The sequence below is a fragment of the Lactobacillus sp. M0403 genome (genome assembly GCF_016101265.1).
GTDB lineage: Bacteria > Bacillota > Bacilli > Lactobacillales > Lactobacillaceae > Lactobacillus > Lactobacillus apis.
Genome location: NZ_JACFQV010000005.1, coordinates 1 through 57671 on the forward strand (window position 1 = coordinate 1; position 57671 = coordinate 57671).

At 35.8% G+C, this 57671-nt stretch carries 60 protein-coding genes (1 of these 60 running past the window's edge); 49 read left to right on the forward strand and 11 right to left on the reverse strand.

The annotated features are described in order from the left end of the window. Window positions 1-106: 106 nt before the first annotated feature. Window positions 107-754, reverse strand: coding sequence for a histidine phosphatase family protein (locus H3T48_RS06745; protein WP_122034139.1), 648 nt, complete (start codon window positions 752-754; stop codon window positions 107-109). Between the two features lie 28 nt (window positions 755-782). Continuing rightward, the gene (locus tag H3T48_RS06750) at window positions 783-1412 is read right to left on the reverse strand and encodes a matrixin family metalloprotease (RefSeq protein WP_187158555.1); all 630 of its coding nucleotides are present in this window, start codon (window positions 1410-1412) and stop codon (window positions 783-785) included. Between the two features lie 206 nt (window positions 1413-1618). On the opposite strand from H3T48_RS06750, the gene helD reads away from it, so the two are divergent. The 4 genes from helD to efp all read left to right on the forward strand — a co-directional run bounded on the left by helD (window position 1619) and on the right by efp (window position 6112). After that, complete coding sequence (gene helD / locus H3T48_RS06755; RefSeq protein ID WP_198188949.1) at window positions 1619-3913, forward strand: RNA polymerase recycling motor HelD; 2295 nt, start codon at window positions 1619-1621, stop codon at window positions 3911-3913. A gap of 11 nt (window positions 3914-3924) precedes the next feature. Continuing rightward, complete coding sequence (locus tag H3T48_RS06760; RefSeq protein WP_198188950.1) at window positions 3925-4374, forward strand: GNAT family N-acetyltransferase; 450 nt, start codon at window positions 3925-3927, stop codon at window positions 4372-4374. Window positions 4375-4479: 105 nt separating this feature from the next. Beyond that, the gene (gene coaA, locus H3T48_RS06765; RefSeq protein WP_187158552.1) at window positions 4480-5394 is read left to right on the forward strand and encodes a type I pantothenate kinase; all 915 of its coding nucleotides are present in this window, start codon (window positions 4480-4482) and stop codon (window positions 5392-5394) included. A 145-nt stretch (window positions 5395-5539) separates the two neighbouring features. Continuing rightward, window positions 5540-6112: an elongation factor P gene (gene efp, locus H3T48_RS06770; protein ID WP_198188951.1), complete on the forward strand. Its 573-nt coding sequence runs from the start codon at window positions 5540-5542 to the stop codon at window positions 6110-6112. A 44-nt stretch (window positions 6113-6156) separates the two neighbouring features. On the opposite strand, the gene H3T48_RS06775 is transcribed toward efp, so the two are convergent. Both H3T48_RS06775 and H3T48_RS06780 read right to left on the reverse strand, forming a co-directional pair. After that, window positions 6157-6603: a hypothetical protein gene (locus H3T48_RS06775; protein ID WP_198188952.1), complete on the reverse strand. Its 447-nt coding sequence runs from the start codon at window positions 6601-6603 to the stop codon at window positions 6157-6159. 142 nt (window positions 6604-6745) lie between these two features. Next, entirely contained in the window at window positions 6746-7546 is an 801-nt protein-coding gene (locus H3T48_RS06780) for a MurR/RpiR family transcriptional regulator (protein WP_198188953.1), read from the reverse strand. A gap of 297 nt (window positions 7547-7843) precedes the next feature. Between H3T48_RS06780 and H3T48_RS06785 the strand changes: the two genes are divergently transcribed. The 7 genes from H3T48_RS06785 (at window position 7844) to H3T48_RS06815 (ending at window position 14477) form a co-directional block, all read left to right on the forward strand. Next, on the forward strand, window positions 7844-8938 hold the full coding sequence (locus tag H3T48_RS06785; protein ID WP_198188954.1) for a tyrosine-protein phosphatase: 1095 nt from the start codon (window positions 7844-7846) through the stop codon (window positions 8936-8938). Then, window positions 8925-9374: a PTS sugar transporter subunit IIA gene (locus H3T48_RS06790; RefSeq protein WP_198188955.1), complete on the forward strand. Its 450-nt coding sequence runs from the start codon at window positions 8925-8927 to the stop codon at window positions 9372-9374. Before H3T48_RS06785 ends, H3T48_RS06790 begins: the two co-directional genes overlap by 14 nt. Further along, entirely contained in the window at window positions 9355-9831 is a 477-nt protein-coding gene (locus H3T48_RS06795; protein WP_198188956.1) for a PTS sugar transporter subunit IIB, read from the forward strand. Before H3T48_RS06790 ends, H3T48_RS06795 begins: the two co-directional genes overlap by 20 nt. Beyond that, window positions 9828-10649 carry a PTS sugar transporter subunit IIC gene (locus H3T48_RS06800; RefSeq protein WP_198188957.1) on the forward strand — a complete coding sequence of 274 codons (822 nt, stop codon included), beginning with the start codon at window positions 9828-9830 and terminating at the stop codon, window positions 10647-10649. The genes H3T48_RS06795 and H3T48_RS06800 overlap by 4 nt, the downstream gene beginning before the upstream one ends. Next, entirely contained in the window at window positions 10646-11494 is an 849-nt protein-coding gene (locus tag H3T48_RS06805; protein WP_198188958.1) for a PTS system mannose/fructose/sorbose family transporter subunit IID, read from the forward strand. The genes H3T48_RS06800 and H3T48_RS06805 overlap by 4 nt, the downstream gene beginning before the upstream one ends. Window positions 11495-11594: 100 nt before the next feature. Then, window positions 11595-11942, forward strand: coding sequence for a hypothetical protein (locus H3T48_RS06810; RefSeq protein WP_187158547.1), 348 nt, complete (start codon window positions 11595-11597; stop codon window positions 11940-11942). Window positions 11943-12146: 204 nt separating this feature from the next. Continuing rightward, complete coding sequence (locus tag H3T48_RS06815) at window positions 12147-14477, forward strand: SLAP domain-containing protein (protein ID WP_198188959.1); 2331 nt, start codon at window positions 12147-12149, stop codon at window positions 14475-14477. 57 nt (window positions 14478-14534) lie between these two features. On the opposite strand, the gene H3T48_RS06820 is transcribed toward H3T48_RS06815, so the two are convergent. The 4 genes from H3T48_RS06820 to H3T48_RS06835 are packed head-to-tail and all read right to left on the reverse strand — an operon-like array spanning window position 14535 to window position 18834. After that, window positions 14535-15797: an ABC transporter substrate-binding protein gene (locus H3T48_RS06820; RefSeq protein WP_198188960.1), complete on the reverse strand. Its 1263-nt coding sequence runs from the start codon at window positions 15795-15797 to the stop codon at window positions 14535-14537. A 19-nt stretch (window positions 15798-15816) separates the two neighbouring features. Next, the gene (locus tag H3T48_RS06825) at window positions 15817-16506 is read right to left on the reverse strand and encodes a response regulator transcription factor (RefSeq protein ID WP_187158544.1); all 690 of its coding nucleotides are present in this window, start codon (window positions 16504-16506) and stop codon (window positions 15817-15819) included. After that, complete coding sequence (locus H3T48_RS06830) at window positions 16499-17821, reverse strand: sensor histidine kinase (RefSeq protein ID WP_232349901.1); 1323 nt, start codon at window positions 17819-17821, stop codon at window positions 16499-16501. The genes H3T48_RS06825 and H3T48_RS06830 overlap by 8 nt, the downstream gene beginning before the upstream one ends. Then, window positions 17821-18834 (reverse strand): substrate-binding domain-containing protein, encoded by a 1014-nt coding sequence (locus tag H3T48_RS06835; RefSeq protein ID WP_187158542.1) that lies wholly within the window; start codon window positions 18832-18834, stop codon window positions 17821-17823. The genes H3T48_RS06830 and H3T48_RS06835 overlap by 1 nt, the downstream gene beginning before the upstream one ends. A gap of 199 nt (window positions 18835-19033) precedes the next feature. On the opposite strand from H3T48_RS06835, the gene H3T48_RS06840 reads away from it, so the two are divergent. Genes H3T48_RS06840 through H3T48_RS06860 form a run of 5 tightly spaced genes read left to right on the forward strand, consistent with a single transcriptional unit; the run spans window position 19034 to window position 22065 of the window. Continuing rightward, window positions 19034-19474: a PTS sugar transporter subunit IIA gene (locus H3T48_RS06840; RefSeq protein WP_198188962.1), complete on the forward strand. Its 441-nt coding sequence runs from the start codon at window positions 19034-19036 to the stop codon at window positions 19472-19474. A gap of 17 nt (window positions 19475-19491) precedes the next feature. Beyond that, window positions 19492-19995: a PTS sugar transporter subunit IIB gene (locus tag H3T48_RS06845; protein WP_187158540.1), complete on the forward strand. Its 504-nt coding sequence runs from the start codon at window positions 19492-19494 to the stop codon at window positions 19993-19995. A 45-nt stretch (window positions 19996-20040) separates the two neighbouring features. Further along, on the forward strand, window positions 20041-20904 hold the full coding sequence (locus tag H3T48_RS06850) for a PTS sugar transporter subunit IIC (RefSeq protein WP_198188963.1): 864 nt from the start codon (window positions 20041-20043) through the stop codon (window positions 20902-20904). 2 nt (window positions 20905-20906) lie between these two features. Next, window positions 20907-21749 (forward strand): PTS system mannose/fructose/sorbose family transporter subunit IID, encoded by an 843-nt coding sequence (locus tag H3T48_RS06855; RefSeq protein ID WP_198188964.1) that lies wholly within the window; start codon window positions 20907-20909, stop codon window positions 21747-21749. Beyond that, a complete protein-coding gene (locus tag H3T48_RS06860) occupies window positions 21721-22065 on the forward strand; it encodes a DUF202 domain-containing protein (RefSeq protein WP_278956181.1) in 345 nt (114 codons plus the stop codon). The genes H3T48_RS06855 and H3T48_RS06860 overlap by 29 nt, the downstream gene beginning before the upstream one ends. A 168-nt stretch (window positions 22066-22233) precedes the next feature. Here the strand turns inward: H3T48_RS06860 and H3T48_RS06865 are convergent, their stop codons facing one another. Continuing rightward, window positions 22234-22890, reverse strand: coding sequence for a hypothetical protein (locus H3T48_RS06865; RefSeq protein WP_187158537.1), 657 nt, complete (start codon window positions 22888-22890; stop codon window positions 22234-22236). A 62-nt stretch (window positions 22891-22952) separates the two neighbouring features. On the opposite strand from H3T48_RS06865, the gene yaaA reads away from it, so the two are divergent. The 11 genes from yaaA to H3T48_RS06920 all read left to right on the forward strand — a co-directional run bounded on the left by yaaA (window position 22953) and on the right by H3T48_RS06920 (window position 31275). After that, complete coding sequence (yaaA, locus tag H3T48_RS06870; protein ID WP_198188965.1) at window positions 22953-23720, forward strand: peroxide stress protein YaaA; 768 nt, start codon at window positions 22953-22955, stop codon at window positions 23718-23720. A 29-nt stretch (window positions 23721-23749) separates the two neighbouring features. Continuing rightward, window positions 23750-24355, forward strand: a complete 606-nt coding sequence (locus H3T48_RS06875) for a histidine phosphatase family protein (protein WP_198188966.1) — start codon at window positions 23750-23752, stop codon at window positions 24353-24355. A 157-nt stretch (window positions 24356-24512) separates the two neighbouring features. Further along, on the forward strand, window positions 24513-25034 hold the full coding sequence (locus H3T48_RS06880; RefSeq protein WP_198188967.1) for a TetR/AcrR family transcriptional regulator: 522 nt from the start codon (window positions 24513-24515) through the stop codon (window positions 25032-25034). Continuing rightward, a complete protein-coding gene (locus tag H3T48_RS06885; protein WP_198188968.1) occupies window positions 25034-26095 on the forward strand; it encodes an ABC transporter permease in 1062 nt (353 codons plus the stop codon). Before H3T48_RS06880 ends, H3T48_RS06885 begins: the two co-directional genes overlap by 1 nt. Window position 26096: 1 nt before the next feature. Then, window positions 26097-26771 carry an ABC transporter ATP-binding protein gene (locus H3T48_RS06890; RefSeq protein WP_109715065.1) on the forward strand — a complete coding sequence of 225 codons (675 nt, stop codon included), beginning with the start codon at window positions 26097-26099 and terminating at the stop codon, window positions 26769-26771. 484 nt (window positions 26772-27255) lie between these two features. After that, window positions 27256-27474 (forward strand): hypothetical protein, encoded by a 219-nt coding sequence (locus H3T48_RS06895; protein ID WP_122034173.1) that lies wholly within the window; start codon window positions 27256-27258, stop codon window positions 27472-27474. 104 nt (window positions 27475-27578) lie between these two features. Further along, window positions 27579-28217 carry a TetR/AcrR family transcriptional regulator gene (locus H3T48_RS06900; RefSeq protein ID WP_187158532.1) on the forward strand — a complete coding sequence of 213 codons (639 nt, stop codon included), beginning with the start codon at window positions 27579-27581 and terminating at the stop codon, window positions 28215-28217. A 144-nt stretch (window positions 28218-28361) separates the two neighbouring features. Beyond that, window positions 28362-28901 (forward strand): NADPH-dependent FMN reductase, encoded by a 540-nt coding sequence (locus H3T48_RS06905; protein ID WP_187158531.1) that lies wholly within the window; start codon window positions 28362-28364, stop codon window positions 28899-28901. An 11-nt stretch (window positions 28902-28912) separates the two neighbouring features. After that, entirely contained in the window at window positions 28913-29461 is a 549-nt protein-coding gene (locus H3T48_RS06910; RefSeq protein WP_187158530.1) for an NADPH-dependent FMN reductase, read from the forward strand. 84 nt (window positions 29462-29545) lie between these two features. After that, window positions 29546-30337, forward strand: coding sequence for a tyrosine-protein phosphatase (locus H3T48_RS06915; RefSeq protein WP_198188969.1), 792 nt, complete (start codon window positions 29546-29548; stop codon window positions 30335-30337). Between the two features lie 8 nt (window positions 30338-30345). Continuing rightward, entirely contained in the window at window positions 30346-31275 is a 930-nt protein-coding gene (locus H3T48_RS06920) for an FAD:protein FMN transferase (RefSeq protein WP_198188970.1), read from the forward strand. Between the two features lie 78 nt (window positions 31276-31353). On the opposite strand, the gene H3T48_RS08955 is transcribed toward H3T48_RS06920, so the two are convergent. Beyond that, window positions 31354-32442, reverse strand: coding sequence for a C39 family peptidase (locus tag H3T48_RS08955; protein ID WP_370567535.1), 1089 nt, complete (start codon window positions 32440-32442; stop codon window positions 31354-31356). 162 nt (window positions 32443-32604) lie between these two features. After that, window positions 32605-33141, reverse strand: coding sequence for a CvpA family protein (locus tag H3T48_RS06930; protein WP_198188971.1), 537 nt, complete (start codon window positions 33139-33141; stop codon window positions 32605-32607). A 157-nt stretch (window positions 33142-33298) separates the two neighbouring features. Between H3T48_RS06930 and rsmG the strand changes: the two genes are divergently transcribed. The 22 genes from rsmG to H3T48_RS07040 form a co-directional block, all read left to right on the forward strand. Then, window positions 33299-34021, forward strand: a complete 723-nt coding sequence (rsmG, locus tag H3T48_RS06935; RefSeq protein ID WP_109715071.1) for a 16S rRNA (guanine(527)-N(7))-methyltransferase RsmG — start codon at window positions 33299-33301, stop codon at window positions 34019-34021. A 15-nt stretch (window positions 34022-34036) separates the two neighbouring features. Continuing rightward, complete coding sequence (gene noc, locus H3T48_RS06940) at window positions 34037-34873, forward strand: nucleoid occlusion protein (protein ID WP_122034189.1); 837 nt, start codon at window positions 34037-34039, stop codon at window positions 34871-34873. 16 nt (window positions 34874-34889) lie between these two features. Then, window positions 34890-35669: a ParA family protein gene (locus H3T48_RS06945; RefSeq protein WP_122034307.1), complete on the forward strand. Its 780-nt coding sequence runs from the start codon at window positions 34890-34892 to the stop codon at window positions 35667-35669. Then, window positions 35647-36534: a ParB/RepB/Spo0J family partition protein gene (locus H3T48_RS06950; RefSeq protein ID WP_187158524.1), complete on the forward strand. Its 888-nt coding sequence runs from the start codon at window positions 35647-35649 to the stop codon at window positions 36532-36534. The genes H3T48_RS06945 and H3T48_RS06950 overlap by 23 nt, the downstream gene beginning before the upstream one ends. Beyond that, on the forward strand, window positions 36527-36802 hold the full coding sequence (locus H3T48_RS06955) for a DUF951 domain-containing protein (RefSeq protein WP_187158523.1): 276 nt from the start codon (window positions 36527-36529) through the stop codon (window positions 36800-36802). Before H3T48_RS06950 ends, H3T48_RS06955 begins: the two co-directional genes overlap by 8 nt. 27 nt (window positions 36803-36829) lie before the next feature. After that, entirely contained in the window at window positions 36830-37930 is a 1101-nt protein-coding gene (gene ychF / locus H3T48_RS06960) for a redox-regulated ATPase YchF (protein ID WP_074426017.1), read from the forward strand. A 9-nt stretch (window positions 37931-37939) separates the two neighbouring features. Continuing rightward, window positions 37940-38722 carry a DUF1129 family protein gene (locus tag H3T48_RS06965; RefSeq protein WP_187158522.1) on the forward strand — a complete coding sequence of 261 codons (783 nt, stop codon included), beginning with the start codon at window positions 37940-37942 and terminating at the stop codon, window positions 38720-38722. A gap of 143 nt (window positions 38723-38865) precedes the next feature. Next, entirely contained in the window at window positions 38866-40590 is a 1725-nt protein-coding gene (locus H3T48_RS06970) for an ABC transporter ATP-binding protein (RefSeq protein WP_122034197.1), read from the forward strand. A 3-nt stretch (window positions 40591-40593) separates the two neighbouring features. Beyond that, complete coding sequence (locus H3T48_RS06975) at window positions 40594-42462, forward strand: ABC transporter ATP-binding protein (RefSeq protein WP_198188972.1); 1869 nt, start codon at window positions 40594-40596, stop codon at window positions 42460-42462. A 216-nt stretch (window positions 42463-42678) separates the two neighbouring features. Continuing rightward, entirely contained in the window at window positions 42679-44205 is a 1527-nt protein-coding gene (locus H3T48_RS06980) for an ABC transporter permease/substrate-binding protein (protein WP_198188973.1), read from the forward strand. A 1-nt stretch (window position 44206) separates the two neighbouring features. Further along, complete coding sequence (locus H3T48_RS06985; protein ID WP_198188974.1) at window positions 44207-45187, forward strand: ABC transporter ATP-binding protein; 981 nt, start codon at window positions 44207-44209, stop codon at window positions 45185-45187. 165 nt (window positions 45188-45352) lie between these two features. Next, complete coding sequence (locus tag H3T48_RS06990; RefSeq protein ID WP_046305986.1) at window positions 45353-46039, forward strand: response regulator transcription factor; 687 nt, start codon at window positions 45353-45355, stop codon at window positions 46037-46039. A 6-nt stretch (window positions 46040-46045) separates the two neighbouring features. Continuing rightward, window positions 46046-47200 carry a cell wall metabolism sensor histidine kinase WalK gene (locus H3T48_RS06995; RefSeq protein WP_074426012.1) on the forward strand — a complete coding sequence of 385 codons (1155 nt, stop codon included), beginning with the start codon at window positions 46046-46048 and terminating at the stop codon, window positions 47198-47200. A gap of 43 nt (window positions 47201-47243) precedes the next feature. Further along, a complete protein-coding gene (locus H3T48_RS07000; protein ID WP_122034203.1) occupies window positions 47244-48812 on the forward strand; it encodes a UDP-N-acetylmuramoyl-L-alanyl-D-glutamate--2,6-diaminopimelate ligase in 1569 nt (522 codons plus the stop codon). A gap of 15 nt (window positions 48813-48827) precedes the next feature. Then, window positions 48828-49574 (forward strand): aspartate/glutamate racemase family protein, encoded by a 747-nt coding sequence (locus H3T48_RS07005; protein WP_198188975.1) that lies wholly within the window; start codon window positions 48828-48830, stop codon window positions 49572-49574. A gap of 94 nt (window positions 49575-49668) precedes the next feature. Continuing rightward, a complete protein-coding gene (locus H3T48_RS07010; protein ID WP_198188976.1) occupies window positions 49669-50376 on the forward strand; it encodes a coenzyme F420-0:L-glutamate ligase in 708 nt (235 codons plus the stop codon). A gap of 411 nt (window positions 50377-50787) precedes the next feature. Then, window positions 50788-52332 (forward strand): ATP-binding cassette domain-containing protein, encoded by a 1545-nt coding sequence (locus H3T48_RS07015; protein WP_198188977.1) that lies wholly within the window; start codon window positions 50788-50790, stop codon window positions 52330-52332. A 140-nt stretch (window positions 52333-52472) separates the two neighbouring features. After that, window positions 52473-55157, forward strand: a complete 2685-nt coding sequence (locus H3T48_RS07020) for a sigma 54-interacting transcriptional regulator (protein ID WP_198188978.1) — start codon at window positions 52473-52475, stop codon at window positions 55155-55157. A 42-nt stretch (window positions 55158-55199) separates the two neighbouring features. Continuing rightward, on the forward strand, window positions 55200-55655 hold the full coding sequence (locus H3T48_RS07025) for a PTS sugar transporter subunit IIA (RefSeq protein WP_232349902.1): 456 nt from the start codon (window positions 55200-55202) through the stop codon (window positions 55653-55655). Further along, window positions 55648-56130 (forward strand): PTS sugar transporter subunit IIB, encoded by a 483-nt coding sequence (locus H3T48_RS07030; RefSeq protein ID WP_074426004.1) that lies wholly within the window; start codon window positions 55648-55650, stop codon window positions 56128-56130. The genes H3T48_RS07025 and H3T48_RS07030 overlap by 8 nt, the downstream gene beginning before the upstream one ends. Window positions 56131-56136: 6 nt before the next feature. Then, window positions 56137-56940, forward strand: coding sequence for a PTS sugar transporter subunit IIC (locus H3T48_RS07035; RefSeq protein WP_074426003.1), 804 nt, complete (start codon window positions 56137-56139; stop codon window positions 56938-56940). Further along, window positions 56933-57671 carry the 5' portion of a PTS system mannose/fructose/sorbose family transporter subunit IID gene (locus H3T48_RS07040; protein ID WP_074426002.1) on the forward strand. 71 nt of this gene lie beyond the right edge of the window, so the window shows 739 of its 810 coding nt (coding positions 1-739); it begins with the start codon at window positions 56933-56935; its stop codon lies off the right edge, out of view. Before H3T48_RS07035 ends, H3T48_RS07040 begins: the two co-directional genes overlap by 8 nt.

Below are 57671 nucleotides of genomic sequence, written 5' to 3' on the forward strand. Positions count from 1 at the left end.
TTAGAATCCTACTTTGATTAAATAAAAGATTAAAAAATCAATCTACGAGAAAAATCTATTTACACAAAAAATTTGACAGTTTCATCCATAGATAGAAAAGTATAATTTAAGATAATTTCATTTTATTATAGGAAATTACTTTTTTATCTTTATCAGTCATATTCATAATTGTGATTGAAGCATTACGGGGACCTTCGCTAATATCAAAGTCACCATATTTTGCTGCAATACTACGGATAGTAAAACCGTGGGTCACAAGTAGGATGTTCTCAGCGCCATCAAGCTGACTAATCAATTTGAAGCCCTGATCGAGTCGTTTCCAATATTCTTCTGCGTTTTCAGCATCATGAAAGGGATCAGCCTCTTTAATCCAGTCTTTAACCTTATCAAGTGGTTCCTTTTGGAACAAATCATAATGATTTTTGTAACCATGAGGTCCAGCAATCATTTGCCATGCTGCATCAGAATCCATACCTTCAAAGTAACCATAAAAGTGTTCGCGGAAAAATGGGGAAGCTATATGCTGCAGTACGTCACGATTAGTATTATGTGACATGATAATATCACAAGTATCACTTGCACGTTTTAAATCGCTAGAAAGAGCAATGTCAAACGAAACGTTCTTAAGGGTTTCACCAGCTTCATTAGCATCAGCAATTCCCTTATCAGTTAATGGTGTATCACACCAACCTTGCATTTTATTGTAGCGATTAATATAAGTTTGACCGTGACGGACAATATAGATTCTTTTCATTTTACCTACTTAGATTTTTTTAATATACTTATTTATTGTAAAGTTTTTTGACAGCTTCAATATCTGTTTCTTGAATAGAATAGATAGAGCCAGTTGGATACATAACTGATTGTCCGTTATTGTGCTTAAGTCCAATTGCGTGTCCCAGCTCGTGTTCAACTGTGTTGACAACTCGTTCATAACTGTAATTGTAGCTTGAGAAATTGTCAAGGTAGAAGGTGTTTAATTTAGTGTCAGCAGAGAATAATAGTCCTGATTTTACATAGAAGTGAAAAGTTGTATAGCCAGCATAAGTAGTGTTTGGACTATAAACACTTTCTATTGTAATATCAGCTTTCTTTTTGTTTTTGGTTTTAGTAAAAGTGAATGCTCCGGTGTCATTCCACACTTGAATTGCATGGTTGGCAGCTGCGGTCAGGTTTTTATCACCATCTAGGTCAATATAAACACTGGCTTTAGGCTGAGCCCATTTCCATTCAGCAGAAGCGGTCTCTTTTCTTGACTTCTTGGCGCGTTTTTTAGCCTTTTTTGCATAAACGACTTGATTTGGCATACTGGACAAAAGATTGTTGCCGAGTGGTTCAAAGCAGCCGCTAAGTGCGATAACTGCTATTAAAGCGTAAGTTAGTTTATTTAAAAAATGGCGAAAGTTCCTCATGATTTATCAGCTCCGTTACTTTATGTTATTCGAGGATAATTACAAAACTTTCAAACGACCCGTTTACTTTATTATAGACGCAAATCCTTTAGTTTTCACGGATTGTACTCAAAAAGATTCAAAAGTAATTAAATGAGATGTTGTATATATATAAATCATGTTTAATGTTAAAATAATAAGCAAGTTTTAAAAATGCAGGTGACGTTATGTTAAACGCAAAGGATGAAAAAAAGTTTGAGCAAGAGCACCTTGATCATATCTTAAAAATGATTAGAGCCAAAAAGGCGGAGTTATCCTCTTCAATTAAGTCGGCAGAAGGAGAAGCTAAGGATCTTAACTCTCACTTTTTTGATGATGTAAAACTAGACTATGACGGCTATTCCACCTCAATGGAAACAGCTTTGTCAATTCATCAACAGCAACAACTTCTTGATGAACGCGAGAATGCATGGCAACATGCAGCTAGGCAATTAACGACAATCCAGAAATTAGAGCAAAAGCCGTATTTTGCACGAGTTGATTTTAAAGAAAATGGTCAGCCTGCAGAAACTATTTATATTGGTTTAGGCTCCTTTGCTGACAAAAATGATCACTTTTTAATTTATGACTGGCGTGCCCCAATTTCTTCGATTTATTATGATGGCAAGCTTGGCGACGTTTCTTACGTTTCCCCTGAAGGTGAAATTACCGTTGAGATGACCAAGAAGCGACAATTTATGATTGAAGACGGTAAGATTGTCAATATGTTTGATACCAATGAATCGATTGGTGATCAAATGTTGCTTGAGGTCTTGGGTGAAAAGTCCAGTACGCAAATGAAGTCGATTGTGACGACAATTCAGCGCGAGCAAAATAAGATTATTCGTAATACAAGTGCTGATTTATTGTTTGTTCAAGGTGCTGCTGGGTCGGGAAAGACCTCTGCAATTTTACAAAGAATAGCATACTTGCTCTATCGGTACCGTGGTAATTTAACAAGTAGCGATGTTATCATGTTTAGCCCTAACCAGCTATTTAATGACTACATTAAAAATGTTTTGCCTGAGATGGGTGAACAGAATATGGTGCAAATGACATACTGGCAATTTGTTGCACGTCGTTTGCCTGGCATGAATGTCGAAAACCTGTTTGATCAGTTTGAGGATGATGCTGCCGATTCAGCAATCAGTCAATTTAAAGATTCAACTAGTTTCTTTGACTTGCTGACTCGCTATGCAAAACACCTTAATCAACGTGGTGTAATCTTTAAGAACATTTATTTCCGTGACAAAAAGCGTCCATTTTTTGAAAAAGCAAAAATCAATGAAATTTATTATTCCTACAATTCGAACTACAATTTAAGCAACCGAATTGATGCAACGCGTGAAGAGTTAATTAAACTGCTCAATCGCAAGATTAATTCTGAAGCTAAAAAGTCTTGGGTAGCTGATGAGATTCAAAGCCTGAGTCAAGAACAACTTAACGAGCTATATGACCGGCCTGATCAAGAATTTGAATCTGAGGAAAAAGAAGAAAAATTCTTAAGCCGCAAGATTGTGGTTAAGGCACTGGATAAAGTTTTCCAACAAATAAAGCGTAATAACTTTATTAATATGCGTGCGCAATACCTTAGTTTCTTGCGTCGCGTTCCGAAAATGACTGATCTTTCTAAATGGAATATTACTGAAGACCAGTGGAATGACCATGTTGAAGAAGTCAAAGCTAGCTTTAAGAACCACTATATTCATATGAATGATGTCTCTGCCTATCTTTACTTATATGACATGATTACTGGGCGGCACGTTGATTATGAAATGCGTTATGCCTTTATTGATGAGATTCAAGACTACACACCATTTCAACTTTGCTACCTTAAATATAATTTCCCACGGGCTAAATTTACAATGCTGGGAGACCTAAATCAGGCTATTTTCACTAAGGATGAGAGTCGAAGCTTACTTAAACAAATTAGTGGTCTGTTCGATCCTAAGAAAACTGATGTTGTTCAGCTAACTAAATCGTACCGTTCAACCAAGCAATTAACAGATTTTACTAAGCAAATTTTACGTCAGGGTGAAAAAATTGAGTCCTTTAACAGGCAAGGACCAAAGCCTGTCGTTTGGGGACGAGATGACGAGGCTGAGGCGTTAAAGGTTTTGCAAGAAGTATTAATGGAAAATGAGCAAAACAAGTTGACGACAGCTGTAATTACTAAAGACCTTGAAAGTGCTAAGTTTGTTGCAGAAGAATTGAAGAAAAATGGTGTAAAAGCCACTTTGATTGCAACCGCTAATCAGCGACTGGTTGATGGGACGTTAATTATTCCGTCATATTTAGCTAAGGGATTGGAATTCGATGCAGTCATTATGTGGGATGCTTCAAAGAAGAGCTATCACCGTCTTGATGAAACGCAACTGGTTTACACAATTACTTCGCGTGCAATGTATAAGCTTGATATGATTTATACAGGTGCCAAAAGTCCACTACTTGATGTTGATCAAGAAACTTACGAAGAAAAATAGGTGAGGCTAAGATGGAGAAACAGGAAACATTTAAGTTTAAAAAAATTGCTGACATGTCGGGTCAAGAGGTATACTGCATCGCAAGGTTGCGCATTGATACATTTGTCACGGAACAGAAAATCACTGAGCCTGAACTTGATGATCAAGATCTTACTGCAATTCAGGTCTTTTTGCTGAACGAAGAGCAAAATAGAGCACTTGCTGTTTGCCGCATTTTTAAAGAAAATGACCAGTGGGTTCTTGGCCGTGTAGCAGTTGCGGCACAAACACGTGGACAACATCTTGGTACAAAAATGATGCAGCAGGTGCACCAATATCTACGCGACCTTGGTGTTAAGGAATTAATTTGCCATGCTCAAATGCAAGCTAAACCTTTTTATGATCAATTAGGCTATCAGACTAAGGGTGAAGTTTTTACTGAAGCTGGTATTGAACACATTATGATGTACTATAACTTATAAAAAGAAGTAAAACTTGCGTTTTTAACGTGAGTTTTTCTTTTGCAATGAGATAATTTAACTTGATATCGGTAATGATTTGAACATAAGGTAAGGGAAAGACTAAAGATGAAAAATTATTTGCGTTTTAATCGAGACGAATGGGCATCTTTTTCTTCTAATGATGCTGTTAGAATAACGAAGGACGAACTTGCAAAAATTAAATCATTAGGGGATGTCATTAATTTAACGGATGTTCAAGAAATTTATGGTAGCCTAATTAACTATCTTTATTTGGTGTACCAAGAAAAACGTACTTTACAGCAAAAGCAAAGTGAATTTTTAAAGCAGCATGTGCTAGCTGCACCTTTTATCATTGGTATTTCCGGTTCGGTTGCAGTTGGTAAATCAACAACTGCTCGTCTTCTACAAGTTTTACTTAGCCGAACATTTCCTAGCTTAAATGTTCATTTAATGACAACAGATGGCTTTATTTATCCGAATGAGGAATTGAAACGGCGTGGCCTTTTTGATCGGAAGGGTTTCCCTGAAAGTTACAATATGAACTTACTGAGTGACTTTCTAAAGGATGTCCTTAGCGGCAAAGAAAATATTGCTTATCCGCTTTATTCACAAGAATTAAGTGATATTGTTCCAGGTAAGTATGGACATGTAAAGCAGCCAGATATCTTAATCATTGAAGGAATTAATACCTTACAGTTACCAACTAATGGGCAAATTGTTACCAGTGACTTTTTTGATTTCTCAATTTACATCGATGCTGATGAAGAACTAATTGAAAAATGGTTTATGCAACGTTTTGAACGCGTGCTTGAAATGAATAAAAATGATCCAACTAATTTTTACTATGAAATGGCCAACGGTCCTCGAGCAGATGCAATTCAATTAGCACAAGATACTTGGCAAATGGTGAATTTGGTTAATTTGCGTGAATATATTGCACCAACTAAACAACGGGCCAGCTTAATTTTGCATAAAACAACCGGCCATAAAATTGATGAAATCTATCTGCGGCAGTTTTAACTTTTAGTACCTAGTTTGGGTCAATTTTGCTATACTAAACGGTATGAATACGATTTATTTATTATTAATTAAAAAATTTGCATTGCCTCCAGCGTAAAGTTTTTTTGGAATTTAAACACGATTAGAATTAAAAGGAGAAAAAACAATGGTACAGGCAATTAACTTAAAAAAGGGTATGGTATTTAGTCAAGACGGTAAAATGATTCGGGTGCTTAAGGCAAACCATCATAAACCTGGTAAGGGCAATACTGTTATGCAAATGGACTTACGTAACATTGAAAGTGGTGCGGTTGTTCATAAGACAATGCGTCCAACTGAAAAGGTTGAATTAATCGACATTACTAAAAAGAAAGCACAATTCCTTTATAACGAAGGCGACGTTTATACTTTCATGGATTCCGAAACTTATGAACAATACGAAGTTTCTGGTGAACAACTTGGTGATGATAAGTTTTATTTGATGCCAAATATTGAAGTTCAATTGGAATTTGCTAATGACAGTAAGCTCCTTGGCGTTGAATTACCAGCAACTGTTACAATGAAAGTTGCTCATACTGAACCAGGTATTAAAGGTGCTACAGTTACCGGTACAGGTAAGCCTGCAACAATGGAAACTGGCTTAGTAGTTCAAGTTCCTGATTTTATTAAAGAGGGCGAAGAATTAATTATTAACACATCCGAAGGTGAATATAAATCAAGAGCCGAAGGTAATAAATAGATACACTTAAAAACGCAGTCGAAAAAGACTGCGTTTTTTTATAGTTAATCTTCCCATTTACATAAAGTATAGCCTCGGCTAACTGCACTTTTTTTGGATATTTTAGTGATATTTCCTCTTGCTCGCCTTAGGCCACGACAATTAGGATTATAATGATATCTTTTACCAGAAGTAGGTGCAATATAAACAACACGACTCTTTCCTGGCCGGCGATATTTTACTTGACTGAATTGCGTCTTCTGAGCGGCGTTTTTGTTGACGGTTGGTACTTGCTTTGTGGGTTTTTGATTATTATGTTTAACTACAAGTTCCTGAACTTTTGCTTTAGCTTGTGGTGCATCATTTTTGTGGGTAACTTCTACTGATCTAGCTTCATTAGCTTGAATGCTTTGATGCTCGTTTGAAGTTGAATTATTAGCAAGAAAGGTAAAGGCAAAGAAGGCAACTAGCCAAAGCCACCACTTTTGATAAAACGGTTTGTTAGATTTCATTTATAACGCTCCTTGGTGTATTTTGGTTTATTGTAAATTATTCATGTTGCATATAGTTAATTTTGTGGTGTAAATTCACTATAAAAAATACAGTATGAATAATAATTCTTAGCCATTGGTAGTGATAAAAGTGATTGGATTTTTATATATCGTTGACTGCGATTCTTGTTGTCCTCATTGCGTTCTTGAAATGGCTGTCTTCTTGCAAACAAGACGTCAAAATATCTACAAGATACATGTTTGAAAATTGAGAATTAATGAATTTTTCGTTATTTGCAAAGCGCGGATTATAAACATGAAAAACTAAGTCACTTACTTGAGCAACTGGATTGTCCATATAACTAGTGATTGAAACTATTTTTGCCTTATTTTCCTTTGCCGTAGTCAAAGTATCAACGATGCAATCAGTAGTCCCACTATTTGAAATTGCTAAAAAGAGATCGTCACTGTTTGAAATACTGGCACGCATTTTCATCCAATTAGGATCAATGAAACTTTGGGCATCAAGCCCCATTCTCATCAAACGTAGTCCAAAAGTACTAGCTGAAACACCAGAACTACTGGAGCCAATAACAATAATATGCTTTTGCTCTTTGAGTAAGTTTACAAATTGCTTGATCATATTCATATCAATCATTTGCTGAGTATTTTTGATAACAGTTTGATAGAAACTAAAAACCTCATTCAAAATATTGTCATCGTTTTTAGAAACATTTTTTATTAAATGACGTCCAATATTAACTTTCATATCTGAGTATCCTGCACAACCAATTTTTTTCACAAAACGTGTAATGGTAGCGCATGAGGTACTTGTTTCATGTGCTAATTCTGTGATTTTCATATTATTAATTTTAGGACTATTTTGCAAAATGTAATCTGCAATAATTCTCTCTCTTTTTGAAAAAGTTAAGTAGTTTTTTTGAATGGCGACAAGTGGATTCATTTTGATACCCCTATAAATGACTTACCTCTAAAATAGTTTTGTTTATCAATAAATATTATACTGATAGTGTGAAAATTTTTACCTAAAAAAATAAAACTTGTAAATTTTTTTAGAATTAAGAAAATGCAAGTTTGAAATTATTTTCTTAAATAAAGTACAAATAGAACTGAATTTCTCTTAAAACTATTTTTAACGATACCTTTTTTTGTATTTTTATGAAAATAATTTTCTAAAATTATATATTGTGTAAATTATTTTCTTGTAGTATTATCGGTAATGAAAGGGGTACCAATAGTAATGAATAAGCAACCGTATGTTACACCAGAAATTGATATGAGTCGAAATAATGACGAATTGACAATTAGGTTAAAAAACCCAAGAAAAAGTGAATATCAATTGTTAGTTGGTAAGCAGCCAAATATAAAGGAAATTAATCATTTGTTATCAAAGAGCTTTTCAGGAATATTCAAAGTGAAAATTCCGCGAAAAAGCCTACCAGCCTATTTTGTAATTAAAACTGCTGATAACACTTATTCAACCAATATATTTTCTGAACGATTAATTCCTTTAAATAATGCAATCAATATTAGAGATATGGGAGGTTATAAAGCAAAAGATGGTCGCTATTTAAAATGGGGATTACTTTATCGAGGTGATCAACTAACAAATTTGGATGAAGAAGATCAACAAATAGTAACAAATCATCAAATTGGGACAATTGTTGATTATCGTTCACCACATGAACGCAAATATCATCCAAATAAGTTTATACCTACAGTTTTGGAAATTTTAAATTGCGATCCACAGTCAAGCTTTTCTGAAGCAGCTGCCAACGTTGTTGATTTAAAAGGAGAAAATGAAAAATTAGTTCAATCTCTTGAAAATGGGGAAGTTCCTGAAAAGTATATTAATGACCGTGGTGAAAATGTTATTGAAAGTTATCAGGATTTGGTCACATCACCCGTTGCTCAAAAATCTTATGGTCGTATGCTCAAAGCTGTTGTCAGACATGAATGTTTGCCACTACTTCATCATTGCCGTGGAGGCAAGGACAGAACAGGGTTCGGCTCAATGCTTATTTTGCTTTTGCTAAATATTAATGATGATGAGATAGTTCAAGATTACATGCTAACTAAGGAGATTCGTAAGAAACGCAATCAACTAAAGTATGAATTATATAGTGAATTAGTTCAAAAAAAGTCTTATCTCGATTACTTGATGGCGATGATTGACACTCGTGAAAGTTACATTAAAGCTGCAATCTCAAAAATCTATGAACTATACGGTACCTCTGAAAATTATTTTCAAAAGCATTTTGGTTTTACAAAAGAGGAAATCAATAGTGCAAGAGACTTTTATTTAGAGGAGGGAACTCAATATGACAGACAGTAAGTCGGGAGTAGCAGTTATTTTAGCGAGCCATGGTTATTTAGCAAAAGAAGCACTAAGAAGTGCAGAAATGATTGTTGGTAAGCAAGATAATTGCGCGTATTTAGCTGTTACAGAAGATTTAAATTTGGAACAAGCAAAAGAACAAATGAATCGTATGTACGATGAACTGGATACAAGTAAGGGAACAATTATCCTATGTGACATTCTTGGCGGCACGCCCTCAAATGTTAGTGGCACATTTTGCTTGGAAAAAGACAATATTTTGGTTTTAAGTGGATTGAATCTTCCTATGTTATTAGACTTGTTTACAAATCGCGACCGAAGCTTAAACGAGCTAGCTGATTCACTAAAAAAGTCCTATGATATGGGTTTTCAAAATATTTCAGCTAGGTTTAAAGAGGAGGACCAGGACGAAGATGGCAGTGGAATTTTGTAGAATTGATGATCGATTGATTCATGGTCAAGTAGTAACTACGTGGCTTAACGTTAAGCAAATTGAACAGGTAATAATTGTTGATGATAAGGTTGCCAAGGATAAAATCCAATCGAATGTATTAAAAATGAGTGTACCTCGCAACATTAAATTACATATTTTTTCGACTGAAAAGTTTCTCAAAATTGTTCCTAACAACCCAGTATCTAGAAGAACTATGCTCTTATTTGCGTCGCCATTTACAGTAGAAAAAATTGTCGACAGTGGATATCAAATACCTAAATTAAATATTGGTGGCATTAGAGGCAATGATGAACGTAAACAATACACCAAAGCAGTTTTTCTAACTGATGAAGAAAAGAAATCGCTAGAAAAATTGTTAGATTTAGGCGTAGATATAGAAATTCAAATGGTTCCAACAGATGGAGCCGTTAAATTAAGTGAGGTTTTACAAAAATGAAAATCTTTATCTTAACGGTTTTGGCCTTTCTCTTAGGAATTGATAATGTCAGTACCAAGATGTTTAGGCGACCACTATTAATTGCACCAATCGTAGGTATTATTTTAGGTAATTTACAAGCTGGTCTTATTATTGGCGCCACACTTGAAGTTATGTGGATGGGTATTGGTGATGTAGGTGCATATATGGCACCAGATATTATCACTGGTACAATGATTAGTACTTCACTGGCGATTATGGGTAATTCTAATGGCAACATTTCGACAATGGTCGCAACTGCTATTACATTGGCTGTTCCCACGTCAATTTTGGCCCAACAATTACTTGTTTTAATTGAAACAGTTAACTGTTCGCTCAATGGTTGGGCTAAACGATTAGCTGACAATGCTGATGTCAAAGGTACTTTTTGGCTGACTTGGCCTCCTGCATTTTTATATGGATTTGCCTGTGCATTTCCAACATTTTTAGCTCTACAATTTGGTGCTGGAGCAATTCAACAAGCTATAAATGACTTACCTAAATTTATAATTAACGGTTTAAGTACAGCAGGTTCAATAATTCCTTCAGTAGGTATTGCATTATTAATGATGACAATGCTTAAAAAAGGTGAATTGTGGATGTTTATCATTTTAGGGTTTGTTTTATCCTCCTACTTAAAGCTAGACATACTGCCTATTACATTGATTGCCATAGTATTTGCATTTCTATATGAAAGAGCAACTCGTGAGCCTAGTGTCAAAGCACAGGTTGCACCAAACGCTCCAGTCAATAATTCAAGTAGCGATGAGGAAGATGACGAGGAGGATTATGACCTATGAGTGAAGAAAAATTAACGGCTCCAGAGCATAAATTAAATAATAGAGACATTTGGCGCATGTTTATGCGACTTAATACAATGCGAATTACTTTAAACTATGAGACACTTCAAGGTGTAGGTTTTATGCGAGCAATTGCGCCAGCTCTTGCAAAGATTTATCCAGATAAAAAAGATTTATCTGAAGCCATGAAGCGACATTTGGTCTTTTACAACTCTCACGTTAATTTTGACGCTGTAATTCTCGGATTATCTGCCGCAATGGAAGAAACAACAGATCCAAATGAAAAAGACGGAATCAATCCACTAAAGACGGGGCTAATGGGACCCTTAGCAGGTTTAGGCGATAGCCTAATTAAATTCACTTGGCTGCCAATCGTTGGTAGTATTGGCGCATCAATTGCCTTTGGTGGTAGTATTTTCGGCCCGATTTTAATGTTCATTTTATATAACATAATTAATATGGGAGCAAGATATTATGCTGTCTCATTCGGTTATAAAAAAGGAATTGCTTTTTTAAATAATAATGAGCAAAGCGATGTTATTCAACGTATTTCTACAATGGCTAATGTGGTTGGATTAATGGTAGTTGGAGCATTAATTTCAACTGTAATTAAGGTAAAGACTCCTTTAAAAATTATCGTTCACTCGAACGTATCTAACAAAGTAGGTGGCAATGTAATTAGCTTACAAACAATGTTTGATAAGATTATGCCAGGTTTATTGAGTTTGCTTGTAACTATTTTGGTTTACTACATTTTGAAGAAAACTAATGGTAAACATGCGGCAATGCTAATTATTGCTATGATGGTTATTGTTGTTGGATTAACATATTTTAAAATTTTATAAGATGAATTTTTTATATTGATAAGCAAGCATTTAAAGCACTAGACTATTGAAAGACTAGTGCTTTTTTGATGCAATAGTATAATTGAACAGAGGTGATATCATGGAAATAGGACCATTATCTGAGTGGGTAACAGCTATAGCAGAGATTGCTGCTGTTTGCGTAGCGCTATTTTTACCTGTCTATGATAAGAAACGTGAAAAAAAGAAAAGAACTCGTAACTTGAAAAAGGTGTTTATATTCCTCATACAAAAGGCTTTAGATGAAAATGATACAACTGGTTTGGAGGCCTACTTTAAAATTAGTTATTTGACGATTGATAGTTTAGAGAATAGGGAGATATACGCGGTAGTTCAACCTGCATTTGCAATCCTGAAAAACCCTGATACTCCAAAACAGAAAAAAGAAAAGAATCTCAAACCAATATTAGAGTATCTAGAGCAAAAATAATTTAAAAATGTAAAGTAGTTTAATTTAGAAGCGGATAACTTTCGAAAAAGAAAGTTATCCGTTTTTTTTATTATCAAAAATGTCAGTTCGGTCAAAAAGTGACATTTATCATCTATAAGATATATTACTTTGTAGATATAATTACTTTGTCATGATAAAGAAAGCGCTTCATATAAAAATAATTTAGTTCTTTAGGAGACAAAAATGAATAAAAAATATCTTTTTATTACACAAGCCACTATTTCGACGGTTTTAAGTGTTGCTTGCCTAAATTCAGTTAAGGTAAAAGCAGACAAAGTTGATATTCCTGCAGTGTTATTACAGCAGGAAAATACTGCTAAAAAAAGTGATGACCCCTTGTTAAATGGAAAATATGTTTCTAATGGCTACACAGACAATGGTTACACTTACATCAATCCAACAAATACCTCATCCGAAAGAGCCAGCTCGTATCATTTGGATACGAAAGAAGGCTGGTCTAATGACTTGCAAACAATAATGTATGATAGTGAAAACAAAGAGTGGGTTATTTATTACTTACATACAGAGAAAGTGATTAATGGCGATGCAGGTGCCAAACAGAACTGGCAGAGAGTAACTACTAAGGATTTCATTAATTTTTCCGAACCAACTATCGCTATAAAGGATTTAAAGGGCGATATTGGAGACGCATGGAGCAGTGCATGGACAGGTTCAATTGTTGTTAATCAAGGCAACATATCTGGTGTACCTAAAGGTGCTCAGGTTGCATTTTTTTCAGGATTAAGTAATAAAGACAACCAGCAAAATGTTTGGGCAGCCTGGTCTGATGATAATGGAAAAACATTTTCCCATCCTTTGAATGATAAAAAAATCATATTGAATCATTACTGGCCTTGGACGTCAATCAATAGATCAGATGAACGTGATCCTGCAGTTTTTTATTGGCATGGTAAACTTGTTATGTATATCGCTGAAGGTGATAACATAGGGGTTTATAAATCTGATGATGGCACTAATTGGTCTAATGCTAATGAAAATCAAACTGACAGTAAAATCCCAAATAGTGTTTTCTTCAAAGGTTTACCATTTGAAGCACCGGTTGAATGTCCTGTTTTGAGGAGTATGACGACTGCAAGTGGAAAGACAAAACAAGTACTGTTCTTTGGGGCTAAATCACCTCAGGCAAAGCAAACAACGGGAACTTATTATGTGGTTGGTCATTTAGATGATAAGGGAATGTTTACTGCTGAAACAGAAGCTAAAAGGCTAGATCAAGGTACTGACTATTATGGAGCCAACTTTAGTGGCAGTAGCGATTTAGAAAAAGCTGATGACTCGCTTATCTCAATGGGATGGATTGGCAATTGGAACTATACTAATTCTGGTATAAAGGCTAACCAAGAAGGCTTTTTGCCAGACTCGAATCGAATTGGAACGTACTCTTTGGCAAGAAAAATAAAATTGGAAGATAATTTAACAGTTACTAGTTCTCCAATAACAACTGGGCTTGAAGAGAAAACTACCAAAAACAGTGAAGGCCAAGTTTCTAGTCAAAAAGCAATAGATAATGGATACTATAGTTTACTGAATTTAACAAAACAGCCTGCAAATAGTAAATATGTTCTACACTTTTCAACTAAAGACGGAAATGCATATCAAGGTGCTGTAAGAATTATCTTTAATCAAGGCAAGGACAATAATACTTTGATACTTGATCCTGCTTCTGGTAAATATCGACTTGATGGTGAAAGTAGTGAACTATCTGGGAATGCAGCCAATTATTATAAAAATGGCTATGAAAGTGGTATGGGCTATATTAATGATTCCGGCTTAAAGGGTACACATGATTTTACAATAACTGTTTTCACCGATAAAAATGCCATTGAAATTTTCTTTGACAATGGTCAAACAGCGACTGTTGCACGCTTTTGTGTTAATAACATACAGGACGTAGCAGTAGATGCTCAGGACGAAAGTAAGAACAACAAATATGACATAAGCTATAGTCAAGTAGGAAAAGATTTATTAGGATTTGAAGAAAAAGAGACTTCTACTAGTTCTAATGATAATGGTCATAGTTCAAGTAATAACTCCAATACTACTGGAGCGAATAATTCTAATGAAAGTACTACGTCTGTTTCGAATAAAAACGAGTCTAAAACCGATGAAGAAGCAAGCTCAACTCAGGATAGTAAAATAGGCCATAAACGAACGGTCATGCATGATTCTTGGGTTTATGATGCTAAAGGTAAAAAGACGCTAGTTAAGATTAAAGCTGGTGCAGCAATTTCTACTTATGGCACTAAAAAAATTAACGGGAAAAACTATTATTCTTTGGCAAGTAATCAATATGTTCTGGCAACCAATGTGGTAGGTGTTAAGCGTACTTTGCGCCATAATTCCTTTATTTATAATGATAAGGGACAAAGGATTAAACGATATTTCCTTAAAAAGAATAAAGCTGTAGTGACCTACGGTGGTGCTATAAAATTAGGAAATAGTCTCTACTACATAGTTGATAAAAACATGTATGTTAAAAAAGCTAATTTTTAATAATTACTAACAAATAAAAAGCACACTTTATTTAAAAGTGTGCTTTTTTGATGCTGCTTAATTTGTTTCACTTTGATTAACTTGTAATTGAATGTTGAATAGCTGAGTTTCTAAATTACCAGCTTTTAGAGCATTTTGTATTTTATAATCTAATTTTTCTGATTTATCATTATAATTTTTAAACTTCGGAGTAGTCACACCATCTTTCATTATTAAATCAAGCTTTTTAATCGTTAAATTATGAAAATTGATTACTTTTTCATCAAGAATTTTTTGCGTCTGCTTATTATTTACCACAGCAGGTAAAACGGAACATCCCATATTAGTCTTCATTACTTCTTTTTGAACTGATTTATTAGTACAAAGAAGTTTCATGAATTCCCATGCACCTTTTGGATTTTTAGCTTTACTCGAAATAGCAAACATTGTAGTCTCAATTGGCGTTGCTTTAGCGCTTTTTACTCCAGGCATTTTAGTGCATTTCCATAAAAAAGCATTATTCCTAGTAATATGAAAGGGGTATGAGGTATACGTCCTATATTGGGCAAGACCTAAAGGCATAAAAGCCACACAACCTTTGTCAAATAATTGTGATGTAACGTTAAAAGTTGACTGATCATTAATAATATTTTCTATTAGTGTAAAAGCACGTCTAGAACGATCGGAAGTTAATTCAACACTGCCATCATTCTTGTTAAAAAATTGAGCACCATAGGCATATTGGGCGTCTTGCCAATTATAATTCATAGTTACACCATAGTACTTTTTCTTAGTATTTGAGTAGGTGACTTTGTGACACAATTGATAAAATTTTTGTGGTGTCCAATTATAGCTTGGTGTATTAATTTTGAATTTTTTAAGTAGTGTTTTATTCATTACCATTAAAGTGGGATTGGCTTCATAGGGTAAGGCAAGCTGTTGGTTATTATACTGTCCAGCTTTTAGTGCACTTGAGTAGAAAACTGATTGCTTAATATCATCTTTTTTCATAAAAGATGATAAGTTTTTAAACGCTCCTTCACTTGCTAATGCATTGAAGTCACGATTAGGAACAATAATAAGATCTGGGGTTTTATTCTCAATGATTTTTTCACTTAGCCAATTGCGATAATCATCTTGTTGAATGCCACTCTCATACTTGATTTTTATATCAGGGTGTTCCTGCTTAAATTTACGGATGGCGTAGTCTATTACTTTATATTGATGTCCATTGGGCACATTCCAACTACTGCTGGTATAAATACCTATTGTAAGTGTCTTTTCATTTTCTTTCGTATGAATATGCCAATATAGGGCGCCACTAATGATTAGAATAGGCATGCAAACAAATATAAAAATTTTAGTTTTGAGTTTCATTATCGTCCTTAATATTCTCGCTTGTAACCCCAGTTTGAACAGCCCAAATTGCTAATTGTGTACGATCACGCAGTTGTAACTTATCTAAGATTTTTGAGATATAGTTACGGACAGTTCCTTCCGATAAAAATAGTTTAGCTGCAATTTCTTTATTAGACAGTCCCAAACCAACTTGTTGAATTACACGCCACTCATGCTTAGAAAAATTTTGAGTGTCCTTGTCATTAACTTGGATTGCATAATTTGCCTGAGCCATCTTGGAAAAGAGACGAAAGACCTTTTCAGCGATATCTGGGTTTATCATTGCACCACCATTGTAGACCGTTTGGATTGCTTTATAGAGTTCTTGTGTTGATGCACCTTTTAGTAAGTAACCTGAAGCCCCATATTTTAATGCACTAAAGATAAAATCGTCATCATCGAAAGTAGTCAAGATTATTACTTTAATGTTCGGATACTTTTCTTTGACATATTTTGTACAAACAGTACCGTCCATCACGGGCATGCGTACATCCATTAAAATAATATCGGGCTTTTTCTTTTTTATGCTTTCCAAAACTTCTTGACCATTTGCAACAGTATCTGTAACAGAAAAGTCCTTATTAGCTTCAAGAATTATCTTTAGCGAATCTCTTATTAGTTGTTGATCATCAGCTATCATTATTTTAATCATATGAATCATCCTCTACTGGAATATCGACCACAATTTTAAAACCATTTTGACCATCGAAACTGATTTTGCCGTTTATAATAGCTACACGCTCCTTCATTTGAGTAATACCATAACCAGGTATAATTTCCTTAGCTCCTAAGCCATTATCTTTAATTACCATTTGATAAGTATTTTGATTGGGCTTAGTGCACGCAATAGAAACCTGGCTTGCATGTCCATGTCTAAGTGAATTAGTAATCGACTCTTCAATAATACGAAAAACCACATCCTCAGTTGTTTTTTCAAAGTCCGCTGAGCCCCAGTGATAAGAAAAATCAATTTTAATGCGGGAAATATCAGCATATTCCTTTAGCATCTTTTTCAAAGACTCTTTCAAAGTATAATTATTTAACGCTCCAGGACGGATTCGGTTTAAGGCTTTGCGCACATCTTTAATCCCTTGCTTAACAGCGATTTGAATCTTTTCCAACTGGTTTTTAGCTTCATCTTTATTAATGTCAATTAAAACTAGAGTTGCATCAATCCCCGCCGCGATACCTGTTAAGGCGTGGCCCACTGAGTCATGTATATCACGCGCAATGCGTTTTCGTTCGCGATCTTTAGCAATGTACTCCGATAGTGCAGCATAGTTTTTCAATTCATAATTCGCTTTGGAGGCCAGTGCCAATTTATTTTGAATATCGTTTTCCTGATTTAATTGATAAATAGCGAAGTAGATCAAAATTAAAACGAACAAAGACAGGTTTAAGATGGTCATAAAGTTTTTTAATACTAGTAGTTTTGGTCCAATGCTAATAGGTAAAAAATTTAGATAAATAGTTAAATCGGGTAAGGTCATAAAGTGACTGAGAATTGAATAGTCTGTGATTACCAGCAAAAAAAGTAAAAATGCAACTACGACAATCCATATTAAATAGTCACGAAAGTCATATTGATTACGGTTACTGATGATAAAATCCACAAAAACTAGTAGGAAAATGCCGTTATATGTTAGACGTAAAGATAGAAAAACCAAAATAGCTAAAGTAAATTCTATGAAAACAGTTGTGTTGCTTAACTTAGCATTGTCTTTAACATAATGATGATGAAAAGCCATTACGGCTGCTAGGACTGAGAAACTGATCATACTTTCCCAAAAAATTGCTTGTGGCGAATCAGGAATATGATGTAATGATTCAAGAAATTGATATGATTGGGAACTTTTGATTACGTAGTCTGTGGCATAGACAAATAGGGTGGCATTAAATAAAATGGCAAAAAAGTTTAGCCACAGCATAGTTCTTCGTAAAAATATTAAAACTTTAAATTTAGGCATCATTGCCACCCTAAAACGTTGTAATGATTGATATTTTTATTTGTAATTAAATAAACAGGCAAAATTATTTTTTTCGGCACTTTTTGACCGTTGATTAATTTATATGCAACTTTAACAGCAGTTTTACCTATATTTACTGGGGTTTGAGCAGAAGTAGCTATGGCATTATGATTAACGCCTAGAAGCTTTTTCATGTTCTCTGATCCATCAACGCTATAGACATCTATTTGACGTTTTAGATTTACTTCATCGATTGCAGCCAAAGCGCCAACTGCTGCCTGATCATTTAAAGCCATAATCGTATTAAATTTGGGTCCTTTTTTAATGGCTTTTTCCACCAAAGGTAAGGCTATTTCTGACTGACCGTAAGTATTGATTTTACCAACAATATGAAAATTACCTGCTTTTGGTGATTTTTTAATTGTATCGGTAAACCCTTGGATTCGATTATTAGCCGAGTAAGCCGAATAGTGTTCTAAAAGAAGGATTTTCGCAGCATTTTTATGTGCTAACAAATGTTGAGCACATAATTGTCCGGCACGATAATTATCAGATAGGATTGTGCAATCGGCGTAGTCAGCAGATTTCATTTGGGAGTCAACTATTATAATTTTGATTCCTTTCTTTTTAGCTAACCGGAGAGCATTTTGAATTTTCATGCTATTGCCATCAACGGGATTGATAATAATTGCTTTAACGCCTTGACGTATAAATGAATAAAGTTCTTCAACTTGTTTGGTTACTATTAGAGCAGGATCTCTGTTGTACAGCCTGCCGTGGCGATTTTCGACATAATTGGCAATCTGTTCATTTAGAACGGGGTAAAAGCTGTTATTCATTGTCATATAAGTTGATCCAATTTTAACTTGCTCATTTTTACTAGGGTATACGATAAAAGCTACATAATTTAACAAAACAAAAAAAGCAGCAACGACTATTTCACAAACAAAAATAATACTTGTTTTGTGGGTGGAATCTTTATTATGCTGCTTTTTTTTACCGATTAATTTCATGTCATCATCTCGTTTATTTAAAAGTCTATCGCTTATGTAGTCATTATTGCTGAAAAAATAAATTCGTTCAATAAAATTATAGAAAGCGCTTTAAATTAATGACAATTGTCACACTCTATTTAATGACATTTAGCACTGTCAGCATAAATAAAGATTGTGCTAATTTTAACTTAAGCTTAAGGAAGAGAGGAATGAATTATTGAAATATTTGATTTTGGTATCTCATGGGCAATTTGCTGAAGGAGTAAAAACTTCATTGGAAATGTTTGCTGGAGATGCCATTGAGCAATGTTTTGCACTATGTCTTCATAACGGTGATTCGGCTGAGGACTTTTCTAACAAAGTTAAAGACTTTCTGCAAAAAAAAGAGTTTAAAAAAGAAGATGAATTCGTCATTATTGCCGACATAATTGGTGGGAGTCCATTGACCACTTTTTTAAATGTCTTTTCTGAGCATAGCTATTTTGCAAACACTGTTGTGATAGGTGGAATGAACTTTCCGATGGCACTAACTGCACTTGTTTCCTTAGATACTATGCCTAAGGAAGAGTTAATTAAGTCAGCTTTGAGTGAGGGTGAGAAGGCAATAAAGCAATATGAAATCCCACAAAGTTCGTTTGATGACGAAGATGATATTTAAATTTCGGAGGAAAAGCAATGACTATTTCATTAATTAGAGTTGATGACAGGATAATTCACGGGTTGATTACAACGCGTTGGGCAAAAGAACGTCCTTGTGACGGAATCATAGCAGTAAATGATAAGTCTGCAACAAATCCAATCTTAAAATCTGCTTATAAATCCGCAGGTGAAGATCAGGGTAAGAAAACGTTTATCTGGACGATGGATCATTTCAATGATGTTAAGGATAAGGTTCTAAATTCGAAGACACGCTACTTTTTGATAACAAAGAATCCACAAGATATGAAACATATTTTGGTTGATCTTGATTTTGTTCCAAGTGATCAAAAGGAGTTAATAGTTGGGCCAGGAAACGATCGTCCAGGGGCAATAAAGTTAGGTAGCAATCAGTCTTTTACCCAAGAAGAAGGTGATGCCTTTGAGGCAATTAGTCAAAAAGGATACAAAATTCATTTTGCTTTATTACCAGATAAGCAATTAGGTTACTGGGATAAGTTCAAAGGAAAATTTGGTTATTAAGATAAATCTATGTAGTTCTAATGATTATCAAAAGAAGGAGAAAAAATGACTATAAGTTGGTTTCAAGCAGCCATTCTAGGAGTGTTTGCATGTTTGTGCTCAAATTCCTGTATGGCTGGGCAAGCAGTCGGTAATTATACTATTGGACGACCATTAGTTGGTGGTCTGGTATGTGGTATTGTTTTAGGCAATCTTCCTTTGGGAATAGCCTGTGGTGTCGCAACTCAGTTAGTTTATATTGCTTTAGTTACACCTGGTGGTACTGTTGCTGCCGATGTACGAGCAATTTCATACATAGGTATTCCTCTTGCTATGGTTGCAATTTCATCACGTGGCCTTGATCCTATGGGCTCAGCAGCCGCTAATATGGCTAAATCCCTTGCTACACTTGTTGGTACAGTTGGTTCAGTTTTATTTTATGCAGTAGCATTTATGAACTTAATTTGGCAAGCCTTCGGTTGGAAGGATATTGAAAAAGGTAAATTGAATCGACTTTACGGAGTTGATTTTGGTTGGCCTTGGTTATCCCATCTAGTATTTTCATTCTTACCAACAGTTTTAATGACGCACTATGGTTCACAAGCTGTAACTGCTTTGAGAACTGCGTTACCAATGGACGGTATCCCAATGAAGACCCTGTTTACTGTTGGTGCGATGCTACCATGTGTTGGTATTGCTATCTTACTGCGTCAAATTATTAATAAGGCACTTGATTTTATTCCATTTTTAGTTGGTTTCACTCTAGCTGCTTCATTGCACCTAAACCTTGTAGCTGTAACAGTTATTTCTTTATTATTTGCTGTAATTATGTACGAAATTGAAATGGCAAAAGGATCAGAAACTCCAGGAGCAAGTTATGCTTCATCAAATGAAAACGGGATTGATGATGAAGAAGAGGAGGACATCTAAAAATGGATGCAGAAAAAAGAAAAATTAGCCATAAGACTCTAAGCAAGTCGTTTAACATCTGGTTTTGGGGCGCATTAACTTGTTTTTCACAAGAACACATGCAAACTTTTGGTTATTTATGTTCTATGCTGCCAATTATCAAGGAATTATATCCAAATGATAATGAAACACAGACTAATAACATTAAGGCATATACAGCTTTCTTCAACACCAACCCAATGCTAGGGTCAGTTATCGTTGGTGCTACAGCCAGCCTTGAAGAAGCACGAGCAAATGGTGAAAACATTGATAGTCAAACTATTAACGACATGCGTGCAGGTTTGATGGGGCCGATTGCCGGAATTGGTGACTCTTTAATTGATGGTACCTTAATTCCAATTTTACTTGGTATTGCTTTAGGGATGTCGAGAAATGGGTCACCAGTTGGTGCTATTTTTTACATTATTGTATGGGATATTATTGCATACTTTGGTCAACGCTTCCTTTACTTCCGAGGCTATAAGCTAGGAGATAAAGCTGTAGGCTTCTTAGTAGGAAAACAGGGAAAAGCTGTTAGACGAGCAATTTCAATTGTTGGTGGTATGGTTGTCGGTGGTGTTCTTGCTACTTGGGTCAACGTTACGACTTCTTTGCAATTGAAAGACAATACCGGTCATGTATTCCTTGATTTACAAAAGCAATTAGACGGAATTTTTCCTGGTATTTTGACAGTAATCGTAACATTATTTTGCTGGTGGCTAATGTCTAAAAAGCACGTTTCTGCTATCTGGACTATGATAATTCTAATTGGTGTTGCTTTCGTAGGTGTTGTTCTCGGTGTATTTAATCCAGGACTCAAATACTAGAAACAAAAATGGTGTAACAATGGACCTCGAAAAAATAAAAGTAGGTTATGAAAACGAAGTTAATTATCAAAAGAAGATGCTGCAAAACTTGCAGTCTTGGTTACAGACCTTGCTAGCAGTTGCAGCAATCGGCTTTGTACTTTGTTACTATTTCTATGAAAGAAATACTGGACTCTTTATTATAGGTGTGGTTTTGCTAGTCATTGGAGCTCTTGGAGCAGCAATTGTTGCCTATGGCAGGCACCGTGGCAAGCAAAACGTCAAACTAGTAATTTCCGATTACGAAAATAAAATAAATTCTCTAAAGAATAAATAAAAAATTTAAAGTAAAAGGCTAATAAATTTACGTTTGAATAGCGTAATTTATTAGCCTTTTTGACGTTCAATTTGACTAGATTAATTGTAGTAAAGATACTTATGAGACATCACAAACTCATGTGAAGAGAAAACAAATAAAGCGGCTATAATTAGCCGCTTTATTATTTTAAAATTTAGTTTCTTTAATATCGTCTTCTGGCCGGTGCTCCTGTACACGAATAATTTGCCAGTCAAAATCACTTTCAGGAATATCTGCTAAGTCAATAGTTAGTTTGCCATTTTCATAGCTAAATTTTGGTTCAGTTCGCTTTTCGATCATTTCGATTCGGTTAGGTTCAACTGCAATACCGTCTACCACTACTTCTTGTGCTAGTGGTTTTTTAACAAAAACATATTTTTGATACTGCATGTGACGGTTTTGCAAGACGAAACCGTTGTCGCTAGTACATGCGCATGGTTCACTTTCGTTTAAAGCGTGGCCAAAAATGTGCATCCAGTTGTTGATTGTAGTGAACATTTCTGTCGTGCTTTCACTAAGTGAATTAGCAGAATCCACTTCAACATTGATAAATATGCTGTTTCCATCTTTACGGTGATTAACAATTTCATCAATTACATTGTCAGGAGTTAAATCAACTCCAGTTTGCGCATCAACTAGGGCAATTGTATATTTAGCACAAGCCTTTTCGAAGTCAGCTTGTAATTGATCGGTTGCAACAGCTCTAGCACCAATATTGCGTGCAGTTTTTACTAAAAAATCAGCATCTACATCTTTGGTGCTTTTTAGTTTAAAATTTAAGATAATAGCAAAATCAGGATTCATTAAATCTCTCTCCTTAATACTCATACTATTAAGTTTAACCTAAAAGGCGGTAAATACGAAAGATGAAAATTATTATCTCACCAGCAATGAAAATGAAAGTTGATACTAATGCCTTTGCGGCGAAATCACAGCCACAGTTTTTAACCCAGGCAAAAGAACTATCCGATTTTTTAAAAAAATGCAGTTTTACGCAATTAAAGGCAATTTGGGGTGGAAGTGACCGCACTACTGAAGAAGGACAAAAACAACTCGCTGCCCTGGACATAACTGAAGTAGAGGGCTTAACGCCAGCAATTATCTCGTATTCAGGTATTCAATATCAGTACATGGCACCAGACTTGTTTACAGCTGAAGCCTTAGCATACCTGCAGAAAAATGTGCGCATTTTGTCTGGTCTCTATGGTGTTTTGCGGCCATTTGATGGTGTGTTGCCATACCGTTTAGAGATGAAGAACAAAGTTTTAGGTTTTAGAGAACCAAACCTTTATAAATATTGGGGCGAAACTTTGGCCAATAATCTCTTTGATAAAAATAATGTCGTAATTAATTTGGCTTCAAAGGAATATTCAAAGAATATTACGCCGTACTTATCTGGTAAACGACAAATGATTACGATTGATTTTCAGGAACAAAAAAATGGGCAATGGAAGACAGTTGGCGTTCATGCTAAAATGGCACGAGGTGAAATGGTTCGTTTTATTTCAGAAAATCAACTTAAGCAGCCAGAAGATTTGCAGAAATTTGATGATTTTGGCTTTCAGTTTGTTGCTGAAGAAAGTACATCTAGTAGGTATGTCTTTCGAACAGACTTTGACTTCAAGCGACATTAATACCGATAAGTTAGTAAATGGAGATTAGCATGGAAATTGTTTTTGTACGGCACGGTCAGACAGATTTAAATAAGACTAGGAAAATTCAGGGGTCACGGTTTGATCATGACCTTGACCAAGAGGGGCGTACATATGCAGAAGAAGCTGCAGCAAATTTTGATCCTAATCAATTTGACCTTGTATTTTGTAGTCCGATGAAAAGGGCGTTGACGACAGCACAAATTTTTACCAAAGGACAAAAAGAAATAATTACTGATGAGCGCTTAGTAGAGTTCAATTTCGGTGAGTGGGATGGAAAATACCTAACGGAATTAGGTAAAAAGTATCCGGATGCGCTTGATCCATGGGGAAAAGCGGCAGCCAATTACGTTAAATACGCGCCACACGGCGAGACTTTTGCGGAACTTGATCAACGTTGCGGCAACTTCCTCGATGAATTACAGGAAAAATATCTCGATAAAAAGATTTTGGTTGTTTGTCATGGCACGTTAATTAGAATGATGTTTGCCCACTATTTTACAGCCGGAGACATCAATGCATTTGAAACAATTGATAACTGCGCATTAGCTAAAATCTCATACCGTGATCATGTGGCCAGGATAAACTATTACAATCGATTATTAGTGCTTAAATAAATAGGTAAAGGAGTTCGAAAAAGAGCTCTTTTTTATTGCCCAATTTTTAGGCTGGCTAAAAATTGCGGGAGCTTTTTGATTGACGGAAAAAATTATAAGAGTTAATATTTTACAAAAAGTGACATGGTGTCACTTTGCTAAAAAAGGAGATGAGGAAATGGTAAAACCAACTTTCGTAAATTTACCGCAGGACAAAAAAGAGAAGATTACCCAAGCTTTACTCAACGAATTTAGCAATCATCCGTTGGCTGAGGCACAGGTGGCCCGGATTGTTAAAGAAGCTGAAATTGCGCGTGGAGCTTTTTACAAGTACTTTGAAGATTTGTCTGATGCATACGAATATCTGTATCAGCTCGCAATGAAACAAATTCATTCTTTTGTTAAGACGCCAGCAGACTATCAGCCTGAAATTTTTTATCAGAATGTGGTTGATTTCATTGATCAAACGCAAGGTAGTAAATATGCCAAATTAGTTAAAATGCATATGTTGTATAACGAGAGCACAGTTAATAAGCCATTTCCTCAGGATGTGTTAGTTAAATTAAGTCCGCAAAATTGGAGCGCTATGGTTCTCAGTCATGCTGCTATTAGGGAAATACTGGCTGAACCAACGCAAAGAGAGTTTGTTTTGTCTAAGCTTAAGGCGGGCTTGACGCTACTTAAGAAGGAGTCAGATTAATGTTTTTAGCGATTAAAGAAATTAAACGGGAAAAGCTGCGTTACGGATTAATCATTTTAATGATTTTCCTAATCAGCTACTTAATCTTTATCTTATCGTCACTAGCAGTTGGTTTAGCGAGTGAAAATACGCAGGCAATTGAGTCTTGGGATGCCAAGCAAGTGGTATTAAATAAAAATGCTAATGTGAGCATGAGTCAATCACTTTTAACTAAAGATGATTTGAGCAAAACCAAGTTAACCAAAAATGAAGCCTTACTTGGTCAAACACCGGTAGTTGCTAAAAACAGTAACCGCCCACAGGTTTCGGCCCAGTTTATTGGGATAAAGAAAGATCAGTTTATTTACGATGATCAAGAATTAATTGCTGGTAGAAAAGCCAAAAAGGATCGTGAAGTTGTGGTCGATCAAGCCTTTCAGACAAAAGGCTATAAGCTAGGTGACAAGCTTGAATTAAACGGCTCCGCAAACAAGTATCGTATTGTTGGTTTTGTTAAAAACGCTAAGATAAATATTGCACCAATTATTTATGGTTCGTTAGCAAGTTGGCGCAAATTACGTCAAGGGATGCCTAATATAAAGGCATCTGCAATAATTTCTCGGAATGCAAATTACAGTTATAATCACGCTAACAGTAAGACTTACCCGATTGCTCAGTTCATTAAAAAGCTGCCGGGTTACACAGCTCAAAATATGACTTTCCAATTAATGATTGGCTTTTTGTTTGTTATTTCGTTAATTATTATTGCTGTCTTTTTGTACATTCTGACAATGCAAAAGATGCATAATTTTGCTGTAATGAGGGCTCAAGGAATTCCAAGTAGAACTTTAGTAGCAGCAACAGTCAGCCAATCGGTTATTTTGGTTGTAGTTGGGGTAATTATTGGTTTGGCTGCAATGTGGTTAACAGCAAAAGTTTTGCCTACTGCAGTTCCAATGAGCTTTACACCGCAAATCATTTTAAGTGGAACATGCGGCATGCTATTAACAGGAATTATCGGTAGCTTAATTCCGATTAGATCAATTTTAAAGGTAGATCCAGCTAAGGCGATAGGTGAATAAAATGGCAGTTATTGAATTGAAAAATGTTCAGAAAGTATATGGAACAGGTGCAGCAGAAGTTCAAGCGCTTAAGCAAATAGATTTCAAGGCCAATGAAGGCGAAGTTGTGTTAATCATGGGACCGTCTGGAGCAGGTAAAAGCACTTTTTTAACGATTGCAGGTTCTTTACAAAAGCCGACATCTGGACAGGTTTACATTAACGGTGAGGATATTGCTAATATTTCTGCTAAGCAAAGTAATGCATTGCGTCTGAACCAGATTGGTTTTGTTTTGCAGGCATACAACTTGGTTCCTTTTTTAACGGTTAAAGAGCAGTTTGAACTTGTTGATCATGTAAAAAAGCAGGGCAACCTTACCCAAGCAACAATGGACAAGTTATTAGAACAGTTGGGAATTACCGGACTAGTAAATAAGTATCCGAGTGAGCTGTCTGGTGGTCAGCAGCAACGTGCCGCAATTGCTCGGGCACTTTATGCCAACCCCAAAATTTTACTGGCAGATGAGCCAACAGCATCACTTGATAGTAAAAATGTAGATGAAGTAGGTCAATTGTTTAAAAACCTTGCCAAAAATTACCAAAAGGCAGTCATTTTAGTGACCCATGATCCGAGATTGGAAAAATATGCTGATCATATTTACGAAATGATGGATGGCGAAATGATAAAAAAACAGTAGTTCTTTAATTAGTATATACCTGTCATAGCTGGCTTAATTATTTTGTTATTGTGTACGAACAGTTTTAACAATAATTAAACTAGCTATTTTTTATTGCTTTTTAATAGTAAATTTTCACTTTTCGGGTTTATTATTAGGTAACGTTATTCGTTGATACTATTAGAGTAACTAATATTTTTAGGTATAAAATAGCATATTGTTCTTGACAAAATAGTTTTAAATTTACTATTCTTATCATTGGATAATTAATTGTTATTTTATGAGATGGTACTGTTGTCAATTCAATAAACCGATTAAAAATTAGGTTTCTTTAAGACAATTATTAGTCATTTGAACCGAAATGTTTTTTTAAGAGAAAATAGCAAAAAATTATGTTAAAGAAGATGTTTTTGTATTGTGGAGTCGCGATTTTACGCCATAGCAAATAACTATAGAAAATTGAGTGACAAGCCAAGAGTTAAGTAATGAAAAATTGAGGTAGAAAATGGAACTTCCAGAAGATAAAGCAATTGAAATAACAACAGATTATGAGAATCAAAGTATTAACTTGAGATTTTCTGATAATTTAACGGATGATCGCGAGAGAGGCTATATTTTATCAGCTGCATTCTTTTCATTTTGCGCATCACAAGGTCTAAGTAAAGACGAAATTAGTGATATGGTTTCGTCATATTACGATGAATTTTCGGATAACGAAAATTAAAGAGTTTTCTGCAGGTATGGGCAGTTTAATGGTTTGACTGCCGTAATTACCTAATAACGAGCAGGGAAAATTATAGGTACTAAATTAATCAAGGAAAAAACCTTATGGCAAGAAAAAAAGAAATTGGGAAAAAGAAAATTTTAGCTATTGCTTATAAAATGGTTGTTAAAGATGGTATTGAAAGCTTAACTGCCCGAAATATTGCTAAAGCAGGCCACTTTTCAACACAGCCATTGTATCTTGAGTTTGAGAGCATGGATGAGCTGCGCAACGAGGTTTTGCGGCAAATTGCGGACAGCCTTAGAAGTAATATTTTGCAAAAGCAATATACCAGTGAACCTATGGTAGATATGGATTTGTCGTACATTGAATTTGCTGAGCAACATGAAAATCTTTTTCGTGCAATGTTTGTTGATGGAAAGTTTGGCAGCAAAGTTATTTCAGATACTTTGATTGAGCTCGGAATTCTTAAGTTTAAAGAGCAGTATCCGGATGACAGCCATACAAATGAAAAAATCAAAAACATTGTAATTGCCAATTGGATTACCACTATCGGAATTGCGTCTTTAATCGTTAATGGCATTGCAAGCTTTTCGCAAACGCAAATCGTAAACGTGTTGTCTGCGCAGCTTAATGACGCGGTTATTAACGATTGGCTAAGTGAGACTAGCACCGTTTCTCTGTTCGATACTGAAGATGTTAAAGAAGCTAGAGCAAAAAAGAAAAAAAATCATAAAAAATAATTTCTTAAGAAAAACCCATATATAACAAGGGTTATAGAATAAAAAGATTAAACTTCTATAGGTTTATGATTATGTTTTTTGTTCAAAAAATACAGATGATGTTATAATTATTTAAGAAATTATTTTTCTTGAAAGGTGGTTTTTATGAAAATCCTTGCATTATCTGGTTCAAATGCCAATAATTCGTTTAATGAAGCATTACTTAAGTTTATCTCTAAGGAATTTGCTGACAAATATGACTTTAAACTAGCAACTGTTAAAGGCTTGCCAATGTTTAAAGAAGGTGAAGACGCTCCTGAAGCTATTCAAACTTTGACTAAAGAAATTGAAGATGCTGATTTGGTCTTGATCGGTTCACCAGAGCAACAACACTCTGTAACTAGTGCTTTAAGTAGCGCACTTGAATGGTTATCAAGTGCAACACACCCATTTAAGGGTAAGCCAGTTGCTATTGTTTCAACTTCTCCAATGCCTCAAGGTGCTTCACGTTCACAAAGTCGTTTAAAGAGTTTGATGACTGCACCTGGCTTTGGTGCTAAGATTTTTAACGGCGATGAGTTTATGATGGGTGTTGCACCTCAACAATTTGATGAAAATGGTGACTTAACTGATAAGTCTTCTGTTGAATTCTTAGGTCACTTCTTCGATGAAGTTGATAGTTGGTACGCACAAGTTACTAAGTAGGAGGACCAAGAATGAAAATTTTAGCAATTGTTGGTACAAACGCTGATTTCTCATACAATCGTTTTTTAGCAAAGTTTATTGCTAAGCGTTATGGTGACAAAGCAGATATTGAAGTAAAAGAAATTGATAAGTTAACACCATTCTGTAGAACAGAAATGGCTGATGAAACTATCAAGCCTTGGATTGAAGACGTTAAGAATGCTGATGGTATCATCATCACTACACCAGAATATGACCACACTATTCCTGCTGCATTAAAGAGCAGTCTTGAATGGTTAGGTTCACACGCTGGTCCTAACGTAATGAAGATGAAGCCAGTTGCTGTTGCTGGTGCTTCATACGGTACTCAAGGTACTGGTCGTGCACAAGAAGATATGCGTGAAATTTTACTTTCACCAGATATGAGTGCTAATGTTTTGCCAGGTAACGAAGTATTGATTGGTCAAGCTCCAAGCAAGTTTGACAAAGAAACTGGTGAATTAACTGACGAAGCAACAATCAAGCAATTAGACGGTATGATGGATAACTTCTTCAAGTTTATTGAACAAGCAAACAAATAATCTTTTGCTAGATTGTTTAGCAGAGAGTAAAATAACCGGATAGGATTAACTATCCGGTTATTTTTGTTAGGAAGGAAATTGTCTATGACTGCCCCAATTGTCTTGCCAATAAAATCTGTTCGTAATCCCCGTGATATTGGAGGATATGTAGGATCTGATGGCCGTAAAATTCGAACACACCGTCTACTGAGAACTGGTAATATAAGTGAAATAACGCCAGCTGATGAGCAGTACTTGCTAGATTACGGTTTACGTACAATTATTGATTTACGTTCACCAGCTGAATGTAAACAAAACCCGGATAAAGAGCTGGACAATGTAGAGCATTATGCTTGTCCACTTTCTGCTGAAGATAATACTGGCGGGCACGGACTGGATATGAGTAAAGAATTTGCTGAATATCGTAAAGATCAATATGCAGGTTTTAAGTTGATGTGTCGCCGCTATCATCACCATATCCTTAGCAAATCAGCCAAGCAAAGCTTTCATCATATTATTGAATTGATAGCAGAAAATGATGACGGGGCAATTCTTTATCATTGTTCTGAAGGTAAGGACCGTACGGGGCTGGTAACGATTATCATTTTATACATTTTAGGCGTAGATATGGAAGTAATTCGGCAGGACTATCTTTATTCAAACTACATGTTGAATGATTATCGTGCAGTTCGTGATCAGCACTTTAAGCAGGTAGGAGAAAATGATAATTTCCGCGCTAATATGCGTGTTTTAGGCTCGGTTGCTAATTCTTATTTTGACACCAGCTTAATCACTATAAATAAAAATTTTGGTGGTCTTGATTCATACATTACTAATGAACTTGAGATTGATGACCAAATGCAAGAACTAATTAGAGAAAAATACTTGGAGAAATAGAAAACATAATGATTGAAAATTTAACTTTAGAGCAGGCAACAGGTCAGCATCATGCCTTAGGTACTTCAATTACTTTACAAATTTTTGGTACAACTGATGATACTTTGATTAATGAAACGTTTGATCTGATTGATCACTACGAAGATTTATTGACGGTAAATCGTGAAAATTCAGAAGTAATGGATATTAATCACGCTGCAGGTAAGGAGCGAGTTCAGGTTTCAAGTGCTGTCTATGGTTTGGTTAAGTTAGCAGTTGAACAAAGCCGCGAAAACTTTGGCTTTAATGCATTGATTGGTCCGTTAGTTAAACTGTGGGCAATTGGATTTAAGGATGCGCATGTTCCTACTGATGAACAGATACAAGAAAAAATGAAATTAATTGATCCATTTAGTGTTGAATTAGATGATGAAAATCAAACAGTCTATTTGAAGAAACCGGGAATGGAACTCGACTTAGGTGGCATTGCTAAGGGCTGGATTGCTGATCGAATTCGTGACTTTTGGCATGCTTACGGCGTCAGAGCTGGCATCATCAATCTTGGTGGTAACATTTTGCTTGTTAATGATTCGCCTAAGCGTGCGAGTGGTCAGTGGACGGTTGGTGTTCAAGACCCTAAAAAGCCACGTGGTAATAACATTTCAACAGTAACGGTTCCAGAGTGCTCAGCTGTAACCAGTGGTACTTATGAGCGCTATCTAGTTGTAGATGGTCATAAGTATCATCATTTGATTGATCCAAGAACTGGCTATCCAGTAGAAACTGATTTGGCTGGTATAACTACTTTTACTAAGGATTCAGTTGAAGCTGAAATCGAATGCAAACGGCTTTTCTTTGCGGGACATCCAATTGAAGGCTGGCATGATGATCCTGATCGAATTGGTGCCGTTTTTGTATATAATGATGAACACGTTGAATATGATAATTTTGATCTGTAGAGATAAAAACTGTTTTTATTAAGTAGCAAAAAACCGAAACTGAGATTTAATCAGCTTCGGTTTTTAAGATAATTGAGTTTATTTAATAGTGATAGCCTTGTGGCAAAATTCGTGTTGAATTGTTGCTTTTGGAAGCCAAGCAATTGCACCATGGTCGTAGCTCATATTCTTACCACCAGTACCAGCACCATCATGCTTTGAGTAGTATAGAGGGTCATAAACTAGGAATTTACCTTTTTCATAGCCAACAATAACTTTGCAGTGGTTGCGTACATTGTCACCAGGTTTTTGGTATGAAGAGAAGCCGTAGTAAAGAACTGGCTTTCCACCTTGAACGTACATTCTAATGTCGTCTAAGGTTAATTTCTTGCTAGAAATGTTAATAACATTTTTACCTGTCTTAAAGGTACGAGCATATTTAGCTAAAGCACCTGGGCTGATTACATAGCCAAAACCGACACCAGTATAAACATTACCTTTTTGACCACCCTTAGTTGGTTGCATTGGTAAGTTGTCTTGTACTTTCTTTAAGAAACTTGCAGTAATCTTTTGACCTTGTGAGCCAAGTAGCATTGACATTGAAGCACCTGCACAGCCCCAAGGTGTTTTAACTGGAACATATTGGCTGACATATGGCGCCTTAACAATTTTGGCTTGGTTTGGTGTTGCGACAGCATTTTTATTAATGTAGCCAATTGCTGGCTTGCCCTTTTGGTTAATCCAGTAGTATTTTTTACCGTTGTGGGTAAAAGTTTTGCTGACATTAAAAGTCTTGTGGAAGTATTTTGAGCTAGATTTTTTGTTCTCAAAATTGCCCTGATAAATGCCGTAGTTCTTCTTAACAATGGCTACTTTAAAAGTCTTAACCTTTTTATTTGAAGCAGTTGTTGTTTGCTCCTTATTTGTGGTCGAAGGCGCTTTTGTCTGATTAGATGAAGACGGCGTCTTTGTTTGATCAGCTTTCCCAGTTTGATCTGTTTGGTCAGTTTTACCTGATTGTTCAGTTTGACTAGGTTGCTGTGTTTGAGTTGTTTGACTGCTTTGAGGTGATTGAGCCTCATCAGCAGCGCTAACAACTGAAACGATACTTGAGCTTGCAACCGGAGCAGCAAGCAAGATTGCAGCAGAAAGTGTCTTTATTTTTTTAAGCACTGATTTTTTATCCACTTTTTTCCTCCAAAATTTCATATATTATTGCTAAATAATCTTACCAAAACTAGTTTACTACAATCACCAATTAATTTGTCATATTTTTAAATGGAAAAAGTTAATCTGAAAAAAGATAACAAAAAAAGCAATCGTAGTTGCTTTTTCATTTATTTAACTTTTTTATGCAGCTGTCCGACTAATACTAAAAATATAGTTGAACATACCGTTAGATAGGCCTGGTGTACTATAAATTATGAAACGTAAAAATGGTGAATTAAGTGTTTGCTGAATAAACCATGGATTTTGCAAAGCATTGAGCATCGACAAAATTATATAGACGAAAAAGTAGCTAGCAAAAAATTGAGCGGTTGCGCCTAAAACACCATCTAAAAGCGTACCAAAATTGGTTGAGTGAGGCTTTTTGCTTGGAAACCAGCCTTTAACAATTTTGATTAGCCATTTGCCAACAAATAAAATGATGAAAAAGGCTAAGAACCGAAAAATCATTAAATTGGTACTGGGAGTCAAACTGGTTTGAATGTTTTGACCAGTAATTTGGCTATAAAGCCAATTGCCAACAGGATTTTGAAATAAGATTGCAGCGATAAAAACAACTGCTGCGAAAATCAAATTAATAATTAATTTGGTAAAACCGGTTTGGTATCCCTTATATGTTTTTAGGGCCAAATAGACTAAAACAATTAAAGTAACAATCATATTGATCTCCTTTGACGATATTATAGCGTATTTTGCTGATTTAGACTTTGACGGCAGTCAAAAAATATTTCATAATTAATAAGATATAATGGCTTTACAATAAGCCGCTTTTAGCGTTAAATTTATAGGGTGTGAAACAAGGTTTCACGGGTGAAAAATGAATCCTGAACAATTTGTCCAAGAATTATCAAAGCGTAATTTTAAATTAAATGAAAAGCAAATCAACCAATTTAACCAATACTTTACTAGTTTGATTGAAGCTAATCAGCATGTTAACCTCACGCGAATTACTGAAGAAAATGATGTTTATCTTAAGCACTTTTTTGATAGTGTTACGCCACTATTCATGTTTGATGAACTTTTTAAATCAGGCAGTGAATTATGCGATGTTGGTGCTGGTGCGGGTTTCCCATCAATTCCGCTCAAAATTATAAAACCAGAAATCAAAGTCACTATTGTTGATTCTCTAGGTAAGCGATTAACTTTTTTGCAAGAACTTGTTGATAAGTTAGATCTAAAGGATGTAACACTTGTTCATGGTCGCGCCGAAGATGTCGGTCAAAATAAGCAATACCGTGAACAGTTTGATCTTGTAACTGCTCGTGCAGTTGCCAATATGGCGGTATTGAGTGAATATTGCTTACCGCTAGTCAAAAAAGATGGTAACTTCATTGCACTTAAGGGACCTAAAGCTGATGATGAGTTAAAAGATAGTCAAAAGGCAATCACAACTCTTGGTGGCAAGGTAAGTGAGGTTGAAGAACTGCAATTACCTTATAGTGACGAAGAAAGAACGCTGATTCTTGTTCAAAAAGTTAAAATGACACCCAAGAAATATCCACGACAAGCGGGAACACCGCATCGTAAACCAATTCATTAATAGGGGGACAATCATATGTCACTATTTTCTTCTTTAAGACATCACGATGAAATTCCTAAAGATAAACAAATTCAAGATATTGAATTAACTAAAATCGTTCCAAATTCTTATCAACCAAGACGTGAGTTTTCCGATGAGTCAATTCGTGAATTAGCAACGACGCTTGATAAGGAAGGATTGCTGCAACCAATTGTGGTTCGCGAACAGGGCGAGCAATATGAAATCATTGCAGGTGAGCGTCGTTTTCGTGCTGCTAAACATTTAGGCTGGGAAACCATTCCTGCAATTGTTAACAATATGGATGAAGCTCAAGCTGCATCATTAGCGCTGATTGAAAACTTACAAAGAGAAGACTTAAATCCAATCGATGAGGCGCAAGCATATAATAATTTAATGAAACTAAATAATTTGACGCAAACAGCTCTTGCGCAAAATATTGGTAAATCTCAATCATATGTTGCCAACAAGATGAGATTGTTGAAGTTATCGCCTAAAGTTCAAAGTTACCTAGCTAGTGGAGAAATTTCGCCACGTCATGGCCGTTGTCTGGTAGGTTTAAGTCAGAAGGACCAAGGACGTGTGTTAGACGAAATTTTGGCTAATAACCTCAACGTTAGCGACACAGAAAAAATTGTCAAAGATGTTGATGGCTACTTTGAAAACAAAAAAGACCAAGATAAGGCAGAAAAGACAAAGCGTGCTGTTAATCGGGTACCTAAAGATATGCAGGTTCAAATTAACACAATTAAGCGTGCAGTTAAGTTAGCCAAGGAATCGGGTATCAAGGTTAAGGTCAAAGAGAACAACACGCCTGACGACTATATGATTACGATTGAATTAAAGAGAAAGTAGGTTGCACATGGAAAATATGGTAAGTGTAATTTCGGTTGCTAACCAAAAGGGTGGTGTTGGTAAAACCACCACTACTATTAATTTGGCGGCTTCGATTGCAGAACGTGGTTACCGCGTTTTAATTGTCGATATTGATCCTCAGGGGAATGCAACTTCTGGTTTAGGAATTGAAAAATCGGAAATTGATCAAGATATTTACAGTGTGTTGATTAACGATGTTCCACTCAAAGACACAATTTTCCATACTTCAACTGATAAGCTGGATTTGGTGCCAGCCACCATTAATCTTTCAGGAGCAGAAACTGAACTAATCAGCATGATGGCACGCGAAACAAGACTAAAGTCAGCGCTTGATACAGTTAGTGGCGATTATGATTTCATTTTCATTGATTGTCCGCCTTCTTTAGGACAATTATCAATTAATGCCTTTACAGCTTCAAATTCAATTTTAATTCCAGTTCAAAGTGAGTACTATGCAATGGAAGGGCTAAGTCAATTGCTTAATACCATTCGTCTAGTTCAAAAGCACTTTAACAAGGACTTAGGTGTTGAAGGCGTATTGATGACTATGCTGGATGCACGAACTAATTTAGGCGCAGAAGTTGTTAAAGAGGTAAAATCTTACTTCACAGATAAGGTTTATAAAACTATTATTCCTCGGATAACTAAACTGGCAGAAGCTCCAAGTTATGGCGAAGCAATTACAGAATACGCACCTAATTCAAGAGGTGCCAAGGTATACGATGATTTAGCTAAGGAGGTGTTGAAGAATCATGGAAAGAGACTCAAAAAATAAAGAAATGAAGCGAAAAGGCGGTCTTGGCCGTGGGATTGAAGCTTTGTTTGAGGATGAGCCACAGATTGAAGAAACTGAAGAAGAAATTAAGGACCTTGATCTCGGCGATATTAGGCCCAATCCTTATCAACCGCGTAAGAGTTTTGACGATAAAACCCTGAAAGAATTATCGGATTCAATTAAGGAAAACGGCGTTTTTCAACCAATTATTGTCCGTAAATCCGTTAATGGTTATGAAATTATTGCAGGTGAGCGTCGTTATCGTGCTTCTAAGCTAGCCAAGAAAACAACAATTCCAGCGATTGTACGTGACTTTACCGAAAGCCAAATGATGGAAGTGGCTGTTCTTGAGAACTTGCAACGTGAGGATTTGACACCGTTAGAAGAAGCGCAAGCTTATGAAATGCTGCAAAAGAATTTGGGTTTAACACAAGAAGAAGTTTCAAAGCGGATGGGCAAGTCACGTCCATATATTGCCAACTACCTACGTTTGCTTACTTTGCCTAGCAAAACCAAGCACCTTCTGCAGCATGGTGACCTTTCAATGGGTCAGGCTAGAACACTGCTAGGGCTAAAAAACAAAGATAAAATTGATGAGGTTGCCAAGCAGGTAGTTAAAGAGGGGATGCCTGTTCGCAAGGTAGAAGCCCTTGTAGCTAGTCTTAATGCAAAGAAGCCTCATAAGAAAACGACCAAAAAGTCAGCCTTTATTAGGGAAAGTGAACATCAATTATCTGATAAGTTGGGTTCCAAAGTTAATATTTCCGAAAGCAAAAAAGGTAACGGTCGTTTATCAATTGGATTTTCTTCAGTCGATGAGCTGAATAGAATTCTCGATATCTTGGGTGTTGATCTTGATGAATAAGGCAATCACTTATAGCTTGGCAGATACAGTTTTGATGAAAAAACCTCATGCCTGTAAAGTGAATGAATGGGAAATTTTGCGCTTGGGCGCTGACATTCGTTTAAAGTGTATGGGCTGTGGTCACATTGTAATGATGCCGAGATCAAAGTTTGAACATAATCTCAAAAAAGTTTTAACTAAGGCAAATGATCCTGTAAATAAGAAAAATGAATTCTTTGTACCAAAGGAAAATATTGCCCAACCAAATTTTAATCAAGATAATAATTAATTTAGAAGTAAAAAGAAGAGGATAAAGATGTCATTAACTGCTGGTATTGTTGGATTGCCAAATGTTGGGAAGTCAACCTTATTTAACGCAATTACTAAGGCGGGGGCCGAAATGGCTAACTACCCATTCGCCACGATTGAACCAAATGTAGGGATGGTCGAAGTACCTGATAAGCGTTTGGCACGAATTCAGGAATTAGTACCTGCGAAAAAAATTGTTCACACAACTTTTGAATTTACTGATATTGCAGGTTTGGTTAAGGGTGCGTCAAAAGGTGAAGGGCTTGGTAACAAGTTCTTAGAAAACATTCGTCAAACAGATGCGATTGTTCATGTAGTACGTGCCTTTGAAGATGACAACATTACCTCTGTAACTGGTAAGGTGGATCCAGAAGAGGACATCAACACCATTAACTTGGAATTGGCAATTTCCGATTTGGATGCAGTTAATCGTAGAATTGACAAGGTAAAGAAGCTTGCACAACAAAAAGATAAGGAAGCTAAAGCTGAACTTGATGTTTTGGAAAAAATCAAACCAGTTTTAGAAGAAGGCAAGGCCGTACGCTCAATCAGTTTTAATGAAGAAGAGCAAAAAATTGTTAAAGGCTTGTTCCTATTGACAGCTAAGCCAGTTATCTATGTTGCCAATATTGCTGAAGATTCTATGGCTGATCCCGAAAGTGACCAATACTTCCAAATCGTTAAAAAGCATGCAGAAAGTGAAAATGCTGAGTGCTTAGGAATTTCAGCTGCTACTGAAGAAGAAATAGCTGGACTTGATGATGATGAAAAAGCTGAATTTTTAGAGGCTGAAGGTGTCAGTGAGTCAGGACTAGACCGTTTAATCAGAGCAGCATATCATATATTAGGACTTAGAACATTCTTCACAGCTGGTGGACCAGAAACACGTGCGTGGACTTTCCATGAAGGTATGAAAGCCCCACAAGTTGCTGGTGTAATTCACTCAGACTTTGAACGTGGCTTTATCCGTGCTGAAGTTGTTTCATTTGCTGACTTGGACAAATATGAAACAATGCAAAAGGTTAAAGAAGCCGGCAAGTTGCGCCTTGAAGGAAAAGACTATGAAGTCGAAGACGGTGACATTATTGAATTTAGATTTAATGTTTAGGAAAAGATAATGGCTGAAAAGAAAACTGAAGAAGAAGTAAAAATAGATACGAGTAAGCAGGAAAAGCTGAAAGAAAAAGTTGAGAGTCAAAACAAAGACGATGAAGTGAAGGAAATGAATCCGGAGCAACTGCGTCAGCAGTTAAGTAATAAAAACTCTGATTACATTTATCGCTTGCAAAAAGAATTAGAAACTCAAGGCAAAATGAGCGCTGAAGATGCAAATAAACGGGTTGATGATTTATTGGCTGACCTAGTCGTTGCTCAACGTCATGGTCAACCAGCTTCTACTTTTTATGGCATGGCACCAAAGCTCAAGGCAGCTGATATGTTAAAGCCAAAGAAAAAGACTGCGGCTGATATTCCATTTTGGCAATATGCAGTAGATAGTGCACTTTTATATATTGCATTATTTGTTGGTATTTTTGGTGTTATTGCACTCTTTACGCCAAACTCAAAGAATAATTCGCAAATGGGAATTTTGTCACTAGTTCTTGTAGGTGGTGTAATGGGTGTCTTCATGACCAAATATAATGAATGGGTTTTACCTTCAGCTGGAAAGAACAGAAAAATTCCTTGGTCAAAACTGATTTGGGGCTTTGTTCTGATGTTGGTAATTCTGTTTGCTTGCTTCTGGGTATTGGCAATTCCAGCATTAAGAATTATTAATCCTGTTTTGTCTGGAGTAGCTAACATTATTATTGCAGTTGCAGCATATGGAATTCGTTGGGTATTCCGTCGTCACTTCCAAATAATTGGTTCAGTTTTTAATCCGGCGACAACAAACAAATAGGTGCTTTTTGTAAAAAAAAGGTCTATAATTAAATAACTATATATTTACAAGGATAAATAGATTTTTAAGTCTATTTATCCTTTTAAATTAAAATTTGCACTCCGAGAAATAGCTATTTTCCCGTGGATAGAAAGAGGTACTTAATGATTAATACACTGCGTAAATCAATTAGGCAGTACAAGAAGCAATCTTTGCTGTCCCCACTTTTTGTTATTGGTGAGGTTATCATTGAAATGCTGATACCATATTTAGTTGGTATTTTAATTGATAATGGAATCATGAAGGGTAACATGCCGTATATCATGAAAACAGGTTTGCTGTTGTTCGTGATTACAATTGTGTCACTTGTTTTAGGTGCAGGTGCGAGCTATTTCTCCGCTCACGCTGCAGCAGGTTTTGCTGCTAATCTGCGAAAAGATATGTTTTACCATGTTCAAGACTTTTCGTTTGAAAATATCGATAAATTTTCCAGCTCCAGTCTTGTAACTAGAATGACGACAGATGTTAACAACATTCAAATGGCATATCAAATGCTGATCAGAATTGCTGTTAGAGCACCAATGATGTTGATTGTTTCAATCATTATGTCTCTAATCATCAGCCCTAGATTGTCGTTAATCTTTGTCGTTATTGCTCCTGTTTTCGTGATTATCATGGCACTTATTATTAAAAGTGCTAACCCATATTTCCCTAAAATTTTTAGGGGCTACGATCAGATGAACCAAGTGGTTCGTGAAAACATCCGTGGTATTCGTGAAGTTAAGACATATGTTCAAGAAGATGAGCAAACGACTAAGTTTAAGAAGTCGTCTGGCTTTATTTACAAGCTATTTTCAACAGCACAAAAAATCATGTCACTTAACTCAATGGTTGTGATAGCTGTTTTGAATATTTCAAACTTAGCAATTTGCTGGTTTGGTGCAAAGGAAATCGTTGGTGGTACTTTACAAGCCGGTCAATTGATTTCAATGTTCTCATATTCAAACTCCGTTTTAAACAGTCTGAATATTTTAGCAATGATCTTTACCCAGCTTGTCGTTTCAGCTGCTAGTGGTCGAAGAATTGCTGAAGTAATCAATGAGAAGCCATCTATTGAAAACCCACGTAAGCCATTAAAAGAAGTTACTAATGGTGAAGTCATCTTTGATCACGTTAACTTTAAATACAATCCGGATGATAAGAACTACGCTTTGCATGATATAAACTTGAAGATTAAGCCTGGTGAAACACTAGGTATCATTGGTAAAACTGGTTCATCAAAATCAACTTTAGTTTCAATGATTCCGCGCTTATATGATACGGACTCGGGTGCAGTTCGCGTTTCAGGACATAACGTTAAATCTTATGACTTAAAGACTTTACGTGATAATGTTGCGGTTGTTTTGCAAAACAACGTGTTATTCTCTGGTACAATTAAGGACAATTTAAAATGGGGAAATGAGAATGCAACTGATGAACAAATTTTAGCTGCTTCAAAGATTGCCCATGCAGATGACTTTATTCAGGAAATGCCTGATAAATACGACACAATGGTTGAACAAGGCGGTAACAATGTTTCTGGTGGACAAAAACAAAGAATTACTATTGCCAGAGCACTTTTGAAGAAACCGAAAATTTTAATTTTGGACGACTCGACTTCGGCAGTTGATACGCAAACGGAACGTGAAATTCGTGAATCGTTAGCACAAGAAATGCCTGATACGACTAAAATTATCATTTCCCAACGAATTGTTTCAATTAAGGATGCAGATCGAATTATCGTAATGGATGATGGAAACATTCAAGATATTGGTAACCATGATGAGTTGATGAAACGTAACGATCTGTATAGCTCAATTGCTAAATTCCAAGAAGAACAAAAGAAGTAGGTGATGAATTTGGATAAAGCAGTGACAAATAAAAATGCAGAAATGAAGGGGCAGCGAACTACTACCTTATTTAGATTATTGAAGTTAATCGCAAATACTAGTCCTTGGATGCTTATTACATCTATCATCGCCATTATTTTGTCGGCAGGGGCTAACATAATTGGATCACTATTTATTGAACGGTTAATTAATGTTTATATTATTCCTCTAACAAAACAAGCACATCCAAATTTTGGTCCACTTTGGCAAGCAATTGTGGTGATGTTTGGTTTTTATGCAATTGGTTTTATTTCTAGTTACCTGTTTGCCGTCTTAATGGCTGTTTTAGCTCAAAAGGTTCAGTATCGGGTACGTAATGAAATGTTTGAGCACATGGAAAAATTGCCAATTTCATATTTTGATGAAAATGACTATGGCGATATCATGAGTCGTTATACAAACGATATTGATACATTAATGCAAATGATCTCCCAGTCAATTCCGCAATTTATGAACTCAACTTTAAATATTGTCTTTGCATTAGTGGCAATGTTTACTTTAAGTTGGCAGCTAACAATTTTCACTTTAGTGATGTTTGTGCTGTCACTAGGAATTGTGCGTTTCCTAACTTCTCGTTCATCGCACTACTTCCAATTGCAACAAAAAGAACTTGGGCAAGTTAACGGCTATAACGAAGAAATGCTTAATGGACTGAAAGTTATCAAGGTCTTCAGTCATGAGCCAGAAGTTGAAGAGGAGTTTGAAACTTACAATCATGCCCTAGAAAATGCAGCTGGTAAGGCAAATACATATGCTACTGTCTTGTTCCCCATTATGGGTAACATGGGTAACTTACTTTATGTTTTGATTGCAGTTATTGGTGGTGCCGTTTCACTTAACCACCTCGCACCAATTTCATTGGGTGTGATTGGTGCCTTCTTGCAACTAGCAAAACAGTTCTCAATGCCAATTGCGCAAATTTCGCAACAATTAAACTCAATCGTAATGGCTTTGGCTGGTGCTAAACGAATTTTTGATTTAGAAGATGAACCGGTTGAAACTGATGATGGTGATGTAACTATCACTAAGGACCGCGACGTTAAGGGTGCATGGCACTGGAATGTTCCTCAAAAAGATGGATCTGTTAAGCAAGTAACTGTCAAAGGTCACATTGTATTTGACAATGTTAACTTTGGCTACTCACCAAATAAACAAATTTTGTATAACATTTCTCTTGATGCAAAACCAGGAATGAAAGTTGCACTTGTTGGTGAAACCGGTGCGGGTAAAACAACTATTTCCAATATGATTAATCGGTTCTATGAGATTAATTCAGGAACAATTACCTACGATGGCATTCCAATTAGCAGAATCAAGAAGGATGACTTGCGTCATTCACTATCAATTGTTTTGCAGGAAACTCACCTGTTTACCGGAACTGTAATGGATAACATCAGATTTGGTAATATGGAAGCAAGTGATGATGATGTTTACCAAGCAGCGCATTTATCGCATGCTGATGAATTCATCCATAATCTAGATGAAGGCTATAAGACTGTAATTGATGGTAATGGTGGAGATCTTTCTCAAGGTCAAATGCAGTTACTAAGTATTGCACGAGCAATGATTGCTGATGAGCCAGTAATGATTCTGGATGAAGCAACTTCAAGTATTGATACTCAAACTGAGAAACTTGTTCAAGCCGGAATGGATAACCTGTTGGCTGGACGAACTAGTTTTGTAATTGCCCACCGGTTATCGACAATTGTTAACTCTGACTTGATTCTGGTTCTCGACCATGGTCACATTATTGAAGCTGGTAATCACAAAGAACTATTGAAAGAAAAAGGCTATTACTACGAGTTATATACTGGTAAAAAGGAAATCGAATAGTCTTAAATTAAGAAATCCTAATCTCTTATTAGAAGAGGTTGGGATTTTTTTGTATGCTCATAAAAGGGCTCCAATAAAGGAAATACCGTAAAGCAGATGTTTGGCTTAGAACACTTGTTTGTGTTATCATTATACAAAGATAAAATTATAATGATAGGTTAAAAATACTATATTCAGCATTAGCATGCATGTGGTATTAATAAAAGGAAATTAGTGATGAACCAAATACTTCAAATTCTGAGCGAACGCAGGGGCGATTTGTGGGTAGCACTCTTACAGCACTTACAAATTTCGCTTGTTTCGCTATTGTTGGCGATGATAATTGCCATGCCGCTTGCTTTTTGGGCAACGAAGCACAAAAAGGCGGCGGAATTTCTCTTACAGGTGACTAGTATTTTACAAACGATTCCTTCGCTAGCTCTTTTGGGATTATTAATTCCACTTGTTGGAATTGGCACTGTTCCAGCAGTAATTGCACTTGTTGTCTACGCGTTACTGCCAATTTTTCAAAACACTTATATCGGCCTAACTGGAATTGATCCGGCATTAGAAGAAGCTGCAAATGCCTTCGGCATGTCAAGGATGCAGAAGTTATGCAAGGTTGAGATACCGCTAGCTTTACCAACAATTATTTCTGGTATTCGAACTGCACTGGTGTTGATTGTTGGAACTGCGACAATGGCTGCATTAATTGGTGCAGGTGGTCTAGGTAGTTTTATTTTACTGGGAATTGATCGCAATAATACTGCTTTGATTATTATTGGTGCGGTTTGTTCAGGTGCACTGGCAATCTGCTTGAGCGCTCTAATTAAATGGCTTGAGCATGCATCTGTGAAAAAGGCTTTAGGCGTTTTGGCAGTTTGTCTGTTTTTCCTAGCAGGGTCAGGTATTTATCAGGCTGTGGAGAATCACACGGAAACAATTACTATTGCAGGTAAACTTGGTTCAGAGCCAGAAATCTTGATTAATATGTATAAGGAATTAATTGAAGATGGCGATGCACACGTTAAAGTTGTTTTGAAGCCGAATTTTGGTAAGACTACTTTTTTATATAGTGCACTTAAAAATAATAAAATTGACATTTATCCAGAATTTACCGGGACAATCTTAGAGACTTTTGCTAAAAAGCCAATTTCAACTTCCGGGCTTGACGAACAGCAAACTTATCAAAAAGCTCGGCAATTAATGAAACAGCAAGACAAGTTAGCTTTGCTAAAGCCAATGGTGTACGACAATACGTATGCGTTAGCAGTAAAAACTTCATTTATGAACAAGCATCATCTGCATAAAATAAGCGATTTAGCACCAATTCAGTCTCAATTAAAGGGTGGAATGACCATGGAATTCATTGATCGTGGTGATGGTTTCAAAGGAATTAAAAAGCGTTATGATATTGACTTTCCTGTTAAGTCAATGGAACCAGCACTACGTTACCAAGCAATTCAACAAAACAAGGTAAATATTGTTGATGCCTATTCTACTGATAGTGAGCTCCGGCAATACCACTTGAGCATTCTGCGGGATGATAAACATAATTTTCCTATTTATCAGGGTGCGCCTTTAATGAGCATAGATTTTGCCAATAAACATCCAAAGATTGTTCAAAGTCTAAATAAGCTTGCCGGTAAGATTACTGAAAAAGAAATGCAGGAAATGAACTATGAAGTTAACGTAAAAAACGTTGATCCTGGCAAAGTTGCACACCAATACTTGGTTAAGCATCATTTGATTAAGGAGAATTAAGATGACGACAGCAATAAAATTTGATCATGTAAAAAAATCTTTTGCCGATAAGTTAGTAATTAATGACCTTAATCTCGAAATTAAGCAGGGTGAATTGTTCGTCTTAGTTGGAAATTCAGGTAGTGGTAAAACAACATCAATTAAGATGATTAACCGATTGGAAGACCCTACGACCGGACAAGTACTGGTAAATGAGCAACCAACTACTTCATATGATTTACAGAAATTGCGCTGGAATATTGGTTATGTTTTACAACAAATTGCATTATTTCCGAATATGACCGTTGCTCAAAACATCTCGCTAATTCCAGAAATTAAGGGCGAATGTCGGCGCAATGATAAGAAGCAGCAAAGGAAAACTGAGCAATTGTTAGCCGAAGTAGGACTTGATCCTAAAAGCTATTCTTCTCGCTATCCTAGTGAATTATCTGGTGGAGAGCAACAACGAATAGGTATTTTACGTGCGATTGCTTCTCAGCCACCAATTGTTTTAATGGACGAACCGTTTAGTGCGCTTGATCCATTATCTCGAACTAACTTACAAGACTTAGTTGTCGACCTGCATGAAAATCTACATAACACAATTGTGTTTGTCACCCATGATATGAGCGAGGCACTTAAAATAGCAGATCGAATTGGAATCATGAAAGATGGTGAGCTGCTCCAAGTGGGTGAGCCCAATGAGATTTTGCGTCATCCGGCTAATCAATTCGTCCAAGACTTTTTCCGTGGCAGCTTGGGTAAGGATATCTACGAAACGCCTGTAAGGCAAGCAATCCTGTTCAATCGACTGGCTGAAGATCATGGACAAGAAAACGAGCAGCTTCCAACAATTAGCGCTGACGAAAAGTTGGCTAAAGTGCTTAGCCTTTTATGTAATGCCGAAAAAGTTGCAGTTCAGGATCATGATGGTAAATTTATTGGTTTAATTGACCGGCAATGGATAATTAAATACTTGAATGGAATAAATGATTTTAGCTAAAAGTTGGGCCAAGTGTCCGGCTTTTTTAACAAAAAGATAAGTTATGTGTGAATGTTAGGTGATTGTAACAAAATTAGCTAAAATATGAATTATAGAGTCTGCTACACTATAAGTGGTAGAGATTATTCACAATAATTAATAAATAAAAAGAAGGGACAAAGCCCTATGAAAATTTTGGTAGTCGATGACGATAAAGAAATTGTTGAATTATTGAGTATTTATCTAAAGAATGAAGGTTATACTCCGGTTATAGCATATAGTGGTAAAGAAGCTATCACTAAATTAACTACTACACCTGATATTTCGTTAATGATTTTGGACGTAATGATGCCAAGTATGAGCGGAATTGATGTAATTAAAGAAGTTCGAAAGGACTCTGATATTCCAATTATTATTGTGTCAGCTAAAACCGGCGACATGGATAAAATTCAGGGCCTAATTACTGGTGCTGATGACTACGTTTCAAAGCCATTTAATCCGCTTGAAGTAATGGCTCGGGTACGTTCACTTTTACGTCGGAGTCAAAAGCAAGTTAAGGATGATGAACCAGATGTTTTGGAAATCGGCCCTCTAGTTATTAACCGCGATTCACACGAAGTAAAAACAATTGATGGCAAAGATATTCAATTAACAGCTTTGGAATTTGGCATTTTGTATTTACTTGCTAGTCACCCAAATCGTGTTTTTTCTGCCGACGAAATTTTCGAACGAGTATGGCAACAGGAATCTATTGTCTCGGCCAAGACTGTAATGGTCCACGTTTCGCATTTGCGTGACAAAATCCAGAAAGCTACTGGCGGCGAAGACGTTATCCAGACTGTCTGGGGTGTAGGTTATAAGGTTGAGGCCTAAATAAAAATGAATAAAGAACATGTCAAGTTAACAGCTACGGAAAAAAGTGAACTGTTTGCTGAAGGCGTGATTACAATTGTGCTACTCCTATTACTCAATTTATCCATTGTTATTTTGATCAATTTAACGATTTTGCAAAATAAGAACTTAGTAAACGGTATTTATTTTTTGAAAAAAACAATCACGTTTGCTGGGGGTCGGCACCTATGGTCCTGGCAAAATACGTTTTTGGTCATGATGGGCATCGGCGATTTGATTGTCTTATATTGGCGTTTAATTAGACGTTATCACCAAATGCAGTTGCGCCATGTTATTTCAGAGCTGCACTATATTGCTCAAGGTCATTTTGACCACACTATTTCGTTTAAAGTGAAAACCGATTTACAAAAGGTAATTGATTCAATCAATTCTTTAGTTGACAGTACTGTAAATGCAATTAATGAAGAAAGGGCAATTGAGCAATCAAAAGATGAATTAATTAGCAACGTCTCACATGATATTAGGACGCCATTAACATCAATTATCGGTTATCTCGGCTTGCTTAAATCTGGTGTAGACGATCCAGAAGAACAGCAACGCTACCTTAACATTGCGTATTCTAAAGCGGAACAAATGAAGTCACTTGCACATGATTTGCTTGAATATACAACGCTAAAATCTACTAATACTAGTTTGAACCTGACCTCCCTGCATATTTTTTCAATGCTTGAACAAGTAGCAGCTGGTTTTGAATTTGAAGCAGATGAAAAGGGAGTTGTTTTTAATATTGAAACAAGACCCAAAGACTTGACGATTCAAGCTGACCCAGAAAAATTAGTGCGTGTGTATAATAACTTGATTACTAATGCCTTGAAATATGGTACCGGTGCTACCCAAATAAACTTGATTGCCAATTTAGTTAATAACAATGAGGTTGAATTACGGGTAGAAAATAACGGTGAGCGCATTCCCAAGGACTCTTTAAAGAAAATTTTTGAGCGCTTTTATCGTATGGAAGGCTCGCGGAATACTCAAACTGGTGGAACTGGACTTGGCTTAGCTATTACGAAGAGCATAGTCGACTTGCACCATGGCAAGATTCGCTGTGAATCCGACGATAAGTGGACACGTTTTATCATTTGTTTGCCATTAGACCCAAAGAATACAAAATCTCTAGCCTAGCTGTGTTATAATTTTGACTAGATAACAAATAGAGGGGTATAGCATGAGTATTTCTTTAAATACCTGTATTTTAATATTAAAAGAACATCACTTACTTAAATCGAGCGCAGTTCAAGATACTGTTATGACCAAAATGGAATATGTGTCATACGATTCACGTGATATTAAAACCAACACCTTGTTTTTCTGTAAAGGTGCCGGTTTTAGACCAACTTATTTATCAATGGCAAAAGATAATGGTGCTAACTGTTATGTGGCTGAACAGCCATATCCAGAAGGTAAAGGGATGCACGCACTGATTGTTCGCGATGTTTCAAAGGCAATGGCATTGCTATCTGCGGCATTTTTTCGTTTTCCACAAGATGATTTATATGTAATTGCAATTACTGGAACTAAGGGCAAGACAACAACCTCTTACTTTTTAAAGGGGATGCTAGATCAGGTTAATGGTGGACGTACTGCATTAATTTCTTCTGTTAACAATGTTGTTGGTCAAAAGCCAGAAGATACTTTTAAGTCGAGTTTAACTACACCAGAGTCGCTTGATTTGTTCCGTGATATGCGTGAAGCAGTTGACAACGGAATGACTCATTTGGTAATGGAAGTTTCTAGTCAGGCTTATAAGCGTAACCGCGTCTTTGGCTTAACTTATGATTTAGGCTTCTTTTTGAACATTTCGCCTGATCATATTGGACCAAATGAACACCCAAATTTTGCGGATTATTTGCATTGTAAGTTGCAGCTGTTGGTTAATGCGCGCAAGTGTATTATCAATGCGCAAACAGCCCACTTTGATGAAGTCTACGCAGCAGCTACCACAACAACAGATCCCGATAGCATTTACTTATTTGCGGATGAAAAGTTCACCAATCCGAGCTTAAAGCAAACAATTGACTTCCGCTTTTCTACGGAAGAACTTGATATGGCTCGTACGAAGTTCCAAGTTCTTTGTGTTAGTGACAAGGCAAAGCAGCTTAAGATAGCTGGTGATTATCAGTTGAAGATGCTTGGTGATTTTAACGAATCCAACGGAACTGCAGCAGTTATTGGTGCAGGCTTGGCTGGCATGGAACATGATCCTGCTGCCAAAGGGATAAGCCAAGTATCTGTTCCCGGAAGAATGCAAACTGAAGTTACCAAGGATCATGGTGTGGTAGTTGTTGACTATGCTCATAATGAAGCATCAATGATGGCTTTAATGGGCTTCATGCAACGCGAATTTGATAATCCAAAAATCATAGTAGTAGTCGGTGCACCTGGTGATAAGGGTATTTCACGACGTCCTGGTTTTAGTAAGAGTTTGAATGCCTATGCTGACAAGGCCTTTTTGACAACTGATGATCCAGGTTTTGAAGATCCAATGGAAATCTGCCAGGAAATTGACGCGGGAATTGACCACTCTAAAGTTGATGTCACAATCGAATTAGATCGCCAAAAAGCAATTTATGATGCAATTAGTATGTCAAAAAATGGTGACGTTGTTCTAATCTGTGGTAAGGGTGAAGATGGCTTCCAAAAGGTTCGCGGAGTCAATACACCTTACCCTTCTGATATCAATGTAGCCCAGCAAATGATTAATGAGCTGGAAGGACAGAACGAGCACTTTAAATAGTGAGAAAAGCGCAAAATGAGAAACTTTTTTACAATTCTTGGTGGTATGGGAACAATTGCAACAGAAAGTCTTGCAAGACAACTTAACCACCGAATTAAAATCACTAAAGACCAAGACTATTTAAATTATGTTTTGGTTAATGACGCCCAAGTACCTGATCGAACAGCCTATATTAAAGACCATTCCAAACCAAACTTTTTCATCAATTTGCGTGAGGATGTTTTACAACAGGCGCAATTAGGTCCTGATTTCTTTATTATGCCGTGTAATACAGCACACTATTTTTATGATGACCTTGTTAGTCTAACTGATGTCCCTTTCTTGCATATGATGCGGATTGCAGTGCACCGGTTTGTTGAAGAATATCCTAATGAACAGAAAATTGGTGTAATTGCGACTGAAGGATCAATTTATGACCATTTATATGTTGATGAAATTACGGCAGTTGGCCGTCAGGCGGAACTAGGTGGGCCTGAGATTCAGCCGATGGTTACTGAACTGATTTATACTAATATCAAGCAAAAGGGTGTAGTGGATGCAGAATTATATCATAGTATTTTGCGTAAGATGCATGATGAGTACGGCTGTAACGTTATTTTGTTAGGCTGTACTGAACTTTCCTTAGCCCAAGAAAAAGCTCCTGATCATCCTTATAAGGTGATTGATCCTCAATCAATCATTGCTGATGTAGCGATTGAATTAGAATTGAAAATTCGTGCGGGGATGGATCCTAAAGAGGCAGTAAAGAAATATTTATATTAAAAAAGTTTCACTTGCAATTGTGAGTGAAACTTTTTATTTTTATATAAATGATATTTTGTTATTAGAAGGCGAAAAATATTGTAGAGGGACAAAGATGATTACAATTAGCGGACTTAATGGTGTACCAAAAATTACTACAGCATGTGACTTGCCAAAAGTATTGGCCAAAACTATAAAAAAAGAGAAATTTAATGTGTCCAATGGCGATATTATTTGTGTGGCTTCTAAAATATGCTCGTTGGCAGAAGGTAATATTGTCGACTTAAACCAAGTAGTACCTTCTGCTTTAGCACAGAAAATTCATAAACAAATTCCAAGAAAGGATTCTCGTCTAATTCAAGTGATAATTGATCAAACTGGGGATCCAACTGGCAAAAGGCTAGAAATGGATGATGGCTATATTGGGGCATGGTTACCTAATGGACTTTGCTTGACTAGTGGCGGAGTGGATAAGGGCGAAAATAATACTGCAATTACCTTACCGAAAAATTGTGATGCGATTGCGCAAAAAATTAGCCAAACTTTTTTACAAGAATTAGGTGTTAAAGTTGGTGTGATTATCACTGATAGTGATGGAAGGAAAGATAAAAAGGGTGCAAACCAAATAGCTGTCGGATTGTATGGTCTAAAAGGTTTAAGAATTAATGAGGCTGCCGGAACTGCTGAAACACTGTGTGACATGTTGGCGTCTGCTGCAGGCTTAGTAATGGGTCAACGCGGAGTTAATATTCCTTTAGCTTGCATACATGGACTGAAATATGAAGAGGATTTCCAAAGCAGTATTGAGAATACGGTTAATTAAAATAAAACGTTGGTGGAAATTTTTAAAGAGGCTATGGTAGGTCTGATTAAATTTTTGCCCATTAAGTGCAAAAACGTGTATAATAAACAATTAAAATTAAGGAATTATAAAGATGATTAGCAAAAGATTAAATATGCACTTGAATTTAAATGTTAAAGATATTGATATAGAAGATGCACCATCTTTTGCTAGTCTTTGTGAGCCAATCAATCTTACTAGACTGTCTTACCGCATACGATAATTTTTTGTTTATCTGAATAAAAAACTAAGATCAATATGTTAATAACATATTGATCTTTTTTCTTTATAACGAAGTTCAGTGGTGAGTTTGAACGTGTCTTACTAAAAATATCAAAACTTTAAATATACTTGCATATCAGTCTTTATGCTAAACATGTAAGGAGATTAGTTATGGAATATATAAAAATTGTAAATCTACAAGTAAACAATAATGGCCAAGAACTATTCACTGCTGCCAACTTAAGCATCACTCAACACCAAAAAATAGGCTTAATAGGACTTAACGGCTCTGGCAAGACTACTATGTTAAGAATAATTAATAAGCAGCCAAGCACAATGGACATAAAAGAAAATATAGTAAGGCTTTGTGATACATATATGGTGCCACAGCTTTTAAGTCATGACAGAAAAAGTGGGGGAGAAAAGGAAAAAGAAGCTATTGCTTCTGCAATCAAAAAGGTAAATAAAAGTAAACAAGCTGTGTTATTACTTGATGAGCCGACAGCTAATTTAGATATTGTTCAACAAAAATGGTTGGTTGAGACGCTTAATAGTTTCAGTAAGCCGGTGCTAATCGTAAGCCATGACCAAGAATTTCTTAGAGAAGTTGTAAATACCGTTTGGTATATCGAAGATAATAGCGTCAATGAATTTAAGGGCACGTATGTTGAGTATCAAAAAAAGGAAGAAGATGATATACGGCGTGAAGAAACACAATATCAATTAAAGAAAAAGAAAATTAACAACTTAAGAAAAGTACAAAGGCAATTGGAGAGTAAAGGACATAGTGCGACTAAGAAGAAAAAGAATATCTCTTGGTCTGATTGGAAAATAAAGGACTCGAATAAAATTGAAAAAAAGCTATTGCACTCAAGCAAAATTATGTCTAAAAAGATAGACCGCGAAATGAGTCAATTAAAAAAGCCTGTTACGCGGCATCCAATTACATTGAATAATTTTAAAGTCTCTAACTTAGAGTTGAAGGCAAAAGACAGCTTGTTAAGAATTGATGCACAAACTATTTATCGGGAAAATAGAGCGCTTTTCAAAATTGATGAAACATTAAAAATAAAGAATAAAGAGAAAATTATTTTGACTGGGGAAAACGGCTGTGGAAAAACATTCTTTTTAACTGAATTGATAAACAATTTATTAGCTGAGTGGATAAACCCTAAAGCAAAAATAGGCTTTTTTACACAAGATGTTATAAGTGAGGTTAACAACTCTAAAAAAGTCGGTGATGAAATCAAAAAAAGCACTGTTTTTGATGAAACGACTACTAGACAGCTATTGGGCGACTTACACTTAGGTAATTGCTTGAATATGTCAGTATCAAGCCTGAGTGGGGGACAATTAGTGTGCTATAAGTTAGCTCAAATTTTGTTAGGTGAACATAATATGTTAATACTTGATGAACCAGATAACTTTTTAGATATTTCGTCTATAACAGCATTAACTTCATTTCTAAAAAATTATCCTTTTTCCGTAATAATCGTTACGCATGACAAAAGTATCATAAACGAGTTGAATTTTCCAAAGTGGCAAATTGCTAAAGGCAAGTTACTGTTGCCAAATGCAGCAAGCAAGGATACAAACGCTGAATTAAGCTTGTTAAGATACAAGCGAGATGAAATGATGGCTGACACTTCGATTCCTATTTCCCAGATTCAAGAAATGTCTAAGCAGATAGCAGAATTAGAGAAGGAACAAAAATAGTTCCTTGCTATTAAAAAATTGATATGAAAGGATATAAGCTTAATGTGATTTGAAAAGTATTCTTAAATATGATAAATAAAAGCTGATAAATTTATTAATTAATCATGTGATACATTTTAGGAAAAGGGAGGCATGAAATTATGAGTGATCTAGAAATTGAAATATTGGACTTGGTCAAACGACAAACGCAGTTATTCATGAGAAGTTATGATTTGATGGAGGCACCAACAACGAATTTTGTCGTTGAAAAAACTGATGCTGAGCGTTCGGTGATAAGTAAAAAACTCAATCAATTATATAAAAGAAAAAAGCTAATTAAAATTAACACAAGACCGGTAATTTATCTGCGTTTTGACAAACACACATATTCTACTAATACTTACGATAGTATTAAAGACTTCAAAAATGAATATCAAGATGATCTTTGGAAAGAAATTATCGGCTGGAATGGAAGCTTAAAAGAAGTAATTGAGCAACTAAAAGCATCATTACTATATCCGCCTGCAGGTCTGCCAGCAATCGTTTTTGGTGAGTCTGGGACAGGTAAAACTTTTTTAATCAAAAAACTATTTCAATACGCAAAATCATATGGTGTTTTACACACTGATGCACAATTGATCGTTATTAACTGTGCGCAGTATGCTAATAACCCAGAATTATTGTCTAGTGTTCTTTTTGGTTACGTAAAAGGATCGTTTACTGGAGCAGACAGTGATAAGGCAGGGGCACTTGCATCAGCTAACGACGGGATTTTATTTTTAGACGAAGTACATCGATTAAGTCCAGAAGGACAAGAAAAGTTATTCACATATTTAGACACTGGGAAATATTCTCCGGTTGGTAATGACGCTAAAAAAATCGAAAGTAGAACTAGACTATACTTTGCAACAACTGAAAAAGAAGAGAACTTCTTAAATACATTTTTACGCAGAATCCCAATAAAAATTAAGCTGCCTACACTTGATCAAAGAGGGACCTATGAGAAAAGAGCTTTAACGACTACTTTGCTAATTGAGCAAGCAAAAAGAATTAATTGTGATATCGAAATTTCAAAACAGTGTATTGGTTTGATTAATCATTGCCATTTTAAAGCTAATGTTGGGGAACTAAAGAATTTGCTTCAAAATATTGTGGCCAAAAAATATGCACAAGCTATAAACAAGCAGCGAGTTGAGATTAAGATTGGTGATTTACCAAGTAGTATTTTAAAGCAGCAACGTACAACTAACTTTGCAATGACACAGGAAAAAAACAAATTAATTTTTCATCCAGACGATACGGAAAAAGATCATATTTGTATTGATGATAAAGAGTTTTTTTCAAAAATGTCATATTCGTGGCAAAGGCTAGATCAACTACAGCTAGGTAATGTTAAAAAAAGGAAACCTTATTATGAAATTGTTCAACAAGAAACTCACGAAATTCTGTATTCGCTTTATAGTACAGAACGATCAATTATTGCAGATTACACTGATGCAATAACAAGTATTTTTGATGTGGCTCAGATAGATTTTTTAAATCTTAAGAACCTATCCCTATACGATTTAGCAATCTATATTTACTATTTAATGCGAAATGAAGCAAGTATTGATTTTACTAAAGATATGGATCTTAGTTTAGTTAACAAACTCTTCAGCTCAGAAATACAGATAATTGATAAATTGGCTCCATTAATCGAAATGCATTTTGAAGTTAGCTTGAGAAAATGTGATCGCATTTGGTTGGCAATTTTGATTTCTAATAATGATTTGACGGTTTTACCACAGATACCAGCAATTTTAGTTGCACACGGTTATGCCACTGCCAGCAGTATGAGTGACACTTGTAATCACTTTTTACAAAATGCAATTTATACTCCAGTTGATTTGAAACCAGACGTTTCCAGAGCAGAAATGATTAGTTATTTGAAAGACTTAATTAAAAGGATTAATCCACAAGAAGGTCTGGTCGTTCTGATGGATATGGGTGCACTGGAATCGATTATTGAACCTATCCAAAATGAGTGTGATTGTGAACTACTCGTAATTAATAATGTCAGTATGTCCATTATGCTTGAGATTGGTAACCAATTAATGTTGAAAAAAGATCTACAAACAATTCAGGACAATTTACCTAAAAATACAATTGAAAGTAAGCTATGTGTTCCAAAATTATCAATTCCTGCAACAATCATAACTACATGTATGACAGGAATGGGTAGTGCACAGAGAATAAAAAACATTTTAAGCCAAAGTTTTCATGGTTTAGTGAATATGCAAGTGGAAGCATATGACTATAAGGAGCTAGTTAATTACCAAGATTCAGATTTGCTTAAGAAGAAAAATGTTGTTGCGATTGTAGGAATTGATAATCCTGATGTTGAAGGAATACCTTACTTTGGTCTTGAAGAAATAATGACCGGTGAAAAAATCAAAGACTTAGAAGCTGTTCTAAAACCATATTCTAGTCAAGATAACCTTGAGGCATGGGAAAAACAGTTAATTAAGAACTTTTCATTAGATCGAATTTTGGATTCCTTAACGATTATTTCGCCCAACAAAGTTATGAATGTTATTGGTAAGTACATTCAAGAAGTTCAGCAAGATTTAAACAAGAAAATTTCAAATCGTGTACAAATATCTTTATATGTTCATATTGCCAACATGATTGAAAGAATTATTCGAGGAAATGAGATTAAAGAATATAACGGCGATAACAAATTAATTGTTAGGGATAACTGCTTTAGTGTTCTAAAAAAATATAATAGTGTGCTGGAAAATAGTTTTGCAATTAAAATCAATGACCCTGAAACCGCTTATATTAGGGACTTGATTGTGCATGACTAGTTTCATGCACACTAACTTGGCACACTTTTTGCTCTTAGATAATTGAAAGAAATTAAAAGCAAAAAGGGAGGATTTTATGTGAAAGATATTATTTTAGCTACTCATGGCAATTTGAGCTATGAATTTAAAAAAACGGCTGAGCTAATTGTTGGGCCAATTAAAAATGTTAACTGCTTTGGAATGACTAAAGATAAGTCATCGATTAAAGCTAAAGAAGAAATTGAAGCGATGATTAGCTCTGTTGATGAGTCGAATTTAATTGTATTAACAGACTTGTTTGGTGGAAGTGCAACTAATATTTTTATGGAACTCTTGTTGCAGGGACATCATTTTACTTTGCTTTCAGGACTTAATTTGCCAATGCTTTTAACATTACTGACTACAGATTCAGCTGACTTAAGTACAAGTGATCTTGTCAATCAATTAAAAAATGCAGGGATAGCAGGAATAGTTGATGTTGGTGAAAAAGTAAGAGAAGGGGTTGAGAATAATGCTTAAATTAGTAAGAGTTGACGAGCGCTTGCTACATGGACAAGTTGCAATCGGGTGGACTTCTAATTCAGGTGCTAATACGATTTTGGTAGCAAACGATGAAGCACAGAAAGATAAGGTTAAGGCAATGGCTTTAAACTTGGCCAAGCCTGCAGGAGTAACTTTATATATTCGTAGTGTTGCTGAATCTGGACCAATCGTTGAAAAATTTGCTTCTGCTAAAAAGGCACAGGTGTTGGTTTTAGTCAGAAATATTCAGGATGCCTTGCAATTAATAAAAAATTCAAATGGAACAATTAAAGAATTAAATGTGGGCGGCTTAAAATTTGAAGAAGGTAAAAAGAAACTAAATGATTATGTAGCAGTTTCTGATCAAGATATTGAGGACCTAAAAGAAATTCAGAAATTAGGCGTTGAACTAGATTTTAGAATGCTACCTCGAGATAAGAAACTAGATCTCGATGATTTACTTAAGGAGTGATGACTAATGGTACAAGCTCTACTGATTGGTTTAATTGCCGGAATAGGTATCCTAGATGAACGTGTCTTGGGTGCAACTTTATTTGGCAGACCAATTGTATTAAGTGTTTTTGTTGGACTTGCTTTAGGAGATATTAAGCAAGGTATTATTATTGGAGCCCAGCTAGAACTTATTTGGATGGGAATTGCTGGGATTGGTGTATCAACACCACCTGATTATGTTACCGGTGGTGTAATTGGAACTGCGCTAGCAATAATTTCTCATAAGGGAATTGGAATTGCTTTAACTATTGCGGTGCCAGTGGCAGTTTTAGCAGCTAACTTAGGAACTTTGGTTAGAGTAGTTAACTTATGGTTTTCCCATAAAGCAGATAAATATGCTGAGACTGCTAACTTTAGAGGAATCAATCTAATGCTGCTGTCAACAACAATTCTGTTCTTTCTCAGTGCATTTATTCCAACATTTTTAGCAATGCTATTGGGAGCATCAAAGATTAATTTGATTATTAATGCTATTCCAAAGGTGATTTTAGATGGATTAACTGTAGCAGGTAACTTACTTCCATCCGTTGGATTTGCGCTACTGCTAGATATGTTATTTTCAAAGAAACTATTTGTTTTCTTTTTCTTGGGGTTCTTATTATGTGCATATCTAAAATTAGATATCACAGGAATTGCGGTGCTTGCAATTTGTATGGCAATTATTATCGTTTTGTTTGGTAACAATGGTAAAAAGCCGAATGGCAAGGATGAAACTAAATCTGAGAAAACAGAAGACAACCTAACTGAGGGGGCGATTGATTTTGACTGACAAAAAACTAACTAAAAAAGATTTACGTTCAATTTTCTGGCGAGGATTTGCATTGCAAGGTGGATTTAACTACGAGAAAATGCAGAACATTGGTTATGCATACGCAATGGAGCCAGCAATTAAAAGGCTATATTCAAACACAAAGGATAGAGCGGCTGCATTAAAGCGTCATTTGGCTTTGTTCAATTGTACGCCTGCTATGACACCAATGATTATGGGAATTTCTTCTGCAATGGAAGAGCAATATGCAAACAATCCTTCAGCAATTGACCCAGATTCAATTAACTCTGTTAAAGCAGCTTTAATGGCTCCATTTTCTGGAATCGGGGATTCAATTCTCTTCGGTACTTTCCGTGTCATTGCAGCTGGTATTGGTGCCTCATTTGCCAAGCAAGGTAGTATTTTAGGCCCAATCCTCTTCTTTGTTCTTTATAACTTACCTGCAACTCTAATAAGAATTTTTGGCTTAAAATACGGTTATAAATGGGGCGTCGAGTCTTTGGACGAAGTTCAGAAAAATGGCGTCATGGATCAAATAATGCAGATAGTTGGTATTATTGGCATGATGGTAGTAGGTGGAATGGTTGCAACTATGTTACCAGTTGTTACACCACTTAAGTTCTCAATGACTGGTGCGACTGTAAAGCTGCAAACCATTTTTGATCAAATTATGCCAAAATTATTGCCACTATTAACTACTTTGCTTGTCTTTTGCTTAATCAGAAAGAAAG

Coding starts and splice junctions, on each gene's coding strand:
- ychF (WP_074426017.1), top strand. CDS start 36,830: ATGTCATTAACTGCTGGTATTGTTGGATTGCCAAATGTTGGGAAGTCA.
- yaaA (WP_198188965.1), top strand. CDS start 22,953: ATGAAAATTATTATCTCACCAGCAATGAAAATGAAAGTTGATACTAAT.
- H3T48_RS06835 (WP_187158542.1), bottom strand. CDS start 18,834: ATGAAATTAATCGGTAAAAAAAAGCAGCATAATAAAGATTCCACCCAC.
- H3T48_RS06905 (WP_187158531.1), top strand. CDS start 28,362: ATGAAAATCCTTGCATTATCTGGTTCAAATGCCAATAATTCGTTTAAT.
- H3T48_RS06895 (WP_122034173.1), top strand. CDS start 27,256: ATGGAACTTCCAGAAGATAAAGCAATTGAAATAACAACAGATTATGAG.
- H3T48_RS06775 (WP_198188952.1), bottom strand. CDS start 6,603: ATGAAATCTAACAAACCGTTTTATCAAAAGTGGTGGCTTTGGCTAGTT.
- H3T48_RS06795 (WP_198188956.1), top strand. CDS start 9,355: ATGGCAGTGGAATTTTGTAGAATTGATGATCGATTGATTCATGGTCAA.
- H3T48_RS06850 (WP_198188963.1), top strand. CDS start 20,041: ATGACTATAAGTTGGTTTCAAGCAGCCATTCTAGGAGTGTTTGCATGT.
- H3T48_RS06845 (WP_187158540.1), top strand. CDS start 19,492: ATGACTATTTCATTAATTAGAGTTGATGACAGGATAATTCACGGGTTG.
- H3T48_RS06790 (WP_198188955.1), top strand. CDS start 8,925: ATGACAGACAGTAAGTCGGGAGTAGCAGTTATTTTAGCGAGCCATGGT.
- H3T48_RS06965 (WP_187158522.1), top strand. CDS start 37,940: ATGGCTGAAAAGAAAACTGAAGAAGAAGTAAAAATAGATACGAGTAAG.
- H3T48_RS06830 (WP_232349901.1), bottom strand. CDS start 17,821: ATGCCTAAATTTAAAGTTTTAATATTTTTACGAAGAACTATGCTGTGG.
- H3T48_RS06880 (WP_198188967.1), top strand. CDS start 24,513: ATGGTAAAACCAACTTTCGTAAATTTACCGCAGGACAAAAAAGAGAAG.
- H3T48_RS06745 (WP_122034139.1), bottom strand. CDS start 754: ATGAAAAGAATCTATATTGTCCGTCACGGTCAAACTTATATTAATCGC.
- H3T48_RS06760 (WP_198188950.1), top strand. CDS start 3,925: ATGGAGAAACAGGAAACATTTAAGTTTAAAAAAATTGCTGACATGTCG.
- H3T48_RS06930 (WP_198188971.1), bottom strand. CDS start 33,141: ATGATTGTTACTTTAATTGTTTTAGTCTATTTGGCCCTAAAAACATAT.
- H3T48_RS06945 (WP_122034307.1), top strand. CDS start 34,890: ATGGTAAGTGTAATTTCGGTTGCTAACCAAAAGGGTGGTGTTGGTAAA.
- H3T48_RS06920 (WP_198188970.1), top strand. CDS start 30,346: ATGATTGAAAATTTAACTTTAGAGCAGGCAACAGGTCAGCATCATGCC.
- H3T48_RS06975 (WP_198188972.1), top strand. CDS start 40,594: ATGAATTTGGATAAAGCAGTGACAAATAAAAATGCAGAAATGAAGGGG.
- helD (WP_198188949.1), top strand. CDS start 1,619: ATGTTAAACGCAAAGGATGAAAAAAAGTTTGAGCAAGAGCACCTTGAT.
- H3T48_RS06900 (WP_187158532.1), top strand. CDS start 27,579: ATGGCAAGAAAAAAAGAAATTGGGAAAAAGAAAATTTTAGCTATTGCT.
- H3T48_RS07035 (WP_074426003.1), top strand. CDS start 56,137: ATGGTACAAGCTCTACTGATTGGTTTAATTGCCGGAATAGGTATCCTA.
- coaA (WP_187158552.1), top strand. CDS start 4,480: ATGAAAAATTATTTGCGTTTTAATCGAGACGAATGGGCATCTTTTTCT.
- H3T48_RS06995 (WP_074426012.1), top strand. CDS start 46,046: ATGAATAAAGAACATGTCAAGTTAACAGCTACGGAAAAAAGTGAACTG.
- H3T48_RS06980 (WP_198188973.1), top strand. CDS start 42,679: ATGAACCAAATACTTCAAATTCTGAGCGAACGCAGGGGCGATTTGTGG.
- H3T48_RS06885 (WP_198188968.1), top strand. CDS start 25,034: ATGTTTTTAGCGATTAAAGAAATTAAACGGGAAAAGCTGCGTTACGGA.
- H3T48_RS06950 (WP_187158524.1), top strand. CDS start 35,647: ATGGAAAGAGACTCAAAAAATAAAGAAATGAAGCGAAAAGGCGGTCTT.
- H3T48_RS07000 (WP_122034203.1), top strand. CDS start 47,244: ATGAGTATTTCTTTAAATACCTGTATTTTAATATTAAAAGAACATCAC.
- noc (WP_122034189.1), top strand. CDS start 34,037: ATGTCACTATTTTCTTCTTTAAGACATCACGATGAAATTCCTAAAGAT.
- H3T48_RS06815 (WP_198188959.1), top strand. CDS start 12,147: ATGAATAAAAAATATCTTTTTATTACACAAGCCACTATTTCGACGGTT.
- H3T48_RS06970 (WP_122034197.1), top strand. CDS start 38,866: ATGATTAATACACTGCGTAAATCAATTAGGCAGTACAAGAAGCAATCT.
- H3T48_RS06910 (WP_187158530.1), top strand. CDS start 28,913: ATGAAAATTTTAGCAATTGTTGGTACAAACGCTGATTTCTCATACAAT.
- H3T48_RS06855 (WP_198188964.1), top strand. CDS start 20,907: ATGGATGCAGAAAAAAGAAAAATTAGCCATAAGACTCTAAGCAAGTCG.
- H3T48_RS06955 (WP_187158523.1), top strand. CDS start 36,527: ATGAATAAGGCAATCACTTATAGCTTGGCAGATACAGTTTTGATGAAA.
- H3T48_RS06810 (WP_187158547.1), top strand. CDS start 11,595: ATGGAAATAGGACCATTATCTGAGTGGGTAACAGCTATAGCAGAGATT.
- efp (WP_198188951.1), top strand. CDS start 5,540: ATGGTACAGGCAATTAACTTAAAAAAGGGTATGGTATTTAGTCAAGAC.
- H3T48_RS06915 (WP_198188969.1), top strand. CDS start 29,546: ATGACTGCCCCAATTGTCTTGCCAATAAAATCTGTTCGTAATCCCCGT.
- H3T48_RS06750 (WP_187158555.1), bottom strand. CDS start 1,412: ATGAGGAACTTTCGCCATTTTTTAAATAAACTAACTTACGCTTTAATA.
- H3T48_RS06875 (WP_198188966.1), top strand. CDS start 23,750: ATGGAAATTGTTTTTGTACGGCACGGTCAGACAGATTTAAATAAGACT.
- H3T48_RS07030 (WP_074426004.1), top strand. CDS start 55,648: ATGCTTAAATTAGTAAGAGTTGACGAGCGCTTGCTACATGGACAAGTT.
- H3T48_RS06990 (WP_046305986.1), top strand. CDS start 45,353: ATGAAAATTTTGGTAGTCGATGACGATAAAGAAATTGTTGAATTATTG.
- H3T48_RS06785 (WP_198188954.1), top strand. CDS start 7,844: ATGAATAAGCAACCGTATGTTACACCAGAAATTGATATGAGTCGAAAT.
- H3T48_RS07015 (WP_198188977.1), top strand. CDS start 50,788: ATGGAATATATAAAAATTGTAAATCTACAAGTAAACAATAATGGCCAA.
- H3T48_RS06820 (WP_198188960.1), bottom strand. CDS start 15,797: ATGCCTATTCTAATCATTAGTGGCGCCCTATATTGGCATATTCATACG.
- H3T48_RS07010 (WP_198188976.1), top strand. CDS start 49,669: ATGATTACAATTAGCGGACTTAATGGTGTACCAAAAATTACTACAGCA.
- H3T48_RS06805 (WP_198188958.1), top strand. CDS start 10,646: ATGAGTGAAGAAAAATTAACGGCTCCAGAGCATAAATTAAATAATAGA.
- H3T48_RS06780 (WP_198188953.1), bottom strand. CDS start 7,546: ATGAATCCACTTGTCGCCATTCAAAAAAACTACTTAACTTTTTCAAAA.
- H3T48_RS06800 (WP_198188957.1), top strand. CDS start 9,828: ATGAAAATCTTTATCTTAACGGTTTTGGCCTTTCTCTTAGGAATTGAT.
- H3T48_RS06865 (WP_187158537.1), bottom strand. CDS start 22,890: ATGAATCCTGATTTTGCTATTATCTTAAATTTTAAACTAAAAAGCACC.
- H3T48_RS07020 (WP_198188978.1), top strand. CDS start 52,473: ATGAGTGATCTAGAAATTGAAATATTGGACTTGGTCAAACGACAAACG.
- H3T48_RS06985 (WP_198188974.1), top strand. CDS start 44,207: ATGACGACAGCAATAAAATTTGATCATGTAAAAAAATCTTTTGCCGAT.
- H3T48_RS06890 (WP_109715065.1), top strand. CDS start 26,097: ATGGCAGTTATTGAATTGAAAAATGTTCAGAAAGTATATGGAACAGGT.
- H3T48_RS06825 (WP_187158544.1), bottom strand. CDS start 16,506: ATGATTAAAATAATGATAGCTGATGATCAACAACTAATAAGAGATTCG.
- H3T48_RS07005 (WP_198188975.1), top strand. CDS start 48,828: ATGAGAAACTTTTTTACAATTCTTGGTGGTATGGGAACAATTGCAACA.
- rsmG (WP_109715071.1), top strand. CDS start 33,299: ATGAATCCTGAACAATTTGTCCAAGAATTATCAAAGCGTAATTTTAAA.